Here is a 43,325-nt window from a genome sequence, read left to right on the forward strand (position 1 = left end):
AAAGTCTGAAAAGTCTGAAAAAGATGCCGCGTCAAAAGAAAAAGAACAACAGCAAAAACAAGAAGAAGAGAAATCAGCCGCAGCTAAAGCTGAAGAAGACAAAAAAAGCGAGCAAGATAAAGCAGACGAGAAACAACAAGCTCAGATGCAATCACAACAAGTGCCACCAAACAGTGATGTGATAAAAACCGATCCTCGTTTACAGAAACTAGAGCAATCTGGCGCAAAAGAAGATGAATTACTTCGTGCCCAACTCTATTTACAAGCTCAACAACAAGAAGCGCCACAAGCTTCTGAAAATGAATGGTAATTTTGATGAGTATAAAACAAGTCACCCTATCTTCCATGATGAAGGCTTCTACAATGCGCTTTTCTATTATTAATACGTCTCTAATAAAAAAAGTCGTCTTATTTGCAGTGCTGTGTGTAAGTGGCATCTCGTTAAGTTACGCTCAAGCGACAGCAACCGTGAGCAAAAACCAAATTACTGAAAACGAAGTGATTCAGTTAATGGTGTCAGTCGATAAAAGTGCCGATCAAAGTAAGTTTGATACAAGCCAGCTTGGTAACGACTTCCGCTCAGGCCAAGTGAGCTTTGGTAGCTCACGATCACTCGTCAATGGCGAATACAGTGTACAAAGTCAATGGACGGTCTCTATTGCTCCAACAAGAATGGGCACGCTAACCATTCCTAGTTTGAACGTTGCCGGTGAGAAAACTAATCCAATCACAATTCGAGTCAACAAAGACGCCACAGCACCAAAAAGCAGTGATGTGATTAAAGTCAGTGGTGAATTAACCAAGTCAGAATTATACGAAGGTGAAACGGCACAATTTCATGCCAAAATTGCCATCTTTGCTGATACGCGTCGTTTAAAAGATCCCAACATCATAACCCCACAAGGCAATGGCGTTGAGTTTTCCCCTGTTGGTGAAAGTAAACAATACCAAACCGTGATTGATGGATTGCAAGCCACCGTCGTTGAACAGACTTTCAATGTCAGCGCAGATAAAGTAGGTGAACTGCATTTTTCAGGCTTGGCTTTTACTGGCGGCCTGATCCAAACGGATCGTTATGGACGTAGCACTAAACTGATCCCATTAAACATCTCACCAGAGAATTATCAATTAACCGTATTAGCAAAACCTGCCGACTTTAAAGGCACTTGGTTACCAACCTCTAGTTTAAAACTAGGTCAACAATGGCTAATTGATGGAAAACCAATGATATCCACAACCATTGAGGCCGGCACTGCTATCACTCGTCAGATAATTCTGAACATGGCTGATGTTCCGCCAGAAAAATTACCAACACTGTCCATTGAGTACCCTAAATCGGTTCGTATGTACGATGAAAAGCCCATAATAGGCACAGACAGTGAAGGAAACAGTGTGATGACAATTAAACAAGTTATCATTCCACACAAAGCGGGAAGCGTGACATTACCGGCAGTTTCCGTTCAATGGTGGAACAGTAAGACACGACAATCAGAGACCGCAACCCTTGAATCATTGCAGTTAACTATCACACCAAGCACTCAAACTGATGAGCAAAAGATCCAGCAACAAACATATGCGCAGCCTGTTGACGTAGAAAAACGTGATGAAGCTCAAGGTTTTTGGCCTTATACCACCGTTCTGTTCGCTTTATTATGGTTGATAACGCTTCTTGCATGGTACATCCACCATACAAAAGTTCAGTCTTCTAAAAAAGAAGAAAAGCACACAGTAGGTACAAGTACTATTGACACAAAAGCACTCATCCGTGCAGTAAGTGATAACAACAGTATATTAGCGCATCAAATCTTAATGGATCTAGCCCCTTTACTGTTAGAACAAGGCATTGATGTTGGTGCAATTAAAATGTGCATCACTGCACTTAGCCAGCAACAATACTCAAAAGAAAACAACAAGTTAAACTCAACAAAACACATAATCACTGAGATTAATGCTTTATTGAATAAGAAAAATATAGCAAGTTCAAAAGAGGTTACCTTGGAGCAACTATAACGTTAAGTGCTCTCTTTTAATCATCCCAAATAGCCAGTTGAGTCAACTGGCTATTTTTTATTATGAATGATCATCTACCCCTTATTCCCCCTCGCTTTTGTCACTATTCTTTATTTACGATTTGAATTAAGCCTCTATTGGTTTTTGTTCCTAGTTTACGCAAACGATCTCTATCAAATTTTCAAATAAAACTTCTTCTTATTCTCTTTATTTTATTATTTACCATTGACATCTATCCCATAAAGCTCAATTATTGATGCATCAAATGTTCACTACCATTTCATTTGTTCAAGCAAATGAGAATCAATGGCAGCGAAACGGACTTTAAAGAAGATGCTAAACAGCATGTGATCAGTAAGGGTAAGTAGTATGACAACTCAATTAGAACAACTTCGTAAACTAACAACAGTAGTAGCAGACACTGGTGATATTGAAGCAATTGCGAAATACACACCTGAAGATGCAACCACTAACCCTTCTCTAATTCTAAAAGCAGCACAAATTGCAGAGTACGCGCCATTAATTGATGCTTCAATTGAATACGCAAAAGCACAAAGCAACGACAAAGCACAGCAAGTACAAGATACGTGTGACATGCTTGCAGTGAGCATTGGTAAAGAAATCTTAAAAGTAGTTCCTGGTCGTATCTCTACAGAAGTAGACGCTTGTCTTTCTTACGACACAGAAGGCAGCATTGCAAAAGCGCGCCAACTTATCAAAATGTACAACGATGCCGGCATCACTAACGATCGCATCCTTATCAAACTGGCTTCAACGTGGGAAGGTATTCGCGCTGCTGAAGTTCTAGAAAAAGAAGGCATCAACTGTAACCTAACGCTTCTTTTCTCTTTCGCTCAAGCGCGTGCATGTGCTGAAGCTGGCGTATTCTTAATCTCTCCTTTTGTTGGTCGCATTATGGACTGGTACAAAGCAAAAGAAGGTCGTGATTTTGAACCAAGCGAAGATCCAGGTGTTATCTCTGTTGCTGGTATCTATAACTACTACAAAGAGCACGGCTACAAAACAGTCGTAATGGGCGCAAGCTTCCGTAACATCGGTGAAATCCTTGAGTTAGCAGGTTGTGACCGTCTAACAATTAGCCCTAACCTACTTCAAGAACTTGAAGACGCCACTGGCGAAGTGGTTGAGAAACTGATTGATACTAACGGCAATAAAGAATGCCCAGCAACAATGACTCACGCGGAATTCTTATGGGATCACAACCAAGACCCAATGGCGGTTGAGAAACTGGCTGAAGGCATCCGTAACTTTGCGGTTGACCAAGGTAAGCTTGAAGAAATGATCGCAGCTAAGCTTTAATACATAATTTCAAATTGGGCTGATATTTATCGGCCCTTCTTTTATTCAAATATTCGAGTTAATTATTATGAATCGATCTTCTCTAACAAATAAGCATCTAGCTAATGCAATTCGTGCTTTAAGCATGGACGGCGTGCAACAAGCAAACTCTGGTCACCCTGGCGCACCAATGGGTATGGCTGACATCGCTGAAGTACTTTGGCGCTCTCACCTAAACCATAACCCTGCAAACCCTGATTGGGCTGATCGCGACCGTTTCATTCTTTCGAATGGTCACGGTTCTATGCTGATTTATTCTCTGCTTCACCTTGCAGGTTATGAATTATCAATTGAAGATCTTAAAAACTTCCGTCAATTGCATTCTAAAACACCAGGTCACCCTGAGTATGGTTATGCACCAGGCATCGAAACGACGACCGGTCCTCTAGGCCAAGGCATCACAAATGCCGTTGGTATGGCGATGGCTGAAAAAGCATTAGCGGCACAATTCAATAAAGAAGGCCACGACATCGTTGATCACTTCACTTATGCATTCATGGGTGATGGTTGTCTGATGGAAGGTATTTCTCATGAGTCATGCTCTCTAGCGGGTACGCTTGGTCTTGGTAAGCTGGTTGCTTTCTGGGATGACAACGGCATCTCTATCGATGGTGAAGTGGAAGGTTGGTTCTCTGACGATACACCTAAACGTTTTGAAGCGTACGGCTGGCATGTGATCCCTGCGGTTGATGGCCACGATGCTGATGCCATTAATGCGGCAATCGTAGCAGCAAAAGCAGACCCTCGCCCGACTCTGATTTGTACTAAAACTATCATCGGTTTTGGCTCTCCAAATAAAGAAGGCACACATGACTGTCACGGTGCTCCACTAGGCCACGACGAAATTCAAGCAGCGAAAGCAAAATTAGGTTGGGAGTACGGCGCATTTGAAATTCCGTCGGAAGTTTACGCAGAATGGAACGCGAAAGACGCAGGCGCAACTAAGGAAGCGGCGTGGAATGAGAAGTTTGCAGCTTATGAGGCAGCCTACCCAGAACTTGCAGCAGAATTTACTCGCCGCGTAAACGGTGATTTACCCGCAGAGTGGGAAGAAAAAGCAAATGCAATCATTGCAGAGCTTCAAGCTAACCCTGCAAACATCGCATCACGTAAAGCATCACAAAATGCATTAGAAGCGTTCGGTACCATGTTACCTGAATTCATGGGCGGCTCTGCTGACCTTGCTCCTTCTAACCTAACAATGTGGTCTGGTTCTAAATCACTAACCGCGGATGACTTCTCTGGCAACTACATTCACTACGGTGTTCGTGAATTTGGTATGACAGCTATCATGAACGGCATGGCGTTACACGGTGGTTTCGTACCTTACGGCGCAACATTCCTAATGTTCATGGAATACGCACGTAACGCAATGCGTATGGCTGCACTGATGAAAATTCAGAACATTCAAGTGTACACACACGATTCAATCGGTCTAGGCGAAGATGGTCCAACTCACCAACCGGTTGAGCAAGTGGCTTCTCTACGTCTAACACCAAACATGAGCACATGGCGTCCATGTGACCAAGTTGAATCTGCTGTAGCATGGAAACTTGCGATTGAACGTCGCGATGGCCCATCAGCACTTATCTTCTCTCGTCAAAATCTTGCACAACAAGATCGTGATGCAGAGCAAGTAGCTAACATCGCTAAAGGTGGCTACATTCTTAAAGATTGTGAAGGCCAACCTGAACTAATCTTTATCGCTACAGGCTCTGAAGTTCAGCTTGCGGTTGAAGCTGCAGCTCAACTAACTGCTGAAGGTAAAGCGGTACGTGTTGTATCAATGCCTGCAACTGATGCGTTTGATAAACAAGACGCAGCGTACCGCGAAGCGGTTCTACCATCATCAGTAACAAAACGTGTTGCTATTGAAGCGGGTATTGCTGACTTCTGGTTCAAGTACGTTGGTTTAAACGGCAAGATCATTGGTATGACAACGTTTGGCGAATCAGCACCGGCTGAAGAGCTGTTCAAAATGTTTGGTTTCACTACTGAAAATGCAGTGAAAACAGCAAAAGAGCTTTTAGCTTAATTAAGCAAATCGCTTCACTGAACAAATAAAACAATACAAAAAAGGACTTACTATTACAGTAAGTCCTTTAACAAAAAAACCTCGTAGGATCTCCAGTTTATACTTGAGCTTATCGAGGTTTTTTTATGCTTTCTTTTATAGTTAAGCCGTTCCCTTAATCGTGCAGGATCACATTCTTATATCTGTCTTGATCTTGTGCACTCTCAGGTTGAGTTTTAAAACGCTTATGCAACCACATCCATTGAGAGAGTCCTTTATTAATTAAACGCTCAATCTCATGGTTCAATACTTTAGCGGCGGTTACCGCGTCTCTACGAGGGATTTCATCGCTTAAATCATTACCCACTTCTAACGTATAATGACTGCCTTTTCGAATACTCGATCCTGACATCACCGCACATTTAGACATATCAATTAAGAAACTAGATCCCGTCGTTGTTGCCGCTTCTTCTACAGCAAAAAATGGAACAAACACGGCGTTTTTCTTACCATAATCATGATCAGGCAAATACCAAAGACGATTGCCAGATTTAAGTACTTTAACCATACTTTTTACATCATGACGATCGATCATCTGGTGGCCTTTACGGGTACGACCTCGGTGTTGAATAAACTCAAATACAGGGTTACTGTTAGCACGATAAACGCCATAGCCAGGAGCAAATAGACTGAATATTCGAGCCGTCATTTCTAAGTTTAGAAAGTGACAACATATAACTAGTACGCCTCGCCCTTCTTTTTCTTGCTCTAATATTTTTTCTTTACCAATGATCGATACGTGACGTCTAACTCGCCAATCAGGCCAAAACCACGCCATTCCCATTTCAATAATGGCTAAGCCTGTGTTTTTAAAATTCTCTTGAACGATATTTTCTATTTCTAATCGCGAATAATGAGGAAAACTGAGCGTTAAGTTTTTTCGAGCAATATCTCCCCGCTTCTTTAAAAATAGCTGAAAGACTTTTCCTATTCCACTTCCCAATAGTTTAAGGATAAAAAAAGGAAGGACATTAACTAAAATAGCAAGAACAGCAAAAAAGCCCCATAAAAACCAATATTTCGGAGACAACAGATTCCATGTAAATTTAGGGCTTGGAACGGTTTTCATCATTCAACCTTATCAAAACTGAGATTAGTATCAGTATAATACAAGTGTCATGAAATTTTAGTGAAAATAGCAGTCATAATAGAAATTCTTACTTCAATTAAGCCTAAATCCTAATGAATTTCGCTTATCTATCCTGTGATAATAACAATTATGGCTGATAACTACGCTATGACGTATCTTGTACTTACCTATTACATGGTCATTCGAATGGAAGCCATGAACAAAAAAACCAGCAATTAAGCTGGTTTTTATTATTTAAACGCTTACAAAACAGTAATTACATCATCAAACGCTTTACGAGATTTTGGTAAACCTGCGTTGTAGTCTTCACTTGCATGGTGGTAACCAATAGCAAGCGCAACATGACACTCATAACCGTCTAATTGTTCTGAAAATAATTCCCCCACAAGTTGAGGGTCAATGCCTTCCATTGTCGTCGAATCGATATTCAAGCGAGCAAGCGTATGCAGCGCATTTCCAAGTGCAAGATAGGTTTGAGACTTAGTCCACGCCTTATGCTCACCCTTTTCATCTTTATTCAGTTCAACAAAACCGTATGCACCAAACGCCGCTTCTTTCTTGTCTTCAGGCATACGTTTATCCGCAATGCCTTTATCAACCACAACTTCGTAATCTTCACGCGTGTACTTAACTTTATGAGCAAATAAGATCACATGAGAAGAGGCTTTAACATGAGGCTGGTTGAATTGATGCATATTCGCGAATGAGTCATGCATGCGTTGTTTCGCTTCATCAGATTCAATCACAACAAATTTCCAAGGTTGAGAATTAATTGATGACGCAGACAAACGCAACGCTTCTAGCAATACAGCAAGATCTTCTTGAGATACTTTCTTGCTTGAGTCGTATTTTTTAGCGGTATAACGGTTTTCTAAATCTTTAATAATTTGATGCTTCATTATAATTCTGCCTGTCATCTGTTTGATTGATTCAAATGTAGTTAAGCTTTGATGAAATAAGTTTTGCACCAGTAGAGAGTGAAGTCAACCAGTTAACTTTTAGTAACCTAGTTTCTTTTTTACTCATTCCATTGTATTTATGGCACCTCGATAAAGCCACTAACTCACAATAGTCACTTTATTTCGTCCACTCTCTTTTGATATATAGAGTGCGGCATCCGCTCGTTTGTAAGCATAACTAAATGACGTATCTCGGCTTACCACACCACCGATAGAAATCGTAACTTCAATCCCTTTAATCTCATGCTTTTCAATCACAGCTCGAATTAGATCCGCTTTAATGGCTAACTGATCTTCTGTTAAGGGCTCAAAAGCGACGATAAACTCTTCGCCTCCCCAACGAACCGCGATGTCTTTAGGCTCTATTTGATTCAAAATACGTACGGCAACTTCTTGAATAACTTCGTCACCAATTTTATGCCCATAGGTGTCGTTAATACGCTTAAAGTGGTCAATATCAATAAGAAGTAGCGAATGCGATGTCTTTTTCTGTAAACGTTTCTCGTAAAAATCGCGTCGATAAAAGCCAGTCATGCGATCAAACTGCACTAGTTTTTTGCGATGATTGAAATTTAATCGTAAAAGGTAAAAACTTAACGACAATAATAACGAAGGCATTAAGATCTCTTTGATAAGATCTATCAATCGTATTCCTAGTGTTATCTCATCTTGAGCAGAGCAAGGTAAAAGCATCGATTCTTGATAACTGTTATTCGTGCTATTGCTGTTAATAACGGTGTTATTTTCATCATTAAACGTCTTAACTTTATCTGAAAGTAACGACGCTTTAATATCAACAATTAACAATGAATCAAGGTGTTTCTTATTGTATATCGGGTAATAGACAGAGCGAATGATTTCATTCATGCCTTTCTCTGTATACTTTTCTGTTAATTTTAAATTACACCCATAGAAAGATTGATACGTGGCATTTAAACTTTCTTTATCTACAATTTCTTCGATGACGTTTTCGTTATTCAAGCCGTCATAAAACATTTCATAGCTTTTTCTCAATGGATCAAAATGCACATATTTAGACGGGTTTTCAAAAACAGCAATCGTCCATAAGCTGCCTCCAATTAACTTTTCTAATTCGATCCGTAATTTTTTAATGCCAGTAGACAACACTTTAACTTCGGTATCACGATTAACAACAATATGGACGCCATTACGGTTGTATTCGCCTTTCTCTAAAAAGATAGAATCGACATTATTATAATAAGATGAGAAGCGACGACTGATAGAATAAATACCTTTGTAATCTTCGACTACACCACGCTCTAATCGATGTAAAGACACGATATTAAAGAAGAAATAAAATACCCAAAGTACACACAGAATTATCCCCCATATTTTCAAGAAAACAAAAGTTTCATGAGTAAGTACATAATTTTGTTTGCTATTTGGCATTTTATTCCTCACAAAAAATCATCAAATATAAACCAAGACATAGATAATACAATCAGTATTTTTATATAAGATGGGACAAGATCATGATTTAAATAAAATAGTTTCAATTCAACAACATAAATTCAGAAAGTAAAACCTCTGTAACATACTCTTTAAACATAAAAAGGCCGCTCAATGCGACCTTTGATTTCTACATTAGTTTATACCACTGATTATTTAGCGATTGTTGCTAATGCCAGTTTGTTAAGTACCGTAGATACTTTACCAATAACAGCATCACATCCTTTCATGTTATGACGCTCTTTAAGGTAACTCGGATTATTATATGATAGCCATACTTTTTGATTTACATCTTCGGTAATAAGCACCTTTTGAGGCAGGTCAATGGCAACATCTTGCGCGCACTGCATCAAGAGTGTTCCAACCTTGGGGTTACCAAAAATAATCACCTCGGTTGGTCTTAAATCCATATTCACACTGGCTGCATTTTTTTGATGATCTACCCTTGTGAACAGAGTAAACCCTTTACTTTCAGCAATAGATTCAAATCTATTAGCGGTTTCTTTTACAGAGTACGAACTCTCGTATTTAATCACACTTTCTTCTGCACTTACTGCAAAAGAAGCGGTAAACATAATGACACCAAGCGAAATAAACTTAATCATAAACATACCTTTTATTTTAATTATATGAAGACGTATTCATTCTCAATTTTCATCTATTTATTACTTGATAACACCACACACTAAACGAGCGCCACCACCACCCAGAGCTTTAGGATGATCAGAATGATTATCACTGCCAGCATGTATCATTAATGCGCGACCAGATAAGTTAGCTAGCGTAATTTTAGGTGATAAGACTGGTTGCACTGCATTGCCGTCCATATCGACGTAAAGTGGAGGCAGATCCCCTAAATGGCTATCATTAGACCATGGAAAACCATGTTGCCCTGTTTTCATTGGATCATAATGACCTCCCGCTGCACCGCCTAAAATAGTTTGACCATTCTTTTCAGAGGTATCACAAGAAGGATTTTCGTGGACATGAAAACCATGTAAACCTTGTGGTAATCCCGACAAATTCGGCGTAAATACCACGCCATACTCATTTTGCTCTGCTGATACATAACCAACAATTTTACCTGAGTCTAAATCTTTCATTTCAATTGAAATGTCTGATGCACTCGCTCCAGCTGACGCAACGAACAAGGTAGTAAGTAAAAGTTTTTTAAACATGAAATTATCCTTAATATAAAAATTTCACCGCATTTATAGCATGGCTCCGAAATTATAAATAACGATTAATTTATCAGTTATCAATCGATTTTTTCGATTGACTAAGCAAATGATACTTTGAGTGTACTTCATCGAGTAAATATCTGTAACACAACCCCAACATTAAGACGCAGCGACGATGAATCCCCCGTAGTGGTCTAACTCACCATTAAAGAAGAGCATCGCTTTTTTGTTTAACTATTGGGTATAAAAAAACCACCCTAAGGTGGTTAATAGTATTAAAGTTCAATTCCCGTAAATTCCATTGGCGTATCATCAAACATAAAGGTCACATGACTACACCCTTCAAACTCGCGAATCATAACTTGATTAGTATTTGCTGAATTTGTATTGATAATCGTCATGATATCTTGAACCGTATCCACTTGCGTATCACTACATAAGCGATACTTCTTAACGATTTCAACGTTATCATCCGTCGTAGATTGAAGATCCAACTCGGCATGCACTACTTGGATGCCCGATAGCTCCGCTGTAATTTGAATATCAAATCCACTTACATCATATTTAACCATTTCACGCTCTAATGCCTTAAATTTCGAACTCACTTATATCAAATAAAAAACAAAACTGTGAGCTTTATTATTAAACTAACTCAGATTTCAGCGCTTCTGTGGGAGCAACCACCACGTATTTTACACTCTTCATATTAGAGTCAGCTTCGCTTTCATAACGAGATCTTAGCTCACCGTTCTAAACGTTATTTCATTAATTATTGGTATGATCTCTTATGAATCATCACTCAGTTACTCCTTAATAACGGTGTTGTCGTGTAAATTATTCACTCCACTTTAGAGGTAATATTTCTGTGAAGCTGGTTTACTTTCTGCTACAGAATTTATGCTAGGGTTTTACATACTTAATATAAAAAGGAGAAATATTATTATGAAACCAGAGTTTATATACGAAATACCTGAAGGATTAGGATCTGCAGGCCAAGCAACAGCGGAAAGAGAAGCTGAGCAACTTTACTCAGATTTAATCGGTAAAGGCGCCAGAAACATGACAGAGATTAAGATTGAAATAAAAGACATGAACGTCATTGCCAGCTGGGTGATTGATGGCGAAAGGTATTACAACAACTAGTGCGTAAATTAATACGATGAACCTATCTCTGTAGGTTCATTCCCCTATTTTATTTTTCATTCCAAAAATACATGTCGTATTTAGTTCCAGATTGTCTTCTCTGTAAACTAAGGTTAAATAAGTCTAATTTACTGCGTATGATATTAAAAGAAATCTGATTTAAGTCGAAATCTCTTTGACTTTTTAGGCTCTACAATTGATTTTCTATCATCAAACTCATTACAATATCGCTCTGCCATTTTATAAATACTCGACCGAATATGTTCATAACCTTTACCTGAATACAATTGATATTTAAACATTATTTCTGCCATTTCTGCCGCTGTAAACCCTTCTTCATGCCATTCAATCGCTTGATTCAAAAAGAACGTTACATTCTCATTTGGGCGTTTAAGTTTAAAACTTGATACTTGTTTGAAATTTTTAATAAGCATGGCGATTTTCCTTATAGAACTGTTTAGAGCTTTCAACAAACATATCTTCTTGAATGAATACTTACTATCGTGAATTCCAATCATTCCATCCGAGCGTTGGATTATGTTAGCCATATTACCTCATACTAACGATCATTTATCATCATAAAATTCATATTTAGAGAAAAGAGCCTTACACGCTTCAATGCTATGTTTTGCAGATGGTGCTGAATTTGATGCTTGTGTTAACTGAACAATGATTAGTTCCTCACAATAAACCCGGTATTGGTGCGCCGTTTACAACGAAATCTAAACTCATAGATAAAAACGGTGATAAGCCGGATGTTTTGTTTTCAAGATCATTCATTAGCAACACCAAGTTACTAACGCTTTTGTGTGCTTTGTCTAGCAGCTCATTACGCTTAGAACGTGGCAAACGAATTTCGCCACCGTTTCCTAATGCAAGGCGAGATAAATCACCGGCATGAACACTATTTTCTAAAGCTCGTTTAATTAAGGTTTCTTGGTTTGCATTTGGATCGATTTTTGCGCCAACCATATTGAGACTAAGCAAAACACTATTAATGATGCAGTAATTACCGCTTGCTTCCGTAATCGCGGTTAAATCCCCTACTGTTAACTTATGCGGTTGTTCAGGGTTTAACTTATTGCGTAGCATTGTTGGGTTTATTCCACACTGCTTTGCTACTTGTTCCATGTTTTCTGAATCTGCAAATGCGTAACATGCATTGTCAAAAGCATTTTGTTTAGGCTCACGTAAATCGCACATTGAGTTATTCCTCTACCTGTCCGATACTCAAATGACAAAACCAAGGGAAACCAGAATATTTAAAATACTCCTGATACGTCATAAATGAAGCTGGTACAACAACTTGAAATGACAAAGAGTTATTCATGATGGTATCCTCTAAGGTAGTTAAATGTTCAACTCTGCTTGAGTTGATAATGCAACTTTAGCCCTAGAAGGCAACTTATACAGGCTCCATGCTACTTAGCTGGGCGAGATGTCGTAGAGGATTAAAAACCGTGACGAAAAGTAAATATTCATTAGGTATTGGCGAGGCTTTTCCTGAAAGTGAAGAATCCCAAGTTGCAAATGCAACATCGATTGGAAGCTTTAGATTACGCTCAGGGACCTTAGAAGAAACAAACTCATTTGTTTTAGATAAGAGCATCAGTGAAGAATTAGAGACTGAAAATCTAATTTTGGTAAAGGAAGACTCTCAAAGGCTGCTTATTGATAAAGAATCTACACATGCAACATCAGGAAAGTATTTAATTGATATGGATGGTTCATTCTCGATCAACGAACTACAACGTCTACCGGATAAGACGCTAGCGATCAGCTTTAATGGTTCAACTATCAATGTTGAAGAAGATGATATTAAAGTGATTGGCCGTGTGGCTATGGTTATGGGAAAAGACTGATGAAAGAATTTCCTATTATTGACATATCAAAGCAAGACATTGATAACTATGAGCAAATGGGAACAAAGTCAAAGTTTTGGTATACAGACAATAGTGATGGTAAAGAATATCTCTTTAAATCTATTCATACCGAAGATAAGAATCAAAACCCTATAGTTCGCCATGGTGAAAACTGGTCTGAAAAAGTTGCATGTGAAATTGCCCGAAAACTAGGAATACCTCATGCAGAATATGACCTCGCCATTAATAATGGTGAACATGGTATTAGAAGTGAAAACTTTATTACTCCTGGAGATACTCTCACATTTGGCAATAGTTTAATTGAACATGTTGTAACAAAAATTCTTGAAGAACCATTAGAAAAAGGACAGCGATCTCAAACTATTTCTCGTGTTTTTGCTATTTTACGTCACCTAGTGATTGCACCACCTAAAGGTTGGAAAACAACTGATCATATTATTGATGCTTATGACGTATTCATTGGATATATCATGTTTGATGCACTAGTTTCCAATCAAGATAGGCACAATGAAAACTGGGCAATGATCACAGATAAAGATGGAATTAAATCATTATCTCCATCATTTGATCATGCAGCTAGCTTAGGTCGAAATGAAAGTGATGAAAAGCGACAAGTAAGATTAACAACAAAAGATAAAGGACAAAATGTAGAAACCTATGTTGGCAAGTGTAAGAGTTATTTTTACTTAGAGGGAAATAGATTAAAAACAGTAAAAGCATTTACCTATTTTGCTTCAATGTCTCCTGATGCAGGGTTAGAATGGCTTGATAAGCTAAATAACCTTGATAGAAATCATATAAAGGATATACTTTCAGCTATCCCAACACAGATAATGTCAGATATATCTAAAGAATTCTGCCTAGCCATGTTCACAAAAAATAGAACTAAGCTACTTGAATGTCGTGTTGAAATTATCAAGAATAAAAAATTCTTAGAAGAACAAGGTAAAAAATGAAAAGTGTTTTCGTAATTTGGAAAGATATTACTGATGGTATGTGGCACCCCGTTGCTCAACTAACTCGTGACGAGGGTATCTACCGTTTAAACTATACGAAAGGCTCAAATCACCCTAATTTCATACCTTTCCCAAGAATGAACAATAAAACAACATCTTATGTTTCAACTGAGCTATTCGCATTCTTTAAAAACAGATTACTTCCAATGAACCGCCCTGAATTTAGAAAAATGGTTGATTGGTCAGATCTCAACTTAGATACCTATGACGAATTAGATATGCTTGGTATCTCTGGTGGTGCAAGAAAGACAGACCAATACCGTATTATTCCAAAGCCTCAAGTGGTTAATGGAAATGAATATAAACTTCGTTTTTTTACTAACGGTGTAAGTCATCTAGCTGAAGAAAATACAAAACGCATTTCTGAATTACTAGTTGGTGAACAGCTAAACTTTGAATGTGAAGAATCAAATCCTCATGATTGTAATGCTATTTTAGTTACTACCATTGATGATGAGAAAATCAAAGTAGGCTACTGTCCTAAGTACTATAATTCAGATGTCAAAAAACTATTAGAAACACCAGAACTGATGGAACACAGCCTAACAGTTGTCAAAACAAACCTCGAAGCCCCTGCTCAATTTAGGCTTCTATGTGAGTTTACTACGAAATGGCCTGATGGGTTTATCCCATTTACCTCAGAAGATTATTTAGCACATACTACAAACTAAAAAAAGCCCTGCAATTGCAGGGCTTTTTATATATATATGTGCAATTAGTTATATCGCTGTATTTCTGTAATCTTATCCGCACCATACTTATTACATAGTGAATTAATAAATTCTGGTTCAATGGATGCACAAAAAGACAGATATCCTTGAAGATAACGTTTTTCAACTACATCTAACTTATTCCAACTGAAGACCATTGTTCTGACCTTCCGTTTATTATCTCTACCAATAGAAATATTACCATCAGTTGTTAATATTATTCCAGTAACACTCATTCTATTTTTCTTCGAAGAATGATATGTTTTCTTTCGGTTAATTTTTAGCTTTTCTGGTTCATTTAGAGCAGCTACAACGTTAAATACATCTTTTTCTATTTTCCTAAGAACATTAGGTTTTGATGTTGAAAAAAACAAATCATCGGCATAACGACTATATTTCACATCATGCATATAACAGATTTTTTCTAATTGTTTATCTAAAGCAAAACAAATTGCATTTGATAATATAGGAGAAGTAACAGAACCCATTGTTAACTTTTGTTTATAGCAAACTATATCAACTAAAAGCTTGGTATCTAATTCGCTCCAATTATCTAATAAATTAATACCATGTTTGTTTATGAAGCGATAAATATCATGAGCTTTAATTGATTCAAAGAAATCCTTAAAATCTAATCGTAAAAGGTATCTCGCAGATAAATGAACTTTTGCATGTTTATCAATACTTTGTCCATCTCTATATGCAAAAGCCGAATCATGAATAGGCAGTTTTGAAAGAATATTATCATGTAATGTTCTTTGCAAAGCCTTTAATTCACGACTTGGTTGATTTATCAACCTATCTCCACCAGATTTCTTTGGTATTGTAAAAGATTTATAATGATTTGATGCAGAATTAGCTAGTTCTTCAATATAGCTTTCATCTAACAACAATTCTTTTGCTAAGTACTTAAGTAATATCATTGGTAATTGTACCTAATACTTTTTTATATTCATCAATACGAATTAAGTTAGATAAACTTCTTGCTCTCATCCTTTGAGAGGTTGCTCCGCCTAATCCATCTTCATTTAAAAAAAGTTTTTTATAATCTACACATGTATAATAATCAACATTCTCAATTTCAATTCTATGAATAATCTTTAAAGCTATGCATACCGATAATACAAATGATATATGTCTTTTTTCTTTCTTTTTCTTGCCATAATTAATTGTATTTAAAGATATATCAATAAGTTCAGTTTCATTAATCGGCCCAAGTGAACTTATTATGTGCACAATAAAAAATAAAAATTCTTTCAACGTTAATTTACGATCACCAAAAGTATCTATTTTATCTCTAAAAATACGTTTTGGCTTACGGTTTAACCTTTCCATCATTTGAGGCATACATGTTAAAATCGTAGAAAAATCAGTGTACATTGAAGGTTTATAAATTGAATCGGAATCTACCCACTTAACAGGGCCAGTATTAATAAACGATACATCTTTCTCATATTCTTTCTCAAGAATAGGTAGCAATTTTGATCTCAAAGATTCATTAAGAGAGAAAGCACCTAGTTCAGCAACTGTTCCAAATGATTCAACTAAGATAACTACAGCGTCAGAAAAGTCAGCAAGCCAGCCTTCTAACTTTAAAGCATTTTCATTTTTGCCACTCTCTCTTGCTGGTGAAGAAATAGCAGCCCAAGCATGCTCTGCTCTAAAATAGAGAAATTCGGGATGATAGCGCTCAAGATAATTTTCTATTTTTCCACGATTAGAACAATAAAGAGGATCTCCACCACAAATAAATAGAACTTTAGGTAATTGCTTAGATAAAAAAGTCAAATTTGAATTATTTGTGTCTTGAATAAAATCATTTTTTGCTGCTAAATATTTTGGATGCTTAAACCACATAATTAATTACCATCAAAAAATAAAAAACCCTTACTCAGGAGCTTGCGACTGTGCACTCATGCGCGTAAATTACGCTCAAGGAGGCACGACTGGATCGTAATTTACGCGCATGAGTGCGACAAATTACAATCAAAGAGAACAGATCGGCTGTACACCAATCATAAAGGCTAACAGTTAAGCTAACCTCATTCTAAGGGCCTAATTAATATAACAAAATCATTTCATGTTTACTAGTTATAATGTTAAACATTGCTTTTCACTGTTCACCTTTGCGCTGTATATAAAAACAGTTTAAAGGTATTTTCATGGCTATCCGCAACTTAAAAGACAATTCAAAGAAACCTTGGCTTGCGACTTCTACACGAACGGCCGCGAAGGTACGCGCATTCGCAAACGCTTTGCCTCTAAAGGTGAAGCCACTACCTTTGAACACTACACTCTAAAAAAAGTAGAAGAAAAACCGTGGAAAGGTGACAAACTCGAAAACCGTCGCTTATCAGTCCTTATTGAGATTTGGTTTTCTATGTATGGCGTAAGTCTGTCTAATGGCCAAATTATCTATCAAAAGTTTGAACACATGGTAAAAGCCATGGGTAACCCTGTTGCCTCTACTTTCACAGCAAACATGTATGCTGAGTTCCGCCGTAAACGTATGGCTGGTGAAATTACCTTTGTAGATAGTAAATGGCAAAAAGGCGCTCCGAGTATTGCGACATTAAATTCTGAACTGGCGAAAAGCTTAAAGAACTGGGCGAATGGAAAGGCCCAAACCCTTTAGAAAGCATTAAGCCATTTCGTGATCATGAAAGACCAATGAGTTTTTTAGCAAAAGAAGAGATCGCCCTACTCCTTAATAAAGTTTCTGAGCACAAACGCCAAGATATGCTGAAGATAGTAAAGGTGTGTTTGTCTACTGGTGCGCGTTGGAATGAGGCAGCGCAATTAACGGGTAATCAGCTGTCTAAATTCAAGAACACTTATACCAATACGAAGAATAACAAAATAACTGTCGTCACTTTGTCGCCACTTGCCATTTTTAGACGAAAAAAAGGCCGCTAAATGCGACCTTTCATTATTAGGCTTTCCCGAGGTATCGAGTTATCACTCTTTACCGTAAACGTTGTTCTCTTGCTCTTGTACGCGGATGAAAGTTGTGCGCTTAGTTAGCTCACGAAGCTTTGCTGCGCCTACATATGTACACGTTGAGCGTACACCGCCAAGGATGTCAGAAATCGTTGTATGAACTGAACCACGGTAAGGTAATAGCACGGTTTTACCTTCAGCTGCACGGTACTTAGCAACACCACCTGAGTGCTTGTCCATCGCGCTTTGTGAAGACATTCCGTAGAATTTCATGAACTGCTTACCGTCTTGTTCAATCACTTCGCCGCCTGACTCTTCGTGACCTGCGAGCATACCGCCAAGCATTACGAAATCAGCACCGCCGCCGAACGCTTTAGATACGTCACCGGCACATGAACAACCGCCATCACCGATAATACGACCACCAAGGCCATGCGCTGCGTCAGCACATTCAATGATTGCAGAAAGTTGTGGGTAACCAACACCTGTTTTAACACGAGTTGTACATACAGAGCCCGGACCAATGCCCACTTTAACGATATCGGCACCAGCAAGGATAAGCTCTTCAACCATATCGCCAGTAACAACGTTACCTGCAGAGATGACTTTATCTGGAAATTCAGCACGTACTTTTTCTACGTATTGAACTAAATGCTCTGAGTAACCATTTGCGATATCAACACAAATGAAGATCAAGTCATCAGTCAATGCCATGATATCTTTTGTTTTTTGGAAATCAGCTTCAGAAGTACCCGTAGAAACCATTGAATTGTTAAGAACAGAAGCGTCGCTCTCTTTTACAAAACCAGCCCAATCTTCAACCGTGTAATGCTTATGAATCGCAGTCATCACACCATGCTCAGAAAGTGCCTTCGCCATAGCGAAACTACCTACAGAATCCATGTTAGCTGCAATTACAGGTGTACCAGACCATTGACGACCGCTATGCTTAAATGTAAACTCGCGGGTTAATTCGACTTGAGAGCGACTTTTCAGTGTTGAACGCTTAGGACGAAACAGTACATCTTTGAAGCCTAACTTTAATTCTTGTTCGATACGCATGATAAATTCCTCGTATAATCGATAATGGCTCTACTATCTCTTGTTGCCTTTGGCAGAAGGCAGTTAACAAACCAAGATGGCAGGCACAAAAAAACCGGGGCGCTGGCAGGCGCTCCGGTTTTCAGTATTATAGGGCCCGAAACTTATTTCGCAAGTCTGATAATTCATTTTTTTTTGTGATATTATTGATAAATCTGCAAACAATACAGCCGCGACAAAACAAAACTCCGCAAAAAACAAAACCACAGAATAATTAACCAACAAGTAAATTTAGACCATATAAATAACTAGCCGCATTTATTGAATCGACTGTCAAAAAGCAAGAAAGGTAAACGTTTGCTATTTGAGCCAATAAAACATGAGTGATCTACTTCGCAAATTTTTAATGTATTCATGAATGTTAATGAAAAAAGTTGTGATATAATCTCGGAAAATTCACTTATTAATGACATTTAATTCATGAAGTTTCCTGGCCAACGTAAGTCTAAACACTATTTTCCTGTTCACACTCGCGATCCACTAGTGAATCAAATTAACCAAACACCAAAACTTGAGAGAACTCATCTTATTGGTGTTGGTCAAACAATTGTTGATATCGAAGCGAAAGTCGATGATGATTTTTTAGAACGTCATCAATTAAGTAAAGGCCATTCATTAGTTCTTGAAGAAGCGAAAGCCGAAGCATTGTATAAAGAACTCTTTGAAAGAAACTTAATAAGCCATGAATACCCTGGCGATACGATTGGTAATACCCTTCATAACTACTCAGTACTTGCCGACAGTAAATCTATTTTATTGGGTGTCATGAGTGAAAACATCAAAATCGGTTCTTACGCTTATCGTTACCTATGTAACACGACAAGCCGTATGGACTTAGACCATTTACAACCGGTTCAAGGCCCTATTGGCCGCTGTTATACGCTGATCACAGAAGATGGCGAACGTACGTTTGCAATCAACGAAGGTGACATGAACCAACTGTGTCCTGCACACGTACCTGAACATATCTTTGATAAAGCCTCTGCATTAGTGATTTCTTCTTACCTTGTTCGAGGTAAAGAAGGCGATCCAATGATGGATGCCGTTCAAAAAGCGATTGATTGCGCGAAAGAGCACGGTGTTCCTGTCGTTTTAACGCTTGGCACAAAATACGTCATTGAAGGTAAAGCGGAATGGTGGCAGAAATTCTTGAAGGAAAATGTCACTGTTGTGGCAATGAACGAAGAAGAAGCAGAAGCGTTAACCGGTGAGAAAGATCCCCTACTCGCGGCGGATAAAGCCTTAGAATGGGTTGATTTAGTGCTTTGTACCGCAGGCCCTGTCGGTCTTTACATGGCTGGCTTCACTGAAGAAAGCATGAAACGTGAAACTGATAAACCACTTCTTCCTGGTAACATTCCTGAGTTCAATCGCTTTGAATACAGCCGTCCAATGATGAAAGCATTCTGTACTAAGCCAATTAAAGTCTCTTCTCACATTGCCCCTTACATGGGTGGCCCAATGGAGATTAAAAATACTAACGGTGCAGGCGATGCGGCATTGTCAGCATTACTGCACGACATGGCTGCAAACTTCTATCATAAAGAAAATGTGCCTAACTCAAGCAAGCATGATAAAGAATATTTAACTTATTCCTCTTTCTCTCAAATTTGTAAATACTCAAATCGCGCAAGCTACGAAGTGTTAACTCAACACTCTCCACGTCTTTCTAAAGCAATGCCAGAGCGTGAAGATTGTTTAGAAGAAGCGTATTGGGAGCGTTAATCTCTCTACTATAGTTTTTATAGATAATAAAAATCCGACGTCATGCGTCGGATTTTTTGTATTTATTGATTCAACGTTCGGTCAGTCAATTTAAGTACGATAAAGTACTTTAATCACATGCCAACCAAATTTGGTTTTCACTAAATGAGGAACTAACGTTTCACCACTAAAACACACTTTATCAAACTGCGGTACCATTTGGCCTTTTTTAAATTCACCCAAATCGCCCCCTTTTTTACCTGATGGACAGCTCGAATATTTCTTTGCTAGCACATGAAATTTTGCGCCTTTATTAAGCTGTTTAATGATGTCTTCAGCTTGCTCTTTATGTTTAACAAGAATATGTAGTGCTGATGCCGTATTAGCCATGAATGCCTCAAGATAATGTCATGTAAATATCGCGTAATTATACCGTTTATCCTTATACAAATGATACCCTCACCTTTCAATGTCGTCTCAAAAAAACTACAATGGTCTCTATAAAAAGAAACTCCATTTACCTCATTAAAGGCTAGCATCGATGAAAAGTAAGGCGAACCAATCACAAGGTATGTTGCTATTTAAGCTTACGTTAACCCAACGTTTTGCTATTGGTACATTAAAAGTTCGCGAGATCGTTCCCTTTCAGGCATTAACGTCTATCCCTTATTCTCATCATCATGTATTAGGAACGGCAACGATCAGAAACATGGCGATTCCTATCATTGATATGTCTGCTGCTGTGGGTTTTCGTCCCCTTCAAAAAGAAGAGTTCGACAATTGCTACATTATCATTACTGACTGTATGCGTACGGTCGTGGGATTTGCAGTAAGAGCCATTGATAAGATCATTGAATGCGATTGGAAAGCCATTGAACCCTCTCCAGAAACGGCAGGGAAAAATGTCTTTGTCACTGGAATAACACGAGTTGAAAATAGCATTGTACAATTGCTTGATGTCGAATTGTTGCTTTCAAAAATCTTCCCTGAAGACACATCAAATTTATACCCAATTCTCTCTGATGTAGAAAGAGAAAAGCTCAAACCTCTGCAAATAATGCTCGTCGATGACTCTGTCGTTGCCAGAAAACAACTTTCTAGTGCCTTAGACAGTATTAACATTCCGTATCAGGTAGCAACCAATGGTTTGGATGCGTATGAAAGACTCAAACAAGCCTCTCAGGAGCAGAGACCATTTGATATTATTGTTAGCGACATTGAAATGCCCGGTTTGGATGGCTATGAATTGGCCTTTGAAATCCAAAATGACGTTCGTTTAAAAGACGCGTACATTATCTTACATACTTCACTTTCGAGCGAGATCTGTGTAGAACAAGCACACCAAGTCGGCGCACATGAAGCCCTAACCAAATTTGAGGCGACAGAACTTGTCCAAGCAATGTTACGTGGCGCAAGACACAGAGAAAGTATTGTTTCGTCAATGCAGTAATAAACAGTTAATACAATAATAAACAATAGACACAAAAAAGCCGCTGTATTCTTTATACAATAACGATAAAGAATACGGCGGCTTTTTCATTTAATAGCGATAAAGTAAGCAGTTTTTACACTTTTAGAAATATAAACGGATCACCGAAACAGCAACACACCCTGGGCGGCGACATTTCTCGATCTCAACTTTTACTTCTGTTTCAATTTCTAAGCCACGTTTAATCGGCGTCACTGATAACAGTGTGCTCCTTGAACGAATACGCTTGCCTGCTTTTACTGGGTATGGAAAACGAACTTTGTTCAATCCGTAATTCACCGTCATTTTAGCCGTAGGGAAAAGTAAATTATCATTACCTACATTATCGGTCATCTTAGACAACATTGATAATGTTAAAAAGCCATGCGCAATAGTGGTTTTAAAAGGTGACTCTGCGGCGGCTCTTTCTGGATCGGTATGAATCCATTGTGGATCTTCTGTAACGGCACCAAAATTATTGATACGTTCTTGATCCATTACAGACCAACTGCCTACGTGAATTTCATCACCTAATTGCGCAGTCAGTTCTTCGTATAGTGTTTGTGTCTCTGCATTCATCTCAACAGGCTCTGGTTGAACAGCTTCTTGCGTACAATTAACGGTACGCTTGTGCTCTTTCACCCAAGAAATAATGTGAATATTATTGGCTTTTTGTAAAAACTCAATCCAGTAATCCTTAATGGTTGGTGACATCCAGTCTTTTAATTCAAATGGATGTTTCGCCAGATATTCACGCTTATGCTTCAGAAAATCGACAACCTTCATAGAGAAACCTTATTTGATATCTAATCGTAAAAACAATGCTTAATCGCCAGAAGTACAATTGTGTTACACGTCACGTTTTTTTGCAAATACTTCCGAGCTTACAAGTGTTCGCCAGGATTCACTTTACACCTATAGAACAATGACTTGCCATTAATGTACACTGTGCAAAAAATTCAGTTCTAAAAGCAAAAACTCACCATTCTTCTCATATTTGCTAATAATGTCGTAATAATAAAAATAATCACAAATTTGAAATTGATCCAAAATGCGATTCTCTTTTGTTTACATTCCTATTAAAATTTAGTGTAAAACTCATGAATTTTCCAATAAATTTACACGTTAACGGTAATTTTCATCGCTCACTTTTTTCTTAACATAGAAAAATCTCTTTAGACGATTATATATATCAACGACACCGCATTACTTGCTCAACCGTTAAATTATTGAAATAGACGCTTTACCATAAGCTAACGTAGATCCCAATATTGATAAATACTCTCGCGTCAACGATGTATTAATCGGCGACACACCAACAACACGCGTTTTTTAGGTGAGAATACAAACAAGGTTATTACCTGTTCTATAATCCAAAATAAAAGCCTCCAAACTCAAATAAGTCTGGAGGCTTTCTTTACTCTTTAAAACTGAGAGCGTAAATTAACGTACTCAAGATTAACCGCGATAATAACGCTGAGGTACAAACGGCATTTTTTCAACGGTCATTGCTAATTTTTTGCCTCGAACTTCAGCGAATACTTCAGTGCCAATAATAGCAAGATCGGTTCTTAAGTATCCCATTGACACCGGTTTACCTGCTGTCGGACCTGCAGTACCAGAGGTTATAACACCAATTTCAGTATCATTCGCATCAAACAATTTACAGCCTTCACGCACTGGAGCCTTGGTTTGTCCAACTAGACCGACACGCTTACGGTTTACATCTTTGGTTTCAATCTGTTTAAGAATAATATCCGCACCAGGGAAACCACCGGCTCTTTCACCGTCCGCACGACGGTTCTTACTGATACCCCACAACAAGCTTGCTTCAACTGGTGTGGTGGTGGTATCTAAATCATGACCATACAAGCACAGACCGCACTCTAAGCGCAGTGAATCACGCGCACCAAGACCAATCCATTCCACTTCTTCAAATGACGTTAATGTCTCTGCTAGTTCTGCTGCTTTAGCATTGGGTACAGAAATTTCATAACCATCTTCGCCAGTATAACCAGAGCGGCTAACATAACATTCGATGCCATTAATATCGATCGTAATTGAATCCATGAACAACATGTTTGCCACAGCAGGTTGAAGCCTTGATAACACATCTGCGGCTTTTGGTCCTTGAAGTGCGAGTAAAGCACGATCTTCAATCACTTCAAGTTCAACGCCTTTTGGTAAGTGTGCTTGTAAATGCGCAATATCTTGTTCTTTACATGCCGCATTCACTACCACAAACAGATGATCACCAAAATTAGCCACCATCAAATCATCCATAATGCCGCCTTCTTCATTAGTGAAGAACGCATAACGTTGTTTTTGAGAAGGAAGGTCAATAATATCAACCGGAACCAATGCTTCTAATGCAGCCGCCGCGCCCTCACCTTTTAATCGCAGTTGTCCCATGTGCGATACATCAAACAACCCCGCCGAATCACGCGTATGAAGGTGTTCTTTTTTCACACCAAGTGGGTACTGGACAGGCATATCATAACCGGCAAATGGCACCATTTTTGCGCCAGCAGCTACGTGCATATCAAAAAGTGCAGTTTTATTTAGTTGTTCTGACATTCTTCTTTCTCCATGTGCCATCACTGGCTGATTTAGTCGTTATTTTTCTAATTAAGTAAGCGTTTATTGATTACGTATTATTTGGCCGTAACCCAGAGAATTTGAGCGTCTTCTTCACTGATTGAAATAAGCACGTGTCCCATACTTGCTTCGTAATAAACACTGTCCCCTACCGCTAAATTAACAGGTTCATAGAATTCGCTGTAAAAACAAACTTCACCTTCTAGAACCAATAAAAATTCTTCTCCGTCATGACGAACCCATTCTGCGTACGCATTAAAATCTCGAGCACGTATGCGGCTTTTAAATGGCATCATTCTTTTGTTGGATAATTGCGTCGCCAGCAGTTCATGTTCATAAGTGGCCGTTGGATGCGGCTTACCTTGATCTGCCAGTGTGATATCTCGTCTTCCTACCGCGCCTTTTTTCTTTGGCGGCTCAAATATTTGCGGGATATCAATATCCAATCCACTGGCTAGCTTTTGCAACGCCTGAAATGTGGGGGATATTTGTTCATTTTCTATTTTTGATAACGTTGAACGAGCCAAACCCGTTCGCTTGCTGGCTTCTTCAAGCGTCAATCCAAGCTGAATACGAATGTCTTTTAATCTTTTACCAAGATCGAGAGGAGCAATCGGTTGCTCTTCGTTATTTTTCTCTATTTTAACGATTTTAGCCTCTGTCATTATATTCCTTGGTTCACTCAAGTGGCTCTCCTTGCTCATTAAGCATCCAAATAGCGCTCTTAATATTCACTTTACAGAGGAAAATTGCGAGAGAAAAGGCAACAAGGATGCTCAAATAGTGCGCTAGGTAGCAAAACGGGAAACAAAGTTTCTTATTGGAAACTTCGACGTTGAATGTTGCATTTCACACTTGTATGTTTATCAGATGTAATGTGATGGATGTAATTAATACCGCCCTCACTTCTGATTTCACTTAATGCTAATTTGCTAATAGCAACTCACACTGGAGAAGAATCATGGAAAAAGATCTTAAATTTACAGCAAGCCACGAATGGGTACGTGAAAATGGCGACGGTACGGTAACAGTTGGTATCTCAAACCACGCTCAAGGCTTACTTGGTGATGTTGTATTTGTAGACTTACCTGACGTTGATGACGAAGTAACAGCAGGAGAAAACTTCTCTTTGGTTGAATCAGTTAAAGCCGCTTCTGACATTTACGCACCTATTTCTGGTGTGATTGTAGAAATCAATGAAGAGCTTGAAGACAGTCCTGAGCTTGTTAACGAAGAACCGTATGAAGGTGGTTGGATTGCTAAAATCAAACTGTCTGATGAAGGCCAACTAGAAAGCTTAATTCCTGGCGATCAATACCTTGAAAGCATCGAAGAAGAATAAAAATAACAAAAAGGATTAAGATCATGAGTCAGCTTCTTCAACAATTAGGCACGGATAACGAGTTTATTCGTCGCCACAATGGTCCCGCTTCTTCACAGCATCAACATATGCTCAATACGGTTGGCGCTGAAACACTAGAAAAATTAATCGAAGAAACCGTACCAAGCTCAATTCGTTTGCCTCAGCCAATGCAATTACCTCACGGCCTTTCTGAAAATGCCATGCTTGCTGAGTTAAAACAAATCGCTCAACAAAACACATTAAACACAAGCTATATCGGCCAAGGTTATTACAATACGCACACACCTAATGTGATTTTACGTAATGTATTCGAAAACCCAGGTTGGTACACCGCTTACACGCCATATCAACCTGAGATTTCTCAAGGTCGTTTAGAAGCATTACTTAATTATCAACAAATGGTAATGGATTTAACAGGCCTTGATATTGCTAACGCGTCCCTTCTTGATGAAGCGACCGCAGCAGCAGAAGCCATGACACTGTGTAAGCGTGGTGGTAAAAACAAGAGCTCGACTTTCTTTGTGGCAGATGATGTTCATCCACAAACCTTAGCGGTAATCAAAACTCGAGCGAAATTCATCGGTTTTGACGTTGTTGTTGATACTGACTCAAATTTAGATTCACATGATGTGTTTGGTGCCCTACTTCAATACCCGGGAACCACGGGTGAAGTTAAAGATCTCACAACATTGATTGAACAAGCGCACGCTAAGAAAACCTTAGTGGTTGTAGCTACTGACCTACTTGCTTCAGTACTTCTTAAACCTGTTGGTGAAATGGGTGCGGATATAGCAATTGGTAGCGCACAACGCTTTGGTGTTCCAATGGGATACGGCGGCCCACACGCTGCATTCATGGCAACACGTGAAAAACTAAAACGTTCTATGCCGGGTCGTGTGATTGGGGTGTCTATTGATTCAAAAGGCAACCAAGCGCTGCGTATGGCAATGCAAACGCGTGAGCAACATATTCGTCGTGAAAAAGCGACATCAAATATTTGTACGGCTCAAGCGTTACTTGCAAACATGGCCTCTTTCTATGCGGTGTATCATGGTCCTGAAGGATTAAAAACTATCGCTCGTCGTGTGCATCATTTCACGGCTATCGTAGCAAAATCTCTGCAATCAGCAGGATTTGAATTAACACATCAACACTTCTTTGATACGTTAACGGTTAAGACAGAACAACAAACTGACATTCTTTACACCAAAGCCCTAGCCGCAAGCATCAACCTACGTAAGTTTGATACTGAACTTGGCATTAGCTTTGATGAAACCACCACGGTTTCTGATTTAGTGGCGTTACTCGCTGTATTTGGTGTTGATAACGCAGAGTGTGACAGCTTATCAAATGATATTGGTCAAGATGAGTTCTCGGCTATACCTGAAGCGTGTCGTCGTACTTCATCGTTCTTAACTCACCCAGTGTTTAATACGCATCACAGCGAAACACAAATGCTGCGTTATTTGAAAAAACTGGAAAACAAAGATTTCTCATTAACTCACGGCATGATCCCACTAGGATCTTGTACCATGAAGTTAAACGCCGTGGCTGAAATGCTTCCCGTCACGTGGCCTGAATTTGGTGGTATTCACCCATTCGCACCACTTAACCAAGCGGCAGGTTACACAACCTTAGCAACGTCTCTAAAATCGATGCTGTGTGAAATCACAGGCTACGATGATTTTTCTCTGCAACCGAACTCAGGCGCATCTGGCGAATACGCAGGGTTAATTGCGATTCAGCGTTACCATGAAAGCCGCAACGAAGGTCACCGTAATGTGTGCTTGATCCCAAGCTCTGCACACGGTACTAACCCTGCGACCGCATCAATGGTGTCAATGAAAGTGGTTGTCGTTAAATGTGATGATAACGGCAATATCGACATGGTCGATTTGGCTGAAAAAATCGCAAAACATCAAGAAAATCTATCAAGTATCATGATCACTTACCCTTCTACGCACGGTGTGTATGAAGAGCAAGTGCGTGAAGTGTGTGACATGGTTCATGAAGCAGGCGGTCAAGTGTACCTTGATGGTGCAAACATGAATGCACAAGTTGGTTTAACCAGCCCGGGCTTTATTGGTTCAGATGTTTCTCACTTAAACCTACATAAAACCTTCTGTATTCCGCATGGCGGTGGTGGTCCGGGTATGGGCCCTATCGGTGTTAAATCTCACCTGGCTCCTTTCCTTCCTGGTCACTCTGAAAATGGCGTTCAAGGTCCAGATTATGCGGTTTCTGCTGCGGATCTAGGCAGTGCCTCTATTCTTCCTATTTCATGGGCATACATTGCGATGATGGGTGAAATGGGCCTGACTGAAGCGACTAAAGTGGCGATCTTAAATGCGAACTACGTAATGGAGCGTTTACGCCCTCACTATCCTGTTTTATACCGTGGTACGAATGGTCGAATTGCTCACGAATGTATTATTGATATCCGTCCGCTTAAAGAAGCAACAGGGATCAGTGAAGAAGACATTGCGAAACGTTTGATGGACTTTGGTTTCCATGCACCAACCATGTCGTTCCCTGTTGCGGGTACGTTAATGATTGAGCCAACAGAATCTGAAGACTTAGCCGAATTGGATCGTTTCTGTGAAGCAATGATCGCAATCCGTGAAGAGATGAATAAAGTTCAACAAGGCGAATGGCCGTTAGACAATAATCCACTTGTGAATGCACCGCATACTCAAGTTGATCTAATGTCGAACGAGTGGGATCACCCATACACTCGTGAAGTGGCTTGCTTCCCATCAGCTCAAGCAAAAGCATCTAAATATTGGCCAACGGTAAATCGCGTTGATAACGTGTACGGTGACCGAAACTTAATTTGTTCTTGCCCAAGTATTGATAGCTACGAAGAATAATTTTTCACTGCAAAAAATAACACAATACAGTAAAGGTGAACCTTAAAGGTTCACCTTTTTTTTACATTAAAAACGCATTTTAAATCAATTTCTAATAAGAGAAACTAATGCTAGCCAGATGATGAACTGTATGCCAGAATCCACCGCTTTTCGCAGCCCATGCATGTGACATAAAAACAACATCTAACATAAAAAATAACTTTAACTTATTAGCTAACGGTTCATTGTTGTCGAACTACACATCTATTCTAGATTATGTACTAAGCCATACCATGTAATCTTTTATTGGAAACCTCTTTTGAAAACTGCCTTCTGTTCACTTTTTCTTAATAAAACATATTTAGCGTTAGTGTCTACATTTAAACAAAAAATCAAACAGACACGTACCACCTCTCATTCTTACATTTATGATCTTTCAGCCATTGCCTTACTATTACTGCCGTTAACACTATCAAACGCTATTATGGTGTTATTTGCTCATGCTTTTAATTTCATTGAACTTCATGAATTATCAACGTTACTTTTTAATCTTTCAAACGTATTGATTAATATCTACCCACTCTCATTTTGTATCGTGGCTGGGTATTATCTCTCTCATAAAACAACGTTTAATAGCGCTTCATTCATTATTTATACCTTAGCGCTTTTCTATCTGGTTTCTGTTGAAAATGGCAGTTTATCTGTTCCTTATAATTTCCCGAACAACCCGCTTCTTGCTTTATTAAGCGCATTAATTACGTTTCTTTATTGCTCTCGATTTAGCTTGCAACAGCTTGAGCCTCAAGCCTTAGATTTTTCTTCACGTCTATTCAAGCATGTTTTACATTTCTTTGTTTTTATCGCTTCAGCTCTCTTTCTATCAAAAATTGCCTCCAAATGTATTGAGACTTTTTCATCGCTTATTGGTAATTTCAGTGCAGATCCTTTGACTCTAACTGGGGGGTTACTTTACCAAACCTTATTAGGTTTATTAGGGGCAATTGGCATTAACGGCCATAACATGTTGTTCGCCACTAAACAGGCTATTTTTGCAGAAACGCAACACAACATGACCGAATGGCTAGCGGGCGAAGCACCATTACACACGATCAATCAAGGCTTTTATGATGCCTTTATGTCAATGGGTGGCTCAGGTAATAGCATCAGTTTACTGCTGTGCATCCTCTTGTTTTCTAAAGAACGAAACCACAGAATGCTTGCATTAGCGGCTTTTCCTCTAGTCATGTTCAATATCAATGAAGTTTTGCTGTTTGGCTTACCTATTATCTTCAATCCATTATTGATCATCCCCTTTGTCACGCTACCTCTTGTCAGTTTTCTTATCACCTACATTTGTATCGAGTCTGGTCTTATTTCACCCATCGTCAGCATTGTGGATTGGATGACGCCCCCCCTCTTTAGTGGATACATTGCAATGGGAGATGATATCGACGGATCTATCCTGCAATTAGTGATCATTATCATCGGGATCTTTATTTATCGTCCGTTTTATTTAAGCTTTGCGGGCAAGTATTCACTCTATTTAAAATCCACTCTGCCTGATTCAACAATAGAAAAATCCATCTTTAAGAATCTATTAGATAGCGTAAGAAGTTCGGCGGCAAACAGCCTTAGTACCTCCTCATCGCAAAAACGATTAGCTCGCCTTCTCCGAGAAGGTGAGTTCATTATGTATTATCAACTTTTGCAATCTATTAGCGATAAAAATGATTTTTCCTTTGAAGCCTTACTACGCTATCAAGACAAATCAGGGAGAATCTGTCCTCCGATCTTTATTGCCGATTTTCAGTTGCTTAATATGATGCCCATGCTTGATAAATTGGTGATCGATAAAGTGCTTTCTGACATGCAAGAAATGACGTTATCTCCATCACATCGAATCGCCGTTAACATTTCGGTCGCTTCTATTGAAAACCATGATTTCGCCTCTCATTTACTTACGCGGTTACAACATTATGCGATTTCACCACACTGGTTAGAAATCGAGATCACCGAAGAAGCGATTTTAAGTGACAATCAAAATCTATTAACCACACTTGAAACTTTAAAATCTCACGGCATAAAGATTGCGATGGATGATTTTGGCACTGGTTATGCGTCATTTCCTCACTTGCTTAAATACCCATTTGATAAGATAAAATTGGACCGGTCATTATTGTTGGATGCCTCAACGAAGAAAGGCAAAGATCTGTATCAATTGATCGTAAAAATGGGCGACGTGGCGGATTGTGAAGTGGTCGCTGAAGGCGTAGAAACAAAGCAAGAATATCAATTTGTCTCAAATTGTGGCGTCGATAAAGTACAAGGCTTTTTAATTGCGAAACCACAACCCTTATCATCGGTTCTTGAAAAATTGAAACCGTAACCTTAAACCCCCATTCTCATTTCTATATTTCCAAAAAGCAGAGCTCACCCTCTGCTTTTTTTGTATTTCAACTTAATTAAAATCACACTTCTCCCGTTATTAACCGATCTCTTTTCACCAACCATCACTCCAACATTTATGATGTCCATACTGACGCCTATTTATCTTATTCAACAATAAAATCCAATATTAAGAACGAAAACAAACACAAGATAGCTCAACCTTTATCGTCTAAAGTTCAAATTCAAATTAACTGAATTGCTAGTTATTTTGACTATTCAAACAGTGATTACGAGTGTTTTTTTATAAGCCTGCACTACCGTATTGAAATAACAAATTAAGTTGATATTTTGGCAGGCTAAATAAGGTAGAACAAAAATAATTTGTTAGAGGATCGACACAATGGCTAAGCCAATCCAACTGGGTTTTATGGCTTTAATACTTGCTTTTTCTGCGCCCACTTTTGCTAAAGGTGAACGTTACGGCGCAACCGCGAGTTTAAGAACGATAGAATCTACTGAGTACGAACAAGGAATGAGTGGCGAACTCAGCACGATCAGTTACGGGTTAGTTCATACGCGACCAATTGATGAAAACAACAATCGCTGGCGTTGGTGGCTTGGGTTTAATTATCTTTCCGATTACATAGATGCGCCTGCCAATGGGGTTTATCAAGAAGTCACCAATTATGAATTACGTATTGTTCCTCAGTACGCATTAGGCAGCTTATGGGCATTTACTCCTTATGTCGGTGCCGGTCTTTCTCTGGGCTATAGCCAATATGGCAATCGATGGAAAGTCGATAATGATGGCTTTAAATACGGTTCTCAACTCGACGATATTGATCAATTTGAAGTTGGTGCCGTCGTTACCTTTGGCACCGTCATCAAACTTGGGGGAAACCCTGACGCTCATCTACAAATTATTCCTCAAGCATCGTACATCCAACCTCTTTATAACGACGGTTTGGGTGGTATAGAGCTCTCCGTATCACTGCTATTTTAAGGGGCGAAAGTGAATTTAAATCAACTGACGCTGTACATTACAAAATCACCGGAAGAATACACGGGTGGTAAGCACATCGAAATGCCAGAAAGTGGCGGTTCTTTAGGTCGTAATCCAAGTAACACCTTGAGTTTAATTGATCATAATCGATTCATTTCAGGCTCTCATTGCTTAATCAGTGTTTATGGTGACACTTATTATTTAAGTGATGTCAGCACGAATGGAACCTTGGTTAATGGCAATAAATTATTAAAAAACCAACCCATCTCTTTGTATGATGGTGACAACATTGTTCTTGGCCGTTATGAAGTTTCTGTTGGGCTCGAAAAATTATCGAACACCGTGAATATTGCGGCGGATATCACCACTGAATCAGATTCAACCGACCCATTGCTTAATTTAGCAGAATACAAAGACGTGACAGCGAACCAAACGGGATCCGTCGAAGACTTATTTATCGAAACTCGACAAGACGATATCGATACTCAAGATCCAGTGACGCACTTAAACTTCACACTCAAAGATGATGATGATTTTTTACTGAGTGAGCACGAAGAAAAAGCGCAACATCATGTGCCTGAATACGCCCCATCACGCCAATTACTTGATGACAGTGACAGTGTTCATTCTGAGTTTCATATGCCTAATATGATCCCTGAAGATTGGTTGTCTTCTGATTTATCTGCAGAGCCAAAACCAATGGAGCAACTGACTCCAGAAACGGTCTTTAATGCGCCCGACCCTGCACCTCAAACAGTACAAGCAGCACCGACTCAACAATCTTGGGAAGAAGTCACACAAACTATACAGACACAACACGCATCTGCTCCCCAAGAGCCTGCGGAGAAAAAACCAGAACCAGCCTACTATTCAGGAATAGAGCCATCTCAACACGCGATGGTTCCTCAAATAAATACCAACTCATCCAATGATCATTTTAAAGACGCATTTTTTAAAGGATTGGGGATATCTGAGGCTCAGTTCAATAATATTGACACGCATTTTTTCCAACAAATGGGGACATGTCTACGCCTTTGTATTAATGATTTACAGAAAGATTTAAGCGAAATAAAAGCAATTAAAGACACAGAGCAAGACACACCACTCACCAATATAGTGGAATTAATGTTGTCTCTTAATCAACAGCAATTGCTGTCCCCGAATGAATTAATTGAACAGATCTTAGATGAACTTGATTCTCATAAAATAAAAATGTCTCAAGCAACCAATGAGATTGTGAATCAACAAATTCAAGCTTTTGATCCCCGAGTATTTTCTAACAACCTACGTTCGCAATCTCGCTTTATGCCAAAACGAAAATTATGGAAGGAATACATCGATTTCTACCATAAAAACAACACCGAAAAAGTAGATATCTCAGGCACTGCACTTCAGCAGAAAATCAAAGAGCAATACAGCAAAAATGCTAAGGCTTAACATGCGAAATATACTCACACTCACCCTTATTTTACTTCTCTCTGGTTGCACCATGTGGGATCAATTTAAGGAATCGACAGGGATCACTCCTGAAACCTCATCAATAGAATTGATTATTACGGCAGACAGTATTCTCAATGTTCGAGAAGGAGGTCAATCATCTCCTGTGATCCTTCGAATCCACGAACTGAACTCCCCTGTGCTATTTCGTAATCTCGACTTTTTTGCTCTCTTTGAGAATGACAAAGCCTCTCTTGGCGATGAATACATCAAACGCTACGAATACCAAATACAGCCAGGCGATGTCATTCACGAAACCTTAGTGCTTGATCCTGAAACACGAGCCATTGGCTTCTCTGTTGCCTTTCGAGACATTAATGGATCCTCGTGGCGCAAAGTAGAGCTGATTGAAGAGAAAAGTGAATATTTTCTTAAATTGTCACTAAAAGACAGCGAACTATCGTCAAACAATACTCGCGGTATTGAACAAACATATTTTTAAGGATATCAACAATGTCATTATATAACCCTGTCGTGTGGCAAGATGGAATGTTCATGAAACCGCAACATTTCCAGCAGTTAGATCGCTATCAAGGCAGACAAAGTGGAATGCTAAGTGGGTTTGAATCTCCTCTTCATTGGGGAATAAAACGCATTGAAATCAATACGGAACTATTGGCGTTAGGTAAAATCGGTATCACTCACGCTGAAGGGATCTTGCAAGATCGCACTCCTTTTGATTTGCCATTGCACGCGTCATTACCTGAAGTAAAAGACGTCGATGCTTCTATTGCAAATAAAGTCTTATATTTGTGCTGTCCTCTTCCATCTGAACGCTCAGAGCTATTTGGTACAAGTAAAGATGGTGCGCGTTACACAATGCACACTCAAGATGCCGTTGATGCCTGTTATGACAGTGAAGAAATCGCTAACATCACCATTGGTAAGCTTAACTTTTGTTTAATGTACGAAGATGAAGATAAGAGTGCTTACACTTCGATCCCTATTTTGAAAATTTCAGAAGTAAAACCCGATGGCAGTATTATTCTAGACAAGTCATACATCCCTACTTGTATTGATATAAATGCATCAAACGTACTCAAAAAATTCACTACCGAGTTTGCATCAATGCTTCGCCATCGTGCTGAATCCATTGTTCAACGTTTAGGCGTTGTTGATCAGCAAGGCGTGTCTTCGGTTTCTGACTTTATGCTTTTACAAGCCTTGAATCGTTATGAACCTTTGTTCTGGCACTTTTCGAATATTGAAGGTGTTCATCCCGAAAGTTTCTACCGTGTATTATTGCAAGCTGAAGGTGAATTAGCCACGTTATGCTCAGCATCTCGTCGCCCACAGGAATTCGTTCCTTATAACCACGGTAACTTAACAAGCTGTTTATCAACGATCCTAAATAACTCAAAAATGACCTTAAGTGTGATGTCAGAACAACGCGCTATCCCTCTCACTCTCAAAGAGCAAGGTTATGGTATACGTGTTGCTCCGATTGCAGACAGAAGCATTGTAGACGCGACGACCTTTATCTTAGCCGTGAAAGCCGATGTGACTCTCGATATTCTTCATACTCAATTTGTCTCTCAGACTAAGATTGGCTCAATTGATAACATTCGTGAGCTTATCAATCTGCAATTGCCTGGTATTCGTATCAAACCAATGCCAGTAGTGCCTCGTGCTCTGCCTTATCACGCTGGCTACACCTACTTTGAACTAGACAAAGCCAGTGATGAATGGGCTGCACTAAACAAAGCGGCCGCCATTGCTGTTCATGTGGCGGGGGACTTTGCGAACCTATCATTGCAACTCTGGGCCGTTAGATTATGAGTTACACCGAAGACGATGTAACCGTCGTACTCTTTCAACCAGAGCCGGGCAAACCGATGGAGGTAATGCCCGCCCCTGATTTATCTCGGAATATTTCAGTCAGTGAATTAACCATAACATCAATGGGAATAAACCCATTAGTTGACCAATTTACGTGGTTGATTGCGAGCTTATCTTGCATGTCGTCTATTCCTTGGCTTGATGACCCAATGCCCTTTCGTGAGCAAGTCGCTCGTGAAATTCGCAAAGGCGAACGCATGCTTAATGAAATGGAAGTGGATCGCGCTTCTATTTTGGTTATTCGTTATTGCTTGTGTGCCGCGATGGATGAATCCGTATGCCGACAAGAATGGGGAGCAAACAGTAACTGGAGCCAAAACAGTCTGTTGTCTGAGTTTCATAATGAAACCTCAGGGGGTGATAAGTTTTTTGTGATTCTAGAGCGATTAAAAGCCGATCCAAAGAAATACCGCCACGTGATTGAGTTTTTGTATTTATTGCTGCAACTCGGCTTTAAAGGCAAATACGGCCGTGCAGAACGAGGGGCAGAAAGTCTTGCTGAAATTGGCAATACGATTTATCGCCTTGTCCGTGATGAGCGCCTTGCAGAGCAAGAAAAAGTCGCTTTAGTGGATGTAAAATCCAAATATTTAAAAAAACCATTAAAACGTGTATTACCCCCAAAACTCATTCTTGGGGTAAGCGCGGTACTTTTTGCGGCGTTATATGCAGCAACGTACCTCGTTATTGACGTACGTTTTCAAAAACTACTGTCAATTTATCAATAAATGACACAGGGATTTTGTCTCTTAAATTTTACAGGTAAGGTAATTCAATTATGGGCGTAACTGTTGCAGCAAATGGACTGAGTGTGATCCACCAAGGCTCTGGAGGGGAAGCAAACGCAACCCTACCCGATGTGTGCCTCACTAAAGTAGGTAAACCCATTGTGCCTATCCCTTATGGCAATAACGCCAAAGCCGCTGACTTGGCCAAAGGCACAACCACGATCACAATGGATGGCGGTAACCCTGTCGGCATTAAAGGCAGTACCTTCTCAAAAAGTACCGGTGACGCCGGTGGTGATAAAAAAGGCGTTGCGTCTGGCACGATTGAAGCAGAAGCCGAGTTTATCTCTGCCTCTCCTACCGTAAAATTTGAAGGTAAAGGCGTTTGCCGCTTATCAGATCAAATGACAATGAATAAAGCCAACACCATGTGTTTAGGTGGTGCTCAAAACCCTTCTGTATCAGTAACGGCTGAAGAAGAAGGGACTTATACGGTTGATTTATTTCTTTCTTATTCTGATGGTGATCCAGTTCAGGGAGCAAGCTATACCTTAACAGACCAAACTGGTGCAGTCTTTGACGGCGGTTTAGGTCAAAATGGCAGAGCAAGTATCAGCGGTGTTGCACCTGGAGAATTTACGATTGAATACGGTGAAGATACTCGTGAATTTACGCCCAACAACCCTGATAAGAAAAACCCAAATTATAATCAAAATGCGACAGCTCAAATGATTATTGATGAAACTAAACGTGGTGAGACTGGTTTTTGGGAAAATCCATGGAAAAAAATGGCCGGAGGAACCAGTTGGGTTTGGGGTGTTATTCTCGGTGATTTCAATGACGACGCGACTGTAGAGCAAATTCTAGCAAGCACGGTAATAACGATGCTTCCTGTTGTCGACCAAGCCGCAGATGTTCGAGACATGGTCGCAAATACCATGACATTATTAAGCGAAGAAGAACGCGATAAACCAGAAAATTGGTTAGCCCTCTCTTTGACGTTAATTGGTTGTATCCCCGTATTTGGCAGCGCGGTGAAAGGTACTTGTAAAGTTGCTTTAAAATCAGGTAAGGCAACCTCAAAAGATGATTTATTAGCCATAATGAGAGCCATGGGGAAAGGTGACCCAGAGAAATTCTTACGTACTCTTAATTGGGTTGACTATGCAAAACAAGCCAGTCAGATTATTTCGGACGTACTGCAACCTTGTATTCAAGTCGTTACTGAGCTTGCTTCTTATGCAAATCGAATGGGAGCAGACGAATTAAGTAATTATTTCTTAAAGCTTGCCGATGAATTTAACATTATCGACAAAGTAGTACCAAACAAATTACAAGAAGCCATGAGTGAATTTGATGATTTATTCAAGCGTATTTTAGGCCAAGCAGACCACGTTTATCCTGCGAAAACTAAGCATAATACGGGCAAGTCTTCTCAATCTGGCCGCAGTGACGATAAAATGAGTGAGAAGAAAGATAAGAAACCAGTTCATTGTAAGATTTGCCGCCGAATCACAGGAACGAAAAAAAACCAATGCTCCGAAGCTCTAAAGATGAAATAGGAAATTATAATTGTGGGTATAGTAAAAAATGAAGGTCGATATATTCGCTCAAAAAGTTTAAGAGACTCTGCTGTAAAAAGAAAACACCCTCTTAATTTTATGAGTAAATCAATTGCATCACATCATATTATTTCTTGTGAAGCAACCCGTCGATTGTCAAGTTATCGTAGAAAACAGATTACATATAAAGGATATGATGTAAATCATCCTTGGAATTTAGTTATCCTTCCTATGGAAGATAGAATCGCATGCCATTATAAGATGCCATTGCATAAATCGGGGCATAAAGATGAAAAACTAATAACACATTATGAAGAATCACTTGGTTTATCAATTACAAATCTAACAGCTCAACTTAAAACTGAAGCAGAAGAAGAAACCAATCTACGTAAAAAGAAGTTTTATACAGAAGATGCCGAAGTTATAGATATACTAAACGGTTACCATAAAATTGTTGCCGTAAAACTAGCAAGAATTTTAAAAGGGTTAACTTGTAAATCAGATCCTGAAACCTTCACTGAAACTCTTGATGATTTATCCATAGATATAGTTGGCGAAATTAGTAGAAACGAACTATTACTCCTGCAAAGAGGCAAATTTTTTGCTAAAAATAAAAAAGGATGTGATGATTGTCGTGTACCAGATTCAAAAACGAATAGAAAACACTTCGGACCTTCGGATAATGCACCTAAAAAATCGGTCGTAGTAACGTTTTGTTACAATGGATCTCGATTAAAAACAATTAAAGAACAAAAATAATTTAGCAGGTTAATATGTATTTTTCACTAATTACAGAAAATTACTTTACATCTCGTGTAAGTTTTACATGTGTAGATGGTAGAGAGTTTTTTTATAGCACTAATTTTTATCACCCAACAACCTCAAATAATTCAATAGTATGGAAAGACTTTGAAGGTGGTAAAGTTACGCAAGTTGGCCCTATTGCAGATAATGGTGATTTATCCGTAAACTCTCAATTTGCACAAAAACTAATGAGCTTTGACCCGTACGCTGTAGAGGTATACCCCTCTAAGTTAGAGCTAGAAGATGGAGTAGTTGAAAACCGATATCTACTCGCAATAAATAACATTATTGATGTCTTAGACTATGAAAAATCAGATATAGAAATATCACCAAGAAGTGGAAAACAAATTGTTCATATTCTATATCTATCTGAAAAGAAATTAAAAAAAATACCATTAGAACAAAGAGTTGCATTTAGAGTTAAAGGTGTTGAAACTGCGATGTTTTTCTGTGAAGAATTTTTTAATATCATTGATTCTGACTCCCGATTTAATAGTTTAAGAAAAGAAAAAATTGATATCAATAACCGAGCACCTAAATTCTAAGGCCTAAATAATGAAAAATGAATACCATATTCTCTCAAAAACTCTATTATCAGGCTTTATTTTCCAACAAACGCCTGAACGTATTGTACCTACAGAGCCAGACTTGCTGCTTGAAATGACTTTTTCTCCAAAACTGTTCATTATCAACGATCTTTCCCCAAAAGTTGAAAGCTTAGTACAACATGGGGTTGAATGGTTGGATGCCCGTATCGATTGCTCTCCAAGTCAACCTACAGATGAGCAAATCAAAGTATTTGAAAACTTCCGTATGCCTTATATTCATCAGACATACCGTTTAACGAATGAAGAAAAACAATACGGTAAATTAAATTGGTTAGATTTAAACTCTGTTGAATTAGATTTCTCTCGTTTAGATAATATTCCTCTTGAAGAGCGTTTAATTTTCAAGCTTGAAGAAGACTTTGGTTATGTATTTATTCATGAAAGCGTCATTGAGCTACTAAAAAAACACGTAAAAGATGTCTGGGTACGTGACGTATAGAACGGATATGATACTAAGTATTTTTAGCATTAAAAACACCAGCTCTTCGTTGGTGTTTTTGTTTCTAATCATCTTATCTTTCATCAACCTCCTACTTAAATATTTATAAAGATCAGCGAATATCAATTTTGTATAGAGTTTTTTATAATCACTTTAATGATATATAGGTAATTAACTGAATGCTTCATACATATAAAATAGGTTATAAAACCCACCTTCATTTGTCAGTGGGTTATTTTAAAATATTACAACCTACATAAAAAACACTTTATACTCATATTCGTAATACTGTATACCTTATTAATAAAAAATTTCATATAAAATACAATTTACAAGGCTTAATGAAAACCTCGCTTTGGTTACTAACTCATTTTATTCCAAAACTAACTGCAGCATTTAATCTTCATTTTACATACAAAACATTAATCAAATAATTGTGGTTTACTTGTTAAAATTTAGAGCCTCAAGGAGGTGGCCATAATGACTGCCAACTTAGTCATTATGACTATCATTTCAGTGGGATTTGAAAAGGGAAATAGCATAGAATGCGCAAAACAATAAACCTACAGTAACTATGGCTATTCGATTACACTCTTTCATCACTCTTGAACAATTAGAAGATCGTCGATTTTCTCGAGCATTCTTCAATAGTATTATTATTATTGCTGTTTTAACCATAATGACACTTGAAGTTTTAGAAAACCAAAATGTGAGAACTCTATTTGATGATATAACAGATAATATAATTATATTCACAACAATATGTTATATGATCGCAATCTATTCTTATGGATATAAACAGAATATATTTAAACATCAATGGCAGATATTTTTAATCATGTACTTAGCCATTTCTCAAGCTATTTATGTAATTTTCTATGGATTATATTCACAATATGAAGAAAGTACTGTTATTTACTTAACTACTCACTCATTTTTTTGGGTGTTATTTTATAGTTATGTACTTTTTACAATACATAATTTAAAACATGATATCGCGTAATTATTTTCCATATACTCATAAAAATGCCAGTGAATTCACTGGCATTTTTATATAAACAATTATGCAGCTTTTTTACTAATCCAATGCTCCCTATACAAAAAAGCAATACTATTGTTTAAGGTGATACTCTTATCGACAGTCGTAGCGTGGACTCCAGAATTATTCGTGCCATCAACGGTGACCGTTACATCGGAATTATTCCATCCCGAAATATCTTCAGCGGTTGTACTCCAAGTTCCATCACTTTGAATTTGAACAGTTTGGTTAAATACTTCTGTGATTTCATTAATAGATAGAGCTTTTACCTCAAGTCTATCTCCATTAGAGAAACCAGTACTTACACCTGTAATAAGTAGACTATTCGAATCACTAGATCCAACAATATAATCATCAGAAATAGTTAACAGGAGTGACATTAACTTGCTCTGTATACTCATCCCCAAAATTACCTGATGTATCTTTATAACCAGCTGACACAATAAGATCTTTCTTACTTTCAACGCCTACATTTAAAGAGCTTATTGTCCCTACCCATTCATTTGTCGGTGCTGTTACTGATGAAAAGTCAATTGGTTGACCTAAAGATCCACTAACATCAGATACATTTTCATTAAAGCGAATAGTCACTTGAACACTGTCACCATTTGACGGATTTATAGGGTTTAACGTTACATTAGAAACGATTGGTTTCGTTGTTACAAGATCAGCCTTCGATGTTACCTCATCTGCAGCAATACCGTGTTGGTTTGAGCCCGTTGCTTTTACGGTGATCGTACCATCACTCCAACTGCTTAAATTAGCACCTGCCGCTGTCCAGTTCCCATCACTGTCCACTGTCGCAATAACTGTTGGGAGCGACGAGCTATCTTTTGAATTACTGAACGCAACCGTGATCTCTTTACCTGCGTCAAAACGTGTCGTTGTACCACTAATAATAAGATTGGCCGCGTCACTCTCGTTAATCACTCCGCCAGTAATTGGAGTAATCGTGATTGATGGGGTTAGGTACACGGCACCACTTGTCGATTCATCGCCAAGATTGCCGTGAGTATCACTGAACCCTTTCACCGTATAAGTAAACTCTGTATCTGCTGCTGATGAACTCGGAATAGTTACTTCACCTACCCAAACCACGGTGTCTTCACCAGACTTCCACGTCACATCACTTGCGTCTAACTTCGCGGTCGCATTATTTACGGCAACAGAGAAGGTCGCCGTAACTCCAATTTTATCGCCTGCTTTACCCGATGTCGGGTTTGATATCACTGATATTAACGTTGGCTTCTCTGTCGAAAGTTGAGCCGTTTCTGATGCTTCTTTCGCTGCGATGTTATGTTGGTTTGAGCCCGTTGCTTTTACGGTGATCGTACCATCACTCCAACTGCTTAAATTAGCACCTCCCGCTGTCCAGTTCCCATCACTGTCCACTGTCGCAATAACTGTTGGGAGCGACGAGCTATCTTTTGAATTACTGAACACAACCGTGATCTCTTTACCTGCGTCAAAACGTGTCGTTGTGCCGCTAATGATAAGATTCGCTGCGTCACTCTCGTTAATCACTCCGCCAGTAATTGGAGTAATCGTGATTGACGGCGTTAAGTACACGGCACCACTGGTTATTAATTCACCAAGGTTACCGTGAGTATCACTGAACCCTTTCACCGTATAAGCAAACTCGGTATCCACTGCTGATGAACTCGGAATTTCCACTTCGCCAGTCCATGTTGCTGAGCCTTGACCCGAATCCCACGTCACATCACTTGTGCCTAATGTCGCCGTCGCATTATCTACGGCAACAGAGAAAGTCGCTGTAACCCCAATTTTATCGCCTGTTTTACCCGATGTTGGGTTTGATACCACTGATATTAACGTTGGCTTCGCTGTCGAAAGTGTCGCCGTCTCTGTCACCGCTTCAGCAGCAATACCGTGTTGATTTGAACCAGTGACTGTCGCTGTTACTTCACCATCAGGCCAACCTGTTAAATCTTGAGCTACCATACTCCAACTGCCATCACCTTGAACATTGGCTTCCGCAGTTTCCGTTTGTGCATCCTTTGAATTACTTAGTACTAACGTCACTTTTTGACTGTCATCAAATCGAGAGGTGTTACCACTAACAACCACATTCGTAATGTCGCTGCTGTTAATTACACCACCTGAAATCACATCAACAGTAATTGATGGCGTTAAGTACACCGAGCCAGTGGTGATTGGTTCACCGAGGTTACCGTGAGTATCACTGAATCCTTGAATCGTATAAGTCCATTCCATATCCGTTTCAGATGAAGTTGGAATTTCCACCTCACCTACCCAAACCGCGGTGTCTTCACCAGACTTCCACGTCACATCACTTGTGCCTAACTTCGCCGTCGCATTATCTACGGCAACAGAGAAAGTCGCTGTAACTCCAATTTTATCGCCTGCTTTACCCGATGTCGGGTTTGATACCACTGATATTACGGTTGGTTTCACTGTCGAGAGTTGAGCCGTTTCTGACGCCTCTTCTGCAGCGATATTATGTTGGTTTGAGCCCGTT

The 43,325-nt window shown here is 39.0% G+C and carries 38 protein-coding genes and 2 pseudogenes; 23 read left to right on the forward strand and 17 right to left on the reverse strand.

Annotated elements, in window-relative coordinates; genetic code table 11:
- The 4 genes and pseudogenes from A6E04_RS21495 to tkt all read left to right on the forward strand — a co-directional run.
- Positions 1-310, forward strand: a pseudogene (locus A6E04_RS21495) (transporter); the annotation flags it as partial.
- Between the two features lie 5 nt (positions 311-315).
- Positions 316-2,010 (forward strand): BatD family protein, encoded by a 1,695-nt coding sequence (locus A6E04_RS14305; RefSeq protein WP_244886279.1) that lies wholly within the window; start codon positions 316-318, stop codon positions 2,008-2,010.
- A gap of 369 nt (positions 2,011-2,379) precedes the next feature.
- Positions 2,380-3,330, forward strand: coding sequence for a transaldolase (tal, locus tag A6E04_RS14310; protein WP_065611672.1), 951 nt, complete (start codon positions 2,380-2,382; stop codon positions 3,328-3,330).
- Positions 3,331-3,397: 67 nt separating this feature from the next.
- Positions 3,398-5,404: a transketolase gene (gene tkt / locus A6E04_RS14315; RefSeq protein WP_023604554.1), complete on the forward strand. Its 2,007-nt coding sequence runs from the start codon at positions 3,398-3,400 to the stop codon at positions 5,402-5,404.
- Between the two features lie 154 nt (positions 5,405-5,558).
- Here tkt and A6E04_RS14320 read toward each other — a convergent pair whose 3' ends face one another.
- The 6 genes from A6E04_RS14320 to A6E04_RS14345 all read right to left on the reverse strand — a co-directional run bounded on the left by A6E04_RS14320 (position 5,559) and on the right by A6E04_RS14345 (position 10,748).
- Entirely contained in the window at positions 5,559-6,512 is a 954-nt protein-coding gene (locus tag A6E04_RS14320) for a Kdo(2)-lipid IV(A) acyltransferase (protein WP_023604555.1), read from the reverse strand.
- A gap of 263 nt (positions 6,513-6,775) precedes the next feature.
- Complete coding sequence (locus A6E04_RS14325) at positions 6,776-7,432, reverse strand: NAD(P)H-dependent oxidoreductase (protein WP_023604556.1); 657 nt, start codon at positions 7,430-7,432, stop codon at positions 6,776-6,778.
- A gap of 159 nt (positions 7,433-7,591) precedes the next feature.
- Positions 7,592-8,902, reverse strand: a complete 1,311-nt coding sequence (locus tag A6E04_RS14330; RefSeq protein ID WP_023604557.1) for a GGDEF domain-containing protein — start codon at positions 8,900-8,902, stop codon at positions 7,592-7,594.
- Positions 8,903-9,114: 212 nt separating this feature from the next.
- Complete coding sequence (locus A6E04_RS14335) at positions 9,115-9,567, reverse strand: DUF302 domain-containing protein (RefSeq protein ID WP_023604558.1); 453 nt, start codon at positions 9,565-9,567, stop codon at positions 9,115-9,117.
- 60 nt (positions 9,568-9,627) lie between these two features.
- Positions 9,628-10,140 carry a superoxide dismutase family protein gene (locus A6E04_RS14340; RefSeq protein WP_012551841.1) on the reverse strand — a complete coding sequence of 171 codons (513 nt, stop codon included), beginning with the start codon at positions 10,138-10,140 and terminating at the stop codon, positions 9,628-9,630.
- A gap of 278 nt (positions 10,141-10,418) precedes the next feature.
- Positions 10,419-10,748, reverse strand: a complete 330-nt coding sequence (locus tag A6E04_RS14345; protein ID WP_244886280.1) for a hypothetical protein — start codon at positions 10,746-10,748, stop codon at positions 10,419-10,421.
- Positions 10,749-11,085: 337 nt separating this feature from the next.
- On the opposite strand from A6E04_RS14345, the gene A6E04_RS14350 reads away from it, so the two are divergent.
- The gene (locus tag A6E04_RS14350; RefSeq protein ID WP_023604561.1) at positions 11,086-11,286 is read left to right on the forward strand and encodes a hypothetical protein; all 201 of its coding nucleotides are present in this window, start codon (positions 11,086-11,088) and stop codon (positions 11,284-11,286) included.
- Between the two features lie 143 nt (positions 11,287-11,429).
- Here the strand turns inward: A6E04_RS14350 and A6E04_RS14355 are convergent, their stop codons facing one another.
- Both A6E04_RS14355 and A6E04_RS14360 read right to left on the reverse strand, forming a co-directional pair.
- On the reverse strand, positions 11,430-11,720 hold the full coding sequence (locus A6E04_RS14355) for a hypothetical protein (RefSeq protein ID WP_244886281.1): 291 nt from the start codon (positions 11,718-11,720) through the stop codon (positions 11,430-11,432).
- Positions 11,721-11,967: 247 nt separating this feature from the next.
- Positions 11,968-12,489: a phage regulatory CII family protein gene (locus A6E04_RS14360; protein WP_065611675.1), complete on the reverse strand. Its 522-nt coding sequence runs from the start codon at positions 12,487-12,489 to the stop codon at positions 11,968-11,970.
- Between the two features lie 257 nt (positions 12,490-12,746).
- Between A6E04_RS14360 and A6E04_RS14365 the strand changes: the two genes are divergently transcribed.
- The 3 genes from A6E04_RS14365 to A6E04_RS14375 are packed head-to-tail and all read left to right on the forward strand — an operon-like array spanning position 12,747 to position 14,856.
- A complete protein-coding gene (locus A6E04_RS14365) occupies positions 12,747-13,148 on the forward strand; it encodes a S24/S26 family peptidase (RefSeq protein ID WP_065611676.1) in 402 nt (133 codons plus the stop codon).
- The gene (locus tag A6E04_RS14370) at positions 13,148-14,125 is read left to right on the forward strand and encodes a HipA domain-containing protein (RefSeq protein ID WP_083199033.1); all 978 of its coding nucleotides are present in this window, start codon (positions 13,148-13,150) and stop codon (positions 14,123-14,125) included. The genes A6E04_RS14365 and A6E04_RS14370 overlap by 1 nt, the downstream gene beginning before the upstream one ends.
- Complete coding sequence (locus A6E04_RS14375) at positions 14,122-14,856, forward strand: HIRAN domain-containing protein (RefSeq protein ID WP_065611677.1); 735 nt, start codon at positions 14,122-14,124, stop codon at positions 14,854-14,856. Before A6E04_RS14370 ends, A6E04_RS14375 begins: the two co-directional genes overlap by 4 nt.
- A gap of 44 nt (positions 14,857-14,900) precedes the next feature.
- Here the strand turns inward: A6E04_RS14375 and A6E04_RS14380 are convergent, their stop codons facing one another.
- Together A6E04_RS14380 and A6E04_RS14385 are read right to left on the reverse strand one after the other, a co-directional pair.
- The gene (locus A6E04_RS14380) at positions 14,901-15,818 is read right to left on the reverse strand and encodes a retron St85 family RNA-directed DNA polymerase (protein ID WP_065611678.1); all 918 of its coding nucleotides are present in this window, start codon (positions 15,816-15,818) and stop codon (positions 14,901-14,903) included.
- Positions 15,805-16,752, reverse strand: coding sequence for a retron St85 family effector protein (locus A6E04_RS14385; RefSeq protein WP_065611679.1), 948 nt, complete (start codon positions 16,750-16,752; stop codon positions 15,805-15,807). The genes A6E04_RS14380 and A6E04_RS14385 overlap by 14 nt, the downstream gene beginning before the upstream one ends.
- 305 nt (positions 16,753-17,057) lie before the next feature.
- Here A6E04_RS14385 and A6E04_RS21500 point away from each other — a divergent pair.
- Positions 17,058-17,775, forward strand: a pseudogene (locus A6E04_RS21500) (phage integrase); the annotation flags it as partial.
- Positions 17,776-17,853: 78 nt separating this feature from the next.
- Here the strand turns inward: A6E04_RS21500 and A6E04_RS14400 are convergent.
- Positions 17,854-18,897: a GMP reductase gene (locus A6E04_RS14400; RefSeq protein ID WP_017020834.1), complete on the reverse strand. Its 1,044-nt coding sequence runs from the start codon at positions 18,895-18,897 to the stop codon at positions 17,854-17,856.
- Positions 18,898-19,356: 459 nt separating this feature from the next.
- On the opposite strand from A6E04_RS14400, the gene A6E04_RS14405 reads away from it, so the two are divergent.
- Positions 19,357-20,661 carry an inosine/guanosine kinase gene (locus A6E04_RS14405; RefSeq protein WP_012551831.1) on the forward strand — a complete coding sequence of 435 codons (1,305 nt, stop codon included), beginning with the start codon at positions 19,357-19,359 and terminating at the stop codon, positions 20,659-20,661.
- A gap of 90 nt (positions 20,662-20,751) precedes the next feature.
- On the opposite strand, the gene A6E04_RS14410 is transcribed toward A6E04_RS14405, so the two are convergent.
- Positions 20,752-21,030: a peptidylprolyl isomerase gene (locus A6E04_RS14410; protein WP_012551830.1), complete on the reverse strand. Its 279-nt coding sequence runs from the start codon at positions 21,028-21,030 to the stop codon at positions 20,752-20,754.
- Positions 21,031-21,181: 151 nt separating this feature from the next.
- Here A6E04_RS14410 and A6E04_RS14415 point away from each other — a divergent pair, with 151 nt between their 5' ends.
- Complete coding sequence (locus tag A6E04_RS14415) at positions 21,182-22,090, forward strand: chemotaxis protein (RefSeq protein ID WP_065611682.1); 909 nt, start codon at positions 21,182-21,184, stop codon at positions 22,088-22,090.
- A 123-nt stretch (positions 22,091-22,213) separates the two neighbouring features.
- Here the strand turns inward: A6E04_RS14415 and A6E04_RS14420 are convergent, their stop codons facing one another.
- The 3 genes from A6E04_RS14420 to A6E04_RS14430 all read right to left on the reverse strand — a co-directional run bounded on the left by A6E04_RS14420 (position 22,214) and on the right by A6E04_RS14430 (position 25,371).
- The gene (locus A6E04_RS14420; protein ID WP_017020836.1) at positions 22,214-22,894 is read right to left on the reverse strand and encodes a MaoC family dehydratase; all 681 of its coding nucleotides are present in this window, start codon (positions 22,892-22,894) and stop codon (positions 22,214-22,216) included.
- A gap of 672 nt (positions 22,895-23,566) precedes the next feature.
- Positions 23,567-24,685: a glycine cleavage system aminomethyltransferase GcvT gene (gene gcvT / locus A6E04_RS14425; protein WP_017020837.1), complete on the reverse strand. Its 1,119-nt coding sequence runs from the start codon at positions 24,683-24,685 to the stop codon at positions 23,567-23,569.
- Between the two features lie 77 nt (positions 24,686-24,762).
- Entirely contained in the window at positions 24,763-25,371 is a 609-nt protein-coding gene (locus tag A6E04_RS14430; protein ID WP_023604574.1) for a helix-turn-helix domain-containing protein, read from the reverse strand.
- A 296-nt stretch (positions 25,372-25,667) separates the two neighbouring features.
- Between A6E04_RS14430 and gcvH the strand changes: the two genes are divergently transcribed.
- The 12 genes from gcvH (at position 25,668) to A6E04_RS14490 (ending at position 39,786) form a co-directional block, all read left to right on the forward strand.
- On the forward strand, positions 25,668-26,048 hold the full coding sequence (gene gcvH, locus A6E04_RS14435; RefSeq protein WP_023604575.1) for a glycine cleavage system protein GcvH: 381 nt from the start codon (positions 25,668-25,670) through the stop codon (positions 26,046-26,048).
- Between the two features lie 23 nt (positions 26,049-26,071).
- Positions 26,072-28,939, forward strand: coding sequence for an aminomethyl-transferring glycine dehydrogenase (gene gcvP, locus A6E04_RS14440; RefSeq protein WP_065611684.1), 2,868 nt, complete (start codon positions 26,072-26,074; stop codon positions 28,937-28,939).
- 349 nt (positions 28,940-29,288) lie between these two features.
- Entirely contained in the window at positions 29,289-31,304 is a 2,016-nt protein-coding gene (locus A6E04_RS14445) for an EAL domain-containing protein (protein WP_065611772.1), read from the forward strand.
- A 402-nt stretch (positions 31,305-31,706) separates the two neighbouring features.
- On the forward strand, positions 31,707-32,309 hold the full coding sequence (locus A6E04_RS14450) for a hypothetical protein (protein WP_017020843.1): 603 nt from the start codon (positions 31,707-31,709) through the stop codon (positions 32,307-32,309).
- Between the two features lie 9 nt (positions 32,310-32,318).
- A complete protein-coding gene (gene tagH, locus A6E04_RS14455; protein WP_065611685.1) occupies positions 32,319-33,746 on the forward strand; it encodes a type VI secretion system-associated FHA domain protein TagH in 1,428 nt (475 codons plus the stop codon).
- A gap of 1 nt (position 33,747) precedes the next feature.
- The gene (gene tssJ, locus A6E04_RS14460) at positions 33,748-34,248 is read left to right on the forward strand and encodes a type VI secretion system lipoprotein TssJ (RefSeq protein WP_026469817.1); all 501 of its coding nucleotides are present in this window, start codon (positions 33,748-33,750) and stop codon (positions 34,246-34,248) included.
- 11 nt (positions 34,249-34,259) lie between these two features.
- Positions 34,260-35,585, forward strand: coding sequence for a type VI secretion system baseplate subunit TssK (tssK, locus tag A6E04_RS14465; RefSeq protein WP_023604580.1), 1,326 nt, complete (start codon positions 34,260-34,262; stop codon positions 35,583-35,585).
- Positions 35,582-36,373 (forward strand): type IVB secretion system protein IcmH/DotU, encoded by a 792-nt coding sequence (icmH, locus tag A6E04_RS14470; protein WP_023604581.1) that lies wholly within the window; start codon positions 35,582-35,584, stop codon positions 36,371-36,373. The genes tssK and icmH overlap by 4 nt, the downstream gene beginning before the upstream one ends.
- 50 nt (positions 36,374-36,423) lie before the next feature.
- Positions 36,424-37,935, forward strand: coding sequence for a PAAR-like domain-containing protein (locus tag A6E04_RS14475; RefSeq protein ID WP_065611686.1), 1,512 nt, complete (start codon positions 36,424-36,426; stop codon positions 37,933-37,935).
- Between the two features lie 12 nt (positions 37,936-37,947).
- Complete coding sequence (locus A6E04_RS14480; protein WP_065611687.1) at positions 37,948-38,694, forward strand: AHH domain-containing protein; 747 nt, start codon at positions 37,948-37,950, stop codon at positions 38,692-38,694.
- 14 nt (positions 38,695-38,708) lie between these two features.
- A complete protein-coding gene (locus A6E04_RS14485) occupies positions 38,709-39,284 on the forward strand; it encodes an imm11 family protein (protein WP_065611688.1) in 576 nt (191 codons plus the stop codon).
- A 10-nt stretch (positions 39,285-39,294) separates the two neighbouring features.
- On the forward strand, positions 39,295-39,786 hold the full coding sequence (locus A6E04_RS14490) for a hypothetical protein (protein ID WP_065611689.1): 492 nt from the start codon (positions 39,295-39,297) through the stop codon (positions 39,784-39,786).
- A gap of 1,062 nt (positions 39,787-40,848) precedes the next feature.
- Here the strand turns inward: A6E04_RS14490 and A6E04_RS14500 are convergent.
- Together A6E04_RS14500 and A6E04_RS14505 are read right to left on the reverse strand one after the other, a co-directional pair.
- On the reverse strand, positions 40,849-41,205 hold the full coding sequence (locus A6E04_RS14500; RefSeq protein WP_065611690.1) for a hypothetical protein: 357 nt from the start codon (positions 41,203-41,205) through the stop codon (positions 40,849-40,851).
- Positions 41,180-43,325, reverse strand: a 2,146-nt coding sequence (locus A6E04_RS14505; RefSeq protein WP_175365435.1) for a tandem large repeat, incomplete at its 5' end; no start/stop codon positions are given. The genes A6E04_RS14505 and A6E04_RS14500, both read right to left, overlap by 26 nt.

The organism is Aliivibrio logei (genome assembly GCF_001691055.1).
Taxonomy (GTDB): Bacteria; Pseudomonadota; Gammaproteobacteria; order Enterobacterales; family Vibrionaceae; genus Aliivibrio; species Aliivibrio salmonicida.

Excerpts from the sequence above, each read along its gene's own strand:
- A6E04_RS14360 (WP_065611675.1), bottom strand. The coding sequence starts at position 12,489 with ATGTGCGATTTACGTGAGCCTAAACAAAATGCTTTTGACAATGCATGT.
- gcvT (WP_017020837.1), bottom strand. The coding sequence starts at position 24,685 with ATGTCAGAACAACTAAATAAAACTGCACTTTTTGATATGCACGTAGCT.
- A6E04_RS14380 (WP_065611678.1), bottom strand. The coding sequence starts at position 15,818 with ATGATATTACTTAAGTACTTAGCAAAAGAATTGTTGTTAGATGAAAGC.
- tal (WP_065611672.1), top strand. The coding sequence starts at position 2,380 with ATGACAACTCAATTAGAACAACTTCGTAAACTAACAACAGTAGTAGCA.
- A6E04_RS14370 (WP_083199033.1), top strand. The coding sequence starts at position 13,148 with ATGAAAGAATTTCCTATTATTGACATATCAAAGCAAGACATTGATAAC.
- gcvH (WP_023604575.1), top strand. The coding sequence starts at position 25,668 with ATGGAAAAAGATCTTAAATTTACAGCAAGCCACGAATGGGTACGTGAA.
- A6E04_RS14500 (WP_065611690.1), bottom strand. The coding sequence starts at position 41,205 with ATGTCACTCCTGTTAACTATTTCTGATGATTATATTGTTGGATCTAGT.
- tssK (WP_023604580.1), top strand. The coding sequence starts at position 34,260 with ATGTCATTATATAACCCTGTCGTGTGGCAAGATGGAATGTTCATGAAA.
- A6E04_RS14415 (WP_065611682.1), top strand. The coding sequence starts at position 21,182 with ATGAAAAGTAAGGCGAACCAATCACAAGGTATGTTGCTATTTAAGCTT.
- A6E04_RS14385 (WP_065611679.1), bottom strand. The coding sequence starts at position 16,752 with ATGTGGTTTAAGCATCCAAAATATTTAGCAGCAAAAAATGATTTTATT.
- A6E04_RS14490 (WP_065611689.1), top strand. The coding sequence starts at position 39,295 with ATGAAAAATGAATACCATATTCTCTCAAAAACTCTATTATCAGGCTTT.
- A6E04_RS14330 (WP_023604557.1), bottom strand. The coding sequence starts at position 8,902 with ATGCCAAATAGCAAACAAAATTATGTACTTACTCATGAAACTTTTGTT.
- A6E04_RS14485 (WP_065611688.1), top strand. The coding sequence starts at position 38,709 with ATGTATTTTTCACTAATTACAGAAAATTACTTTACATCTCGTGTAAGT.
- A6E04_RS14305 (WP_244886279.1), top strand. The coding sequence starts at position 316 with ATGAGTATAAAACAAGTCACCCTATCTTCCATGATGAAGGCTTCTACA.
- A6E04_RS14340 (WP_012551841.1), bottom strand. The coding sequence starts at position 10,140 with ATGTTTAAAAAACTTTTACTTACTACCTTGTTCGTTGCGTCAGCTGGA.
- icmH (WP_023604581.1), top strand. The coding sequence starts at position 35,582 with ATGAGTTACACCGAAGACGATGTAACCGTCGTACTCTTTCAACCAGAG.
- A6E04_RS14375 (WP_065611677.1), top strand. The coding sequence starts at position 14,122 with ATGAAAAGTGTTTTCGTAATTTGGAAAGATATTACTGATGGTATGTGG.
- A6E04_RS14320 (WP_023604555.1), bottom strand. The coding sequence starts at position 6,512 with ATGAAAACCGTTCCAAGCCCTAAATTTACATGGAATCTGTTGTCTCCG.
- A6E04_RS14405 (WP_012551831.1), top strand. The coding sequence starts at position 19,357 with ATGAAGTTTCCTGGCCAACGTAAGTCTAAACACTATTTTCCTGTTCAC.
- A6E04_RS14325 (WP_023604556.1), bottom strand. The coding sequence starts at position 7,432 with ATGAAGCATCAAATTATTAAAGATTTAGAAAACCGTTATACCGCTAAA.
- tkt (WP_023604554.1), top strand. The coding sequence starts at position 3,398 with ATGAATCGATCTTCTCTAACAAATAAGCATCTAGCTAATGCAATTCGT.
- A6E04_RS14350 (WP_023604561.1), top strand. The coding sequence starts at position 11,086 with ATGAAACCAGAGTTTATATACGAAATACCTGAAGGATTAGGATCTGCA.
- A6E04_RS14475 (WP_065611686.1), top strand. The coding sequence starts at position 36,424 with ATGGGCGTAACTGTTGCAGCAAATGGACTGAGTGTGATCCACCAAGGC.
- A6E04_RS14430 (WP_023604574.1), bottom strand. The coding sequence starts at position 25,371 with ATGACAGAGGCTAAAATCGTTAAAATAGAGAAAAATAACGAAGAGCAA.
- gcvP (WP_065611684.1), top strand. The coding sequence starts at position 26,072 with ATGAGTCAGCTTCTTCAACAATTAGGCACGGATAACGAGTTTATTCGT.
- A6E04_RS14420 (WP_017020836.1), bottom strand. The coding sequence starts at position 22,894 with ATGAAGGTTGTCGATTTTCTGAAGCATAAGCGTGAATATCTGGCGAAA.
- A6E04_RS14335 (WP_023604558.1), bottom strand. The coding sequence starts at position 9,567 with ATGATTAAGTTTATTTCGCTTGGTGTCATTATGTTTACCGCTTCTTTT.
- A6E04_RS14355 (WP_244886281.1), bottom strand. The coding sequence starts at position 11,720 with ATGCTTATTAAAAATTTCAAACAAGTATCAAGTTTTAAACTTAAACGC.
- tssJ (WP_026469817.1), top strand. The coding sequence starts at position 33,748 with ATGCGAAATATACTCACACTCACCCTTATTTTACTTCTCTCTGGTTGC.
- A6E04_RS14400 (WP_017020834.1), bottom strand. The coding sequence starts at position 18,897 with ATGCGTATCGAACAAGAATTAAAGTTAGGCTTCAAAGATGTACTGTTT.
- A6E04_RS14410 (WP_012551830.1), bottom strand. The coding sequence starts at position 21,030 with ATGGCTAATACGGCATCAGCACTACATATTCTTGTTAAACATAAAGAG.
- A6E04_RS14450 (WP_017020843.1), top strand. The coding sequence starts at position 31,707 with ATGGCTAAGCCAATCCAACTGGGTTTTATGGCTTTAATACTTGCTTTT.